Annotated in this window: 46 protein-coding genes; 17 read left to right on the forward strand and 29 right to left on the reverse strand. The window is 47.0% G+C overall.

Features of this window, described 5'->3' with window-relative positions:
• Nucleotides 1–236: 236 nt before the first annotated feature.
• The 6 genes from csrA to CDZ87_RS09415 form a co-directional block, all read right to left on the reverse strand.
• Nucleotides 237–434: a carbon storage regulator CsrA gene (gene csrA / locus CDZ87_RS09390; protein WP_038175355.1), complete on the reverse strand. Its 198-nt coding sequence runs from the start codon at nt 432–434 to the stop codon at nt 237–239.
• 92 nt (nt 435–526) lie between these two features.
• Nucleotides 527–1,714 carry an aspartate kinase gene (locus CDZ87_RS09395; protein ID WP_100753317.1) on the reverse strand — a complete coding sequence of 396 codons (1,188 nt, stop codon included), beginning with the start codon at nt 1,712–1,714 and terminating at the stop codon, nt 527–529.
• 190 nt (nt 1,715–1,904) lie between these two features.
• Nucleotides 1,905–4,487: an alanine--tRNA ligase gene (gene alaS / locus CDZ87_RS09400; protein ID WP_100753318.1), complete on the reverse strand. Its 2,583-nt coding sequence runs from the start codon at nt 4,485–4,487 to the stop codon at nt 1,905–1,907.
• Nucleotides 4,488–4,629: 142 nt separating this feature from the next.
• Nucleotides 4,630–5,094: a recombination regulator RecX gene (recX, locus tag CDZ87_RS09405; RefSeq protein WP_100753319.1), complete on the reverse strand. Its 465-nt coding sequence runs from the start codon at nt 5,092–5,094 to the stop codon at nt 4,630–4,632.
• Between the two features lie 62 nt (nt 5,095–5,156).
• Entirely contained in the window at nt 5,157–6,203 is a 1,047-nt protein-coding gene (gene recA / locus CDZ87_RS09410) for a recombinase RecA (RefSeq protein WP_100753320.1), read from the reverse strand.
• A gap of 193 nt (nt 6,204–6,396) precedes the next feature.
• Nucleotides 6,397–6,876: a CinA family protein gene (locus CDZ87_RS09415; protein ID WP_245834680.1), complete on the reverse strand. Its 480-nt coding sequence runs from the start codon at nt 6,874–6,876 to the stop codon at nt 6,397–6,399.
• A gap of 356 nt (nt 6,877–7,232) precedes the next feature.
• On the opposite strand from CDZ87_RS09415, the gene mutS reads away from it, so the two are divergent.
• Nucleotides 7,233–9,794, forward strand: a complete 2,562-nt coding sequence (gene mutS, locus CDZ87_RS09420) for a DNA mismatch repair protein MutS (protein WP_100753322.1) — start codon at nt 7,233–7,235, stop codon at nt 9,792–9,794.
• 70 nt (nt 9,795–9,864) lie between these two features.
• Here the strand turns inward: mutS and lptG are convergent, their stop codons facing one another.
• Together lptG and lptF are read right to left on the reverse strand one after the other, a co-directional pair.
• Complete coding sequence (gene lptG / locus CDZ87_RS09425) at nt 9,865–10,935, reverse strand: LPS export ABC transporter permease LptG (RefSeq protein ID WP_100753323.1); 1,071 nt, start codon at nt 10,933–10,935, stop codon at nt 9,865–9,867.
• A gap of 3 nt (nt 10,936–10,938) precedes the next feature.
• Nucleotides 10,939–12,042 carry an LPS export ABC transporter permease LptF gene (gene lptF / locus CDZ87_RS09430; RefSeq protein WP_100753324.1) on the reverse strand — a complete coding sequence of 368 codons (1,104 nt, stop codon included), beginning with the start codon at nt 12,040–12,042 and terminating at the stop codon, nt 10,939–10,941.
• 190 nt (nt 12,043–12,232) lie between these two features.
• Between lptF and pepA the strand changes: the two genes are divergently transcribed.
• The 3 genes from pepA (at nt 12,233) to CDZ87_RS09445 (ending at nt 17,325) form a co-directional block, all read left to right on the forward strand.
• Nucleotides 12,233–13,753: a leucyl aminopeptidase gene (pepA, locus tag CDZ87_RS09435; protein WP_100753325.1), complete on the forward strand. Its 1,521-nt coding sequence runs from the start codon at nt 12,233–12,235 to the stop codon at nt 13,751–13,753.
• A gap of 44 nt (nt 13,754–13,797) precedes the next feature.
• The gene (locus CDZ87_RS09440; protein ID WP_100753326.1) at nt 13,798–14,247 is read left to right on the forward strand and encodes a DNA polymerase III subunit chi; all 450 of its coding nucleotides are present in this window, start codon (nt 13,798–13,800) and stop codon (nt 14,245–14,247) included.
• Nucleotides 14,248–14,454: 207 nt separating this feature from the next.
• The gene (locus CDZ87_RS09445) at nt 14,455–17,325 is read left to right on the forward strand and encodes a valine--tRNA ligase (protein ID WP_100753327.1); all 2,871 of its coding nucleotides are present in this window, start codon (nt 14,455–14,457) and stop codon (nt 17,323–17,325) included.
• 100 nt (nt 17,326–17,425) lie between these two features.
• Here CDZ87_RS09445 and CDZ87_RS09450 read toward each other — a convergent pair whose 3' ends face one another.
• The 3 genes from CDZ87_RS09450 to rapA form a co-directional block, all read right to left on the reverse strand.
• Entirely contained in the window at nt 17,426–18,388 is a 963-nt protein-coding gene (locus CDZ87_RS09450; protein ID WP_100753328.1) for a D-2-hydroxyacid dehydrogenase, read from the reverse strand.
• Between the two features lie 31 nt (nt 18,389–18,419).
• Nucleotides 18,420–19,157 carry a bifunctional tRNA pseudouridine(32) synthase/23S rRNA pseudouridine(746) synthase RluA gene (gene rluA, locus CDZ87_RS09455; RefSeq protein WP_100753329.1) on the reverse strand — a complete coding sequence of 246 codons (738 nt, stop codon included), beginning with the start codon at nt 19,155–19,157 and terminating at the stop codon, nt 18,420–18,422.
• Nucleotides 19,158–19,286: 129 nt separating this feature from the next.
• On the reverse strand, nt 19,287–22,193 hold the full coding sequence (gene rapA / locus CDZ87_RS09460) for an RNA polymerase-associated protein RapA (protein WP_100753330.1): 2,907 nt from the start codon (nt 22,191–22,193) through the stop codon (nt 19,287–19,289).
• A 465-nt stretch (nt 22,194–22,658) separates the two neighbouring features.
• Here rapA and CDZ87_RS09465 point away from each other — a divergent pair, with 465 nt between their 5' ends.
• The 5 genes from CDZ87_RS09465 (at nt 22,659) to CDZ87_RS09485 (ending at nt 27,344) form a co-directional block, all read left to right on the forward strand.
• Entirely contained in the window at nt 22,659–24,035 is a 1,377-nt protein-coding gene (locus CDZ87_RS09465) for a PhoH family protein (protein WP_100753331.1), read from the forward strand.
• A gap of 118 nt (nt 24,036–24,153) precedes the next feature.
• A complete protein-coding gene (argF, locus tag CDZ87_RS09470) occupies nt 24,154–25,158 on the forward strand; it encodes an ornithine carbamoyltransferase (RefSeq protein WP_100753332.1) in 1,005 nt (334 codons plus the stop codon).
• A 254-nt stretch (nt 25,159–25,412) separates the two neighbouring features.
• Nucleotides 25,413–26,342 (forward strand): aspartate carbamoyltransferase, encoded by a 930-nt coding sequence (pyrB, locus tag CDZ87_RS09475; protein ID WP_100753333.1) that lies wholly within the window; start codon nt 25,413–25,415, stop codon nt 26,340–26,342.
• Nucleotides 26,343–26,359: 17 nt separating this feature from the next.
• A complete protein-coding gene (gene pyrI, locus CDZ87_RS09480) occupies nt 26,360–26,821 on the forward strand; it encodes an aspartate carbamoyltransferase regulatory subunit (RefSeq protein WP_038175328.1) in 462 nt (153 codons plus the stop codon).
• 133 nt (nt 26,822–26,954) lie between these two features.
• On the forward strand, nt 26,955–27,344 hold the full coding sequence (locus CDZ87_RS09485; RefSeq protein ID WP_100753334.1) for a RidA family protein: 390 nt from the start codon (nt 26,955–26,957) through the stop codon (nt 27,342–27,344).
• A 65-nt stretch (nt 27,345–27,409) separates the two neighbouring features.
• Here the strand turns inward: CDZ87_RS09485 and CDZ87_RS09490 are convergent, their stop codons facing one another.
• Both CDZ87_RS09490 and mdh read right to left on the reverse strand, forming a co-directional pair.
• Entirely contained in the window at nt 27,410–27,592 is a 183-nt protein-coding gene (locus tag CDZ87_RS09490; protein ID WP_100753335.1) for a hypothetical protein, read from the reverse strand.
• 96 nt (nt 27,593–27,688) lie between these two features.
• Nucleotides 27,689–28,621, reverse strand: a complete 933-nt coding sequence (mdh, locus tag CDZ87_RS09495) for a malate dehydrogenase (protein ID WP_100753336.1) — start codon at nt 28,619–28,621, stop codon at nt 27,689–27,691.
• Nucleotides 28,622–28,955: 334 nt separating this feature from the next.
• On the opposite strand from mdh, the gene argR reads away from it, so the two are divergent.
• The 5 genes from argR to CDZ87_RS09525 all read left to right on the forward strand — a co-directional run bounded on the left by argR (nt 28,956) and on the right by CDZ87_RS09525 (nt 34,607).
• Nucleotides 28,956–29,426: a transcriptional regulator ArgR gene (gene argR, locus CDZ87_RS09500; protein ID WP_038175324.1), complete on the forward strand. Its 471-nt coding sequence runs from the start codon at nt 28,956–28,958 to the stop codon at nt 29,424–29,426.
• Nucleotides 29,427–29,757: 331 nt separating this feature from the next.
• Nucleotides 29,758–30,726, forward strand: a complete 969-nt coding sequence (locus CDZ87_RS09510) for a TAXI family TRAP transporter solute-binding subunit (RefSeq protein WP_100753337.1) — start codon at nt 29,758–29,760, stop codon at nt 30,724–30,726.
• A gap of 216 nt (nt 30,727–30,942) precedes the next feature.
• Nucleotides 30,943–33,522, forward strand: a complete 2,580-nt coding sequence (locus tag CDZ87_RS09515; protein WP_100753338.1) for a TRAP transporter permease — start codon at nt 30,943–30,945, stop codon at nt 33,520–33,522.
• A 98-nt stretch (nt 33,523–33,620) separates the two neighbouring features.
• Complete coding sequence (locus tag CDZ87_RS09520) at nt 33,621–34,058, forward strand: universal stress protein (RefSeq protein WP_100753339.1); 438 nt, start codon at nt 33,621–33,623, stop codon at nt 34,056–34,058.
• Between the two features lie 153 nt (nt 34,059–34,211).
• Nucleotides 34,212–34,607, forward strand: a complete 396-nt coding sequence (locus tag CDZ87_RS09525; RefSeq protein WP_100753404.1) for a DUF2061 domain-containing protein — start codon at nt 34,212–34,214, stop codon at nt 34,605–34,607.
• On the opposite strand, the gene CDZ87_RS09530 is transcribed toward CDZ87_RS09525, so the two are convergent.
• Nucleotides 34,595–35,398: a glycosyl hydrolase 2 galactose-binding domain-containing protein gene (locus CDZ87_RS09530; protein ID WP_100753340.1), complete on the reverse strand. Its 804-nt coding sequence runs from the start codon at nt 35,396–35,398 to the stop codon at nt 34,595–34,597. The two genes, CDZ87_RS09525 and CDZ87_RS09530, sit on opposite strands and share 13 nt — an antisense overlap.
• A 327-nt stretch (nt 35,399–35,725) precedes the next feature.
• Between CDZ87_RS09530 and CDZ87_RS09535 the strand changes: the two genes are divergently transcribed.
• On the forward strand, nt 35,726–36,541 hold the full coding sequence (locus tag CDZ87_RS09535; protein WP_100753405.1) for a phosphate/phosphite/phosphonate ABC transporter substrate-binding protein: 816 nt from the start codon (nt 35,726–35,728) through the stop codon (nt 36,539–36,541).
• A gap of 9 nt (nt 36,542–36,550) precedes the next feature.
• Entirely contained in the window at nt 36,551–38,206 is a 1,656-nt protein-coding gene (locus tag CDZ87_RS09540; protein WP_100753341.1) for a sensor histidine kinase, read from the forward strand.
• Here CDZ87_RS09540 and CDZ87_RS09545 read toward each other — a convergent pair.
• The 8 genes from CDZ87_RS09545 to rraB form a co-directional block, all read right to left on the reverse strand.
• Nucleotides 38,181–38,534, reverse strand: coding sequence for an Hpt domain-containing protein (locus CDZ87_RS09545; RefSeq protein WP_100753342.1), 354 nt, complete (start codon nt 38,532–38,534; stop codon nt 38,181–38,183). The genes CDZ87_RS09540 and CDZ87_RS09545 overlap by 26 nt on opposite strands.
• Nucleotides 38,535–38,556: 22 nt before the next feature.
• The gene (nosR, locus tag CDZ87_RS09550) at nt 38,557–39,858 is read right to left on the reverse strand and encodes a response regulator c-di-GMP phosphodiesterase, NosR family (protein ID WP_100753343.1); all 1,302 of its coding nucleotides are present in this window, start codon (nt 39,856–39,858) and stop codon (nt 38,557–38,559) included.
• Complete coding sequence (locus CDZ87_RS09555; RefSeq protein ID WP_100753344.1) at nt 39,855–41,480, reverse strand: GGDEF/EAL-containing response regulator; 1,626 nt, start codon at nt 41,478–41,480, stop codon at nt 39,855–39,857. The genes nosR and CDZ87_RS09555 overlap by 4 nt, the downstream gene beginning before the upstream one ends.
• Nucleotides 41,481–41,503: 23 nt before the next feature.
• Complete coding sequence (locus CDZ87_RS09560) at nt 41,504–42,811, reverse strand: sensor histidine kinase (RefSeq protein WP_100753345.1); 1,308 nt, start codon at nt 42,809–42,811, stop codon at nt 41,504–41,506.
• A 13-nt stretch (nt 42,812–42,824) separates the two neighbouring features.
• Nucleotides 42,825–43,409 (reverse strand): chemotaxis protein CheC, encoded by a 585-nt coding sequence (locus CDZ87_RS09565; protein WP_100753346.1) that lies wholly within the window; start codon nt 43,407–43,409, stop codon nt 42,825–42,827.
• Nucleotides 43,406–43,774 carry a response regulator gene (locus CDZ87_RS09570; protein WP_100753347.1) on the reverse strand — a complete coding sequence of 123 codons (369 nt, stop codon included), beginning with the start codon at nt 43,772–43,774 and terminating at the stop codon, nt 43,406–43,408. The genes CDZ87_RS09565 and CDZ87_RS09570 overlap by 4 nt, the downstream gene beginning before the upstream one ends.
• A 9-nt stretch (nt 43,775–43,783) precedes the next feature.
• Nucleotides 43,784–44,935, reverse strand: a complete 1,152-nt coding sequence (locus CDZ87_RS09575) for an HDOD domain-containing protein (RefSeq protein WP_100753348.1) — start codon at nt 44,933–44,935, stop codon at nt 43,784–43,786.
• A 764-nt stretch (nt 44,936–45,699) separates the two neighbouring features.
• A complete protein-coding gene (gene rraB, locus CDZ87_RS09585; protein WP_100753349.1) occupies nt 45,700–46,125 on the reverse strand; it encodes a ribonuclease E inhibitor RraB in 426 nt (141 codons plus the stop codon).
• A 565-nt stretch (nt 46,126–46,690) separates the two neighbouring features.
• Between rraB and arcA the strand changes: the two genes are divergently transcribed.
• Entirely contained in the window at nt 46,691–47,911 is a 1,221-nt protein-coding gene (gene arcA / locus CDZ87_RS09590; RefSeq protein WP_100753350.1) for an arginine deiminase, read from the forward strand.
• Between the two features lie 150 nt (nt 47,912–48,061).
• Here arcA and tldD read toward each other — a convergent pair whose 3' ends face one another.
• From tldD to mreC, 7 genes are read right to left on the reverse strand one after another with little or no spacing between them, the layout of a single operon-like run.
• Entirely contained in the window at nt 48,062–49,507 is a 1,446-nt protein-coding gene (tldD, locus tag CDZ87_RS09595) for a metalloprotease TldD (protein WP_100753351.1), read from the reverse strand.
• Nucleotides 49,508–49,517: 10 nt separating this feature from the next.
• The gene (locus CDZ87_RS09600; protein WP_100753352.1) at nt 49,518–50,339 is read right to left on the reverse strand and encodes a carbon-nitrogen hydrolase family protein; all 822 of its coding nucleotides are present in this window, start codon (nt 50,337–50,339) and stop codon (nt 49,518–49,520) included.
• Between the two features lie 11 nt (nt 50,340–50,350).
• Complete coding sequence (locus CDZ87_RS09605; protein ID WP_100753353.1) at nt 50,351–54,220, reverse strand: YhdP family protein; 3,870 nt, start codon at nt 54,218–54,220, stop codon at nt 50,351–50,353.
• A 9-nt stretch (nt 54,221–54,229) separates the two neighbouring features.
• Nucleotides 54,230–55,699 carry a ribonuclease G gene (gene rng, locus CDZ87_RS09610; RefSeq protein WP_100753354.1) on the reverse strand — a complete coding sequence of 490 codons (1,470 nt, stop codon included), beginning with the start codon at nt 55,697–55,699 and terminating at the stop codon, nt 54,230–54,232.
• 19 nt (nt 55,700–55,718) lie between these two features.
• The gene (locus tag CDZ87_RS09615; RefSeq protein WP_100753355.1) at nt 55,719–56,279 is read right to left on the reverse strand and encodes a Maf family protein; all 561 of its coding nucleotides are present in this window, start codon (nt 56,277–56,279) and stop codon (nt 55,719–55,721) included.
• 3 nt (nt 56,280–56,282) lie between these two features.
• Nucleotides 56,283–56,771, reverse strand: a complete 489-nt coding sequence (gene mreD / locus CDZ87_RS09620) for a rod shape-determining protein MreD (RefSeq protein WP_100753356.1) — start codon at nt 56,769–56,771, stop codon at nt 56,283–56,285.
• 5 nt (nt 56,772–56,776) lie between these two features.
• The gene (gene mreC / locus CDZ87_RS09625; protein ID WP_100753357.1) at nt 56,777–57,646 is read right to left on the reverse strand and encodes a rod shape-determining protein MreC; all 870 of its coding nucleotides are present in this window, start codon (nt 57,644–57,646) and stop codon (nt 56,777–56,779) included.
• Nucleotides 57,647–57,671: the final 25 nt, after the last annotated feature.

Consider the following 57,671-nt stretch of genomic DNA (forward strand, 5'->3'; position numbering starts at 1 on the left):
AACCGTATACTCCCTTAGCAGGGGAGCGCCTTCAGCCTCTCGGCCACCTCACCGTCTTGCGGAGGCACATATTACGATTTACCAAAAATATGTCAAACATTTTCTTGGCAAAAATAGCAAAAAGTCTTTCAACCGTTGGCTATTTAATCAAAGCGACGTTAATTCGCTCTTTTTACTATCAATAGTCATTTTTTGAGCACAAAAAAGGCCAACAATGTGTCAGCCTCTTGATGTCATTAGTAATTGCCTGAAGGAGCGTTACCATTACCTTTTTCTGCTTGAATGCGCATGTAGATTTCTTCACGGTGAACCGACACTTCTTTCGGAGCGTTAACGCCGATGCGTACTTGGTTACCCTTTACGCCAAGAACAGTAACAGTGACTTCATCACCAATCATAAGAGTTTCGCCAACGCGGCGAGTTAAAATTAGCATTCTGTGCTCCTTGAGTAATCTCTGATTTATCTTGCTACTAGGCTATTATCTAACAAAAGTTATATTTTCGTAAACTCAATTATGGCTCGAATTTAACCCAAAAACGCTTGTTTTTGCTGACATTCGACAGCCTGCGCAGAAGTTATGTAAGCATCATGCAGTATGTTAGCCGCTTTGTCGACATATTCAGGTGACAGTACTAACATCAGTGAACGCACGTTTAGCGCATAATGCTCGACCTCAATCCCCTGCTCTGTCAGTAGAGTATGTGACCTTTCAATCAATCCCTCGACCTGGAGGCCAACGGCCGTTAACAAGCTTACCGGTTCACTATTACGGATTTTATCGTTAAAAACCAGCTCAAGCCTTGCATAAGCGTCGTGTTTTATCACCACTCCCACCCATTCTGCATGCTCGATCACATTCCAGATAGTGACACCTAGCATTTGACACTGCTTCTTCAAACTGGCCAGCGCTTCTTTTTCAATTTTGATCACACACATATCACGTTGAATCGCAAGGCCACAAATATCTGACTGACACTCTTCGCCTTTGACCAAACTGCCATCATCGGTGTTAAACGTCGACAGCACTCGCAAAGGTACATTGTTTTTCCATGCATATTGCACCGATGGTAGATGGAGTACTTTTGCACCTTTGCGCGCCATCTCTTCCATCGAAGGGAAATCAATTACCATCAGTTTTTGCGCCGATTTGACGATACGTGGATCGCAAGTATAAACGCCATCCACATCGGTGAAAATTTGACATTCATCGGCGCGCAGCGCTCCGGCTAACGTAACCGCACTGGTGTCAGACCCGCCACGGCCAAGCGTGGTGATGTCCCCATTATCATTGATACCTTGAAAACCCGCGACGATCACTATCTGATTTTGTTCTAGTAGCGCTGCTATCGTCGACGTATCAATATGTTTAATCGTTGCATCATTGTGTTGATTGTCTGTCACAATGTGTGCTTGTGCTCCGGTAAGTGAGCGTGCAGCATAACCCAACTTATTTAGCGTCATTGCTAATAGGGCCATTGATACTTGCTCACCAGCAGAGAGCAAAACATCAAGTTCTCGTGCGGTGGGGACACTGTCGACTTGTTTCGCCAGTTCCATCAATCTATTTGTTTCACCAGACATAGCAGAAACAACGACAACAACTTGATTACCATCATTTTTCGCCTTAATGATGTGTTCGGCAACCGTATGAATTCTTTCAATTGAACCCACCGACGTTCCGCCAAACTTTTGCACGATAAGGGGCTTTTTCACCAGTCTTCACCTTCCCAAGACCAAAGTCTCATTGGAGCTGCAACGATATTGATTCTGTTCGCAGTCATTTGACACAAAGACCAAGTCGCCTAACGGAGCACGATTAAATTGCTCAATTAAACCACTTGGTCGTATAAAAAATGACGCTCAACCAAAAAATGATTGAGCGTATTGATGACTTATTCCAATGTTAGAGGCGCTCTTCAAGCCAAGGTTGAACCGTTTTGATTGCCGCCGGTAATCCTGCGACATCGGAGCCACCCGCTTGAGCCATATCAGGTCGCCCCCCCCCTTTACCACCGACTTGTTCTGCTACCATTTTCACCAAGTCACCCGCTTTGACTTTGCCGGTCAAATCTTTAGTGACACCAGCAATCAGGCCAACTTTATCGCCCGTGGCATTGGCAAGCAGCACAACACCGCTCCCCATTTGATTTTTAATATCATCAACCATGGTGCGAAGGTTTTGGCTATCAGCGCCATTGAGTGCGGCAATAAGGACTTTCGTACCATTCACCTCGATCGTTTTACCCATGATATTGGCACTTTCTGCAGCCGCCATCTTGTCTTTCAGCCTTTGCAGCTCTTTTTCTAGTGCTTTAGCTTTTTGTGCTGACTCTGCTAGTTTCTCTTCGTACTTCGCGTTTTGTGCTTCAATCGCGTCTAGCGCTGCTTCGCCAGTCACCGCTTCGATACGGCGAACGCCTGCAGCTATTCCGCTTTCAGAGATAATTTTGAACAGACCAATATCACCGGTGCTCGATGCGTGGATACCGCCACACAGCTCGGTAGAAAAATCGCCCATCGATAAAACACGAACTTCGTCATCGTATTTCTCACCGAATAACGCCATTGCTCCTTTTTGCTTAGCCGATTCAATATCCATGATATTGGTTTCAATCACTAGGTTACGACGTACTTGTGCATTAACCAGACGCTCAACTTCTTTCAGTTCAGCCGGCGTGACCGCTTCAAGGTGAGAAAAGTCAAAACGAAGATTGTCTGCTTTAACTAAAGAGCCTTTCTGAGTAACGTGCTCACCAAGTACTTTGCGTAGTGCAGCATGTAATAAGTGCGTCGCTGAGTGGTTCAGTGAAATAGCGGCACGGCGCTCAGCATCAACGATCGCCGTCGCTTGGTCGCCTTTGGCTACAACACCTTCAGCTAATTCACCGTGGTGAGCAATCGCATTACCCAGCCTTTGGGTATCCTTAACCTTAAATAGACCTGATTCGGTCTTAATCACTCCGGCATCACCACACTGGCCGCCTGACTCTGCGTAGAACGGTGTCTCACTAAGAATAAGGATCGCTTTATCGCCAGCAGATAACGACTCTACTGCGTCACCTTCAACAAAGATTTCTGTAACCGTACTGCTGCCTTCAGTGCCGGTGTAACCGCAGAATTCAGATTGGGCGTCAGTTTTTATCACCGCGTTATAATCCGTACCAAACTGGCCTGCTTCACGAGCTCGTTGACGCTGGGCTTCCATCGCTTTTTCGAAGCCTTGTTCGTCGATAGCAAAGTCACGTTCACGTGCAACATCATTAGTCAGATCAGCCGGAAAACCGTAAGTATCGTAAAGTTTGAACACCGTTTCACCGTCGAGCACTTTGCCGTCTAATTCATCTAACGCTTCATTAAGAATCGCCATACCACGCTCTAGCGTGCGACCGAAGTTCTCTTCTTCAATACGTAGTACTTTCTCAACAATGGCTTGTTGTCTCGCGAGTTCTTCACCCGCCGTACCCATAACATTGGCTAAAACACCAACGAGTTTATGGAAGAAAACACCATTGGCACCGAGCTTGTTTCCGTGACGGACCGCACGACGGATGATACGACGTAATACGTAGCCACGTCCCTCGTTTGAAGGCATTACGCCATCTACGATAAGGAACGCACATGAACGGATGTGATCAGCCACAACGCGCAATGACTGGTTTGATAGATCATCATGACCAGTTACTTCCGCAGCGGCTTTAATCAAAGTTTGGAAAACATCGATTTCGTAGTTTGAGTGAACGCCCTGCATGATGGCAGAAATACGCTCAATGCCCATTCCGGTATCAACCGACGGTTTTGGTAGTGGTTCCATCGTACCGTCTGCATGACGGTTAAACTGCATGAATACGTTGTTCCAGATCTCGATGAAACGGTCGCCATCTTCTTCTGGCGTACCAGGACGGCCACCCCAAATGTGCTCACCATGATCATAGAAGATTTCAGTACACGGACCACAAGGGCCAGTATCACCCATTGTCCAGAAGTTGTCAGACTCGTACTGCTTGCCGCCTTCTTTGTCACCAATACGAACAATGCGATCAGCTGGCACGCCGACTTTCTTGTTCCAGATCTCGAATGCTTCATCATCTGTCTGGTAAACAGTGACGAGTAGGCGCTCTTTAGGTAGCTGTAGAGTCTCAGTCAAAAACTCCCAAGCAAACGCAATCGCGTCTTCTTTGAAGTAATCACCGAAGCTGAAATTACCGAGCATTTCGAAGAAGGTATGGTGACGAGCGGTGAAGCCAACGTTTTCTAAATCGTTGTGTTTACCACCTGCACGTACACAACGCTGAGCCGTCGTTGCTCGAGTATAGGCACGCTTTTCTGCGCCTAAGAAGCAATCTTTGAATTGGTTCATACCTGCGTTAGTAAATAGCAAGGTTGGGTCGTTATGCGGTACTAACGATGAACTTTCTACAATTTGGTGTCCTTTGCTCTCAAAGAATTTGAGGAACGCGTTACGAACCTCATCAGTGCTCATGTACATGCAGCTCTTCCTAAAAATAGTCGAGTTAGAATTTTGCGCTATTGTAGATCATGGTTAACGCTACGACTAGTTTTCTCGTAGAAAAGAACGGATAGGAACAAGAATTGATTTTGAATCATCAAATTGGCTAATTAAGTGGAAATTACTCCGGCGGCTCACTGTTTAATGCATAGTGAATTTGATCAAAGCTGTAGCCACGATATTGCAAAAAGCGCACTTGCTTGGCGTACTCTTTTTGGTCGTTAGCTTTATGACCCTTGAACTTTTTCTCTGCCGCACTTTTTGCTCGCTCGAACCAATCTTGTGGCTCTTGTTGCAATGCACAAGCGATCACCGATTCAGACACACGCTTTTGGCTTAATTCCTGACGAATACGTCGTTCACCGTGACCTTTGTAGACATGTTGTCTTATCTGACTTTTAGCGTAACGAAGATCATCAAGATAATGATTATCGAGACAATAATTTACCGCCATATCGATCTCATCCTCTGGGTAACCTTTTAAGGCTAACTTCTGATACAACTCATATTCGCCGTGATCACGACGACTTAATAGCTGCATTGCCGCTTCTTTACTCGACAATGTTGTAGGTTTACGTTCAAACATACCTTTGTGACCTAATAAAACAAAGCCCCGCGTTTGCAGGGCTTTGTATTGTTAAGTTTATTTTACAACTCTTCTTGCTCTGGCATTTTGCCAAGCTCCGCATCGTCAGACGTAATTTCAACCGGTGCAAGCAACATTTCACGTAACTTAGCATCAATGGCTTGCGCAGCCGTTGGATTTTCACGGAGATACTTGCCAGCGTTAGCTTTACCCTGACCAATTTTATCACCGTTGTAGCTATACCAAGCACCTGCTTTTTCGACCAGCTTGTGCTTCACGCCTAAGTCGATTAGCTCACCTTCACGGTTGAAGCCCTGGCCATAAAGAATTTGTGTCTCTGCTTGCTTAAATGGCGCTGCGATCTTGTTCTTAACCACTTTGATGCGAGTTTCGTTGCCCACAACTTCGTCACCATCTTTGATAGAACCAGTACGACGAATATCAAGGCGAACTGAAGCATAAAACTTAAGCGCATTACCACCAGTCGTCGTTTCTGGGTTACCAAACATCACACCAATCTTCATACGAATTTGGTTAATGAAGATACACATACAGTTAGACTGCTTGAGGTTACCCGTTAACTTACGCATTGCTTGTGAAAGCATACGAGCCTGCAAACCCATGTGGCTATCACCCATTTCACCTTCGATTTCGGCTTTCGGGGTCAATGCTGCCACAGAGTCAATGACCATGACATCAATCGCACCTGATCGCGCTAACGCGTCACAGATTTCAAGTGCTTGCTCGCCAGTATCTGGTTGAGATACAAGTAGCGCGTCAATATCAACACCCAGTTTCTTGGCATAAATAGGATCAAGCGCGTGTTCAGCATCAATGAAGGCACAGGTTTTACCGACACGTTGAGCGGCAGCAATCAGTTCTAGCGTTAAGGTTGTTTTACCTGAAGATTCAGGGCCATAAACCTCAACAATACGTCCCATCGGAAGGCCGCCAGCACCCAGGGCAATATCAAGAGAAAGAGAGCCTGTAGAAATAGTCTCTACGTCCATTGTGCGGTTGTCGCCAAGGCGCATAATTGAGCCTTTGCCGAATTGCTTTTCAATCTGACCTAGTGCAGCGGCAAGCGCTTTCTGTTTGTTCTCGTTCATCACTTTCTCCAAATGATTCATCTGATGCTGATGACTATCAATCTAACTCTTCCGTTCAGCAGTATATTGCTAAACAATTAATGCAATTCATTATACTGTTGATTCATACAGTGTCTATAGCTTGGCTAACATTTTTTGCTTTTTAAACCTATCTAATTAATTTAAATGACTTTAAGAAGAAATACTTCAATTGTCACTTAAGACGGCTTAGTTGTTCATACAGTACTTTTATGGCTAGCTCGACCGCTTGCTGGCGCACCTGCTGACGATCACCATCAAGTTGGTAAGTACGTACCTCTAACCAGCCCTGCTTGTTTGCCCAAGCAAAACAAACACTACCAACGGGCTTTTGCTCTGTGCCTCCACCAGGACCTGCAATTCCACTAATAGAGACCCCAATAGTCGCATTAGAGCGCTGCAATGCGCCTAGTACCATCTCTTTGACCGTCTCTTCACTGACCGCGCCATGTTGGGCTAACGTCTCTGCGTGTACACCCAGCATTTCCATTTTCGCCTCATTGCTATACGAGATATACGCTCTATCAAACCACTGTGAACTGCCAGCAATATCGGTAATGGCGGTAGCAACGCCCCCTCCAGTACAGGACTCAGCCGTCACTAATACTTCTCTGTGGGCAAGTAATCGTTCACCCAAACTCTTTGCACTGTCCATATTTATTCTCATGATTGGTTAGTGTCTGTTTATCTTTCTCGGTTAAATTTTTTTCGAGATACCTTGTATCAATTTCCCACAAAGTGCTGCAAAAATCAGCTCGAAAGGTCAACAGACCCTAGTCACTCAATAACAATACTCTACCACTATCATCGTTGTTTTATCGAAAAGTGACATTTATCCTTTATTAAGTGCTGAATCATGGGCCCGAATCCACTCGCCTCCTCTGATGAATAATGCGGATCTCCCACCAACCTTAATCGTTCAACGCACGGAATAGATTAAGCTTTAAATTGCTCTTACTAGGACTGTTTTGATACCCTGCGAGTAATTTAAACCGTTCGTAAACGAGTCGCATGAAAGAGCAAAAACACACACCCATGATGCTGCAATATCTCAAGCTTAAAGCTGAGAACCCAGACATTCTGCTGTTCTATCGTATGGGTGATTTTTATGAGCTGTTTTACGATGATGCCAAACGTGCGTCTCAGCTATTAGATATATCCCTGACCAAACGTGGCGCCTCTGCGGGCGAGCCGATCCCGATGGCGGGCGTGCCTTTTCATGCTGTAGAGGGTTATTTAGCCAAATTGGTGCAACTTGGTGAGTCTGTCGCGATTTGTGAGCAAATTGGTGACCCTGCCACCAGCAAAGGACCAGTAGAACGTAAAGTGGTACGCATTGTCACGCCTGGTACTGTGACTGACGAAGCGCTGCTTTCTGAGCGACTCGACAACCTTATTGCCGCCATTTACCACCACGATGGTCAATTTGGTTATGCGACGTTAGATATAACCTCTGGCCGTTTTCAACTGATGGAGCCACAAAGCGAAGAGGCGATGGCGGCTGAGCTTCAACGTACTTCACCACGAGAGCTGCTGTTTCCAGAAGACTTTGAACCGGTTGAACTCATGTCGGCGCGTAACGGCAATCGTCGTCGTCCGGTATGGGAATTTGAATTAGACACTGCAAAGCAGCAACTCAATCAACAATTTGGTACTCGTGATTTGGTTGGTTTTGGGGTTGAACAAGCCACTCTCGGCTTGTGCGCTGCGGGCTGTTTGATTCAATACGTTAAAGACACTCAACGTACTGCGTTGCCGCACATCCGTTCATTGACATTTGATCGCCAAGATCACTCCGTCATTCTCGATGCCGCGACACGTCGTAACCTTGAAATTACCCATAATCTTTCAGGTGGGATCGACAATACCTTGTCAGAGGTGCTTGATCATACCGCAACCGCAATGGGCAGCCGCATGCTCAAGCGTTGGTTGCACCAACCAATGCGTGATATCGACACGCTCAATCAACGTTTGGATGCGATTGGCGATCTTAAGGATCTCACGCTATTTAGTGAGCTTTATCCGGTATTGAAGCAAGTCGGCGATATTGAACGTATTTTAGCACGCCTCGCATTGCGTAGCGCCAGACCGCGCGACATGGCTCGCTTGCGTTTTGCTATGCAGCAATTGCCTGAATTGAATGAAATCATGAGTTCCGTCAATCATCCTTACTTGAGTCAATTGGCCCAATTGACCGCACCGATGGATGAAGTTTGTCACTTATTAGAGCGAGCCGTCAAAGAGAATCCTCCGGTTGTGATTCGTGATGGCGGTGTGATTGCATCAGGTTATAACGAAGAGCTCGATGAGTGGCGTAAGCTGGCAGATGGTGCGACGGAATACCTAGATAAAATGGAGCAAGAAGAGCGAGAACGTCATGGTATCGATACGCTCAAGGTCGGTTACAACAACGTTCACGGTTTCTTTATTCAAGTCAGTCGTGGTCAAAGCCATCTCGTTCCGCCTCATTATGTTCGCCGTCAAACGCTAAAAAATGCCGAACGTTATATCATTCCTGAGCTCAAAGAACATGAAGATAAGGTGCTTAGTTCTAAGTCAAAAGCCCTCGCGCTCGAAAAGCAGCTATGGGAGGCGTTATTTGATTTACTGCTTCCACATCTAGAACAAATGCAAAACCTCGCGTCAGCGCTGTCGCAAATCGATGTATTGCAAAACCTTGCCGAGCGTGCAGATAGCCTAGATTACTGCCGCCCAACACTGAGCAAAAAGGTCGGTATCCATATTCAAAATGGCCGCCATCCCGTCGTTGAACAAGTGATGGACGAGCCGTTTATCGCCAATCCGATTGAGCTCAACCCACAACGTAAAATGCTAATTATTACCGGCCCGAACATGGGTGGTAAATCGACCTATATGCGCCAAACCGCTTTGATTGCACTAATGGCACACATTGGCTCTTATGTTCCCGCCGAGTCAGCAACGATCGGTTCAATTGATCGCATTTTTACTCGTATCGGCGCATCGGATGATCTCGCCTCTGGCCGCTCAACGTTCATGGTCGAAATGACAGAGACCGCAAATATCTTGCATAATGCAACCGCAAACAGCTTAGTGCTGATGGATGAGATCGGCCGCGGCACCAGTACTTATGATGGTCTCTCATTAGCTTGGGCAAGTGCCGAATGGCTGGCAAAGCAAATTGGTTCAATGACACTGTTTGCTACCCACTACTTTGAATTGACGGAATTACCTAACTTATTGCCAGACTTGGCCAACGTCCACCTTGATGCGGTTGAACACGGTGACAGCATCGCCTTCATGCATGCCGTGCAAGAAGGCGCTGCGAGTAAATCTTACGGTTTAGCCGTTGCAAGTTTAGCTGGTGTGCCAAAAAGTGTGATTAAAAATGCCCGCGCCAAGCTGACTCAATTAGAGCAAATTGGTCAAGTGACGGACGGCGCGCCGACAAACCGTAACGTCGATATTGCCAATCAACTTAGTCTGATACCAGAACCAAGCGAAATTGAGCAAGCATTGGCCAATATTGTCCCTGACGATCTCACGCCAAGGCAAGCTCTTGAAGAGCTGTATCGTCTGAAAAAACTCTTATAAGCATACAAAAACGGCAGCCATCAGGCTGCCGTTCTTCTATAAGGTCATGTCCGTTACCAAGTCATGTCCGTCACAATTTACGCCGCAGTAACAATAAGGCGATGGTCAAAAATACCATGCTTGGCATCACGGCACCGAACACTGGCGGAATGTTATACACCAAGCTTAACGGCCCAAAGAACTCACTAGAAATATAGAAAGTAAAGCCGGCAATAACCCCTGACAGAATACGCGCGCCCATGGTCACGCTGCGCAGCGGCCCAAAGATAAAGGACAACGCCATCAGCATCATCACCCCAATCGAAAACGGCTGAGTCACTTTACGCCAAAATGCCAACTCATAACGCGCCGGATCTTGCTCTGAGGCTTTCAAGTAGGTCACATAGTCATATAATCCAGCCAGTGATAGCTCTTCTGGTTTTACCGTCACCACTGCAAGCTTGTCGGGAGCCAACGATGTAGTCCAACGATACTCTGGCAGGCTCTGTTTAGCGATTTCGATTTCGTCTGCCATCTCGGTGATCTGGACATCTTTCATTATCCACGTGTTGTTAGCGTCGTACTCGACTTCGGCAGCATGAACCACGCTCTTAAGATGTTTATTGTCATCGAAACGCCACATATTCATGACGTAGATTTTGTCATCTTCGACCTTGCCAATAAAAATAAAGTCATTCGCATCTCGCGCCCACACGCCAGTACGCACCGATAAAATAGCGCCGTTCGAGGTCGCAAACGCACGTAAATCACGTGCCATTTTCTGCGCTTGTGGCGCGCCCCACTGGCCTAATAAAGTCACAACAATCATTAACGGCACTGCGGTTTTCAGCACCGACATGCCGATGTTGAGTTTCGAAAAACCAGCCGCTTGCATGACCACTAACTCTGAGCTCGACGCTAGCATGCCCAAACCAATCAGTGCGCCAAGTAACGCTGCCATTGGAAAAAACATTTCAATATCACGCGGAATACTGAGTAAAACGAACAACAACGCCTGGATGAGGTCATAGGTTCCATCTCCCACTTTACGCAACTGCTCAACGTATTTAATGATTGCAGACAAGCCCACAAAGGTCGCTAGCACTAATGAAGTGGTCGCAATGATGGTTTTGCCGATATAAAGATCGAGAATTTTAAACACGACTTACGCTGCCTTTTTTCTTTGTATTAATTTGTCTTTAAAGCGGCGAACAGGAATGCTGTCCATCGAGTTAATCCCAATTGCGGTAAGCAGTAATGCCGCATTAATTGGCCACATCCCGATTACCGCAGGGATAGTTCCATCTTCTAATGCTGATTTTGTCGCACTAATGGAGAGGAAGTAAGCCAGGTAGATCAGGATCGCCGGGCCCATTTTAGCAAAGCGCCCCTGACGTGGATTAACAGCAGACAGCGGGACAACCAACATGGTCAGCAAGGGAATACATACCACAAGCGAGATACGCCACTGCAATTCAGCTTGTGCACGCGGATCATGATTTTTGATTAGCTCCAGAGTCGGAATGGCTTCCCAGTCACGACCTTTGGGCTTAACGTCACGCTGACCTATCAAACCTTCATATTGATCAAACTCGGTAATCATATAATCAACGCGGGTCGGTACTCCTTCGTAGCGCGTCCCTTGGTACATACGAATCACTTGGCGACCATCACTAAGTTGTTTCACTTCTCCAGATTGAGAAAAAGAAACACTCGGTAAAATAGAGTCTCGCGGGCGCATTTGCGCGACAAACACATGTTTGAGTTGCTTGCCGTCAATATCATCAATAAACACCACAGAAGAGCCATCTGGTGTTCCTTGAAAGTGGCCTTTTTTGAGCAAATCTACGCTATTTTCCGATTCGACTTCTTCTTGTAACTGCGCCAGTTTGTCTTGACTGTAAGGTGAGAAGACAAATGAGTTAAAGCCGGCGATCACCCCCGTAATCACCGCCAAATACAATGCCGAGCGAATCAAGAACTTATTGCCAATACCAGTGGCGTTCATCACGGTAATTTCACTTTCTGCGTACAAACGGCCGAAAGTCAGCAAGATCCCTAAAAACAGACTCAGAGGCAGCATCAATAATCCCATTGATGGCATACTCAAGGCGACGTAATGCATCACCAAACTAGCGGGAATATCACCATCGGATGCATCAGCCAATACTTTGATCAATTTTTGGCTCAGGAACACGAGAAAAAGGATAAAAAATATCGCTAATTGGCTTTTGAGTGTCTCGCGGATCAAATATCTAACAATAATCACGCTGAAATTACCTATACAAAACTTGTTTTTTTAATTGAATCACTATAATTTCCCGTTAAACCTTTTATTTTATAAATTTTTGGCTAACTGTTAATGCGCTTATTTAAGGATAGTTCCGAGTAAGGAATCAACCAGTAAGATGCATTATCTAACATTTAGTTCTATTTGTCTTCAGGATGTAGGAGTACGCATGGAGTTCAGTGTAAAAAGTGGCAGTCCAGAGAAACAGCGCAGTGCATGTATCGTTGTGGGTGTGTTCGAGCCACGTCGCCTTTCTCCAGTTGCTGAGCAACTCGATAAAATCAGCGATGGCTATATTAGTTCACTGCTTCGCCGTGGTGATCTGGAAGGAAAACCGGGGCAAATGCTTCTGCTTCATCAAGTACCAGGTGTGCTGTCTGAACGCGTTTTATTGGTCGGTTGCGGCAAAGAGCGCGAACTTGGTGAGCGTCAATACAAAGAAATCATTCAAAAAACCATTAACACGCTTAATGAAACCGGTTCGATGGAAGCGGTATGCTTCTTAACAGAACTGCATGTTAAAGGACGCGATACCTATTGGAAAGTGCGTCAAGCCGTTGAAGCAACCAAAGATGGCTTGTACACCTTTGATCAGTTTAAAACGGTTAAACCTGAAACACGCCGTCCATTGCGTAAGTTGGTCTTTAACGTGCCAACACGTCGTGAGCTCAACCTAGGCGAGAAAGCAATCACACACGGGCTGGCTATCTCTTCTGGTGTTAAAGCCTCGAAAGATCTCGGTAACATGCCACCAAATGTGGCAAATCCTGCTTACCTTGCCTCACAAGCTCGCCGTTTGGCAGACGATTACGCAACCGTCACGACCAAGATCATCGGTGAACAAGAGATGGAAAAACTGGGTATGACCTCATACCTAGCCGTAGGCCGAGGCTCTAAAAACGATTCTATGATGTCAATCATGGAGTACAAAGGCAACCCCGATCCAGATGCCAAGCCTATCGTTCTAGTAGGTAAAGGCCTCACGTTCGATTCAGGCGGTATTTCTCTTAAGCCAGGAGAAGGAATGGATGAGATGAAGTACGACATGTGTGGTGCTGCATCTGTATTCGGAACCATGAAAGCGCTGGCTAAGCTCAACCTGCCTATCAATGTGACGGGTATCCTTGCAGGCTGTGAAAACATGCCTGGCAGTAATGCTTATCGCCCTGGTGACATCCTTACCACCATGTCAGGTCAAACCGTTGAAGTACTCAACACCGATGCAGAAGGCCGCCTGGTTCTTTGTGATGTGTTAACGTACGTTGAGCGCTTTGAACCTGAGTGTGTGGTTGATGTTGCCACGCTGACAGGAGCGTGTGTTATCGCACTCGGTCATCACATCAGCGGCGTTATCTCAAACCATAACCCACTGTCTCATGAACTCGTCAACGCTTCTGAGCAAGCCAGTGATCGTGCTTGGCGCCTACCAATGGCAGACGAATACCATGAACAGCTCAAGAGCCCATTTGCCGATATGGCAAACATTGGTGGTCGCCCAGGTGGCACCATCACAGCCGGTTGTTTCTTGTCTAAGTTCGCCAAGAAATACCATTGGGCTCACCTTGATATCGCCGGTACCGCGTGGAAGTCAGGTGCAGCGAAAGGGTCTACGGGGCGCCCAGTCTCAATGCTTGTCCAATTCTTACTCAACCGAAGTGGCCAAGAGACTGAGGAACAAACCTCAAAATAATCAAAAGGGCCGCAAGGCCCTTTTTTGTAGGCTTAGGAAAAGTCATGGCAAATGCAACGTTTTACATCGTTCCACCTGATTCCACTCAAGCGAGTCCGGAAGGCTTTGCGCACTATGTCCTGTTTCTCGCGCAGCATTTCGCCAAGCAAGGCGCAAAGGTTTATCTTAATTGCAACGATAAGGTACACGCCGAGCAAATCGCCGAACGATTTTGGCAAGTTGATCCCGCGCAGTTTATTGCGCACAATTTGGTCGGTGAAGGCCCTAAGTATGCAACCAATATCGAAATCGGTTACCAAGCAGTCAAGCCTTCTTGGAACAGGCAATTGGTAATAAATTTGGCCGATAATAAGACAACCTTTGCGAACAAGTTTGCTGAGGTGGTAGACTTCGTGCCTTGCGAAGAAAAAGCCAAGCAACTGGCACGAGAAAGATATAAAATCTATCGCCAAGCTGGCTATCAGCTACAAACGGTCAATATTGACCACAACTAGTGGTCAATCCTTATAGTTAAGCTCTCCATTTAGAGAGTTCACTTATAATGATTGACTAAGATTTACCATCAACCAGAAAAGATTTCCTCAAAATAGTTGGGCGAAGAACAAGGCAACACGTGCGCAAATCCCTATCATCACACGAGTGGGCTTTTGAATGCCGTTAACGCCGCTCCCCGTCCAAATACGTCGAGGAAAAAGGCGACTATGGAAAAGACATATAACCCAACTTCAATCGAACAAGCTTTATACCAAGCTTGGGAAGAGAAAGGCTACTTTAAGCCACACGGTGATACTTCAAAGCAAGCTTACAGCATCATGATCCCACCACCAAACGTCACCGGTAGCCTACATATGGGCCATGCGTTCCAAGACACGATCATGGATACTCTGATCCGTGCAGAGCGTATGAAGGGTAAAAATACGCTTTGGCAAGTCGGTACTGACCACGCGGGTATCGCAACTCAAATGGTGGTTGAGCGTAAAATTGCAGCAGAAGAAGGCAAAACAAAACACGACTACGGCCGTGAAGCTTTCATCGACAAAATCTGGGAATGGAAAGCCGAATCAGGTGGCACCATCACGAAACAGCTACGTCGCCTAGGCGCATCGGTAGATTGGGATCGTGAACGATTCACAATGGATGATGGCCTTTCGGCTGCCACTCAAGAAGTGTTTGTCCGTCTTTACGAAGAAGACCTCATCTACCGTGGTAAACGCCTAGTAAACTGGGATCCGAAACTGCACACGGCGATTTCTGATCTTGAAGTAGAAAACAAAGATAAAAAAGGCCACATGTGGCACTTCCGCTACCCATTAGCGAATGGCGTTAAAACCGCAGACGGTAAAGACTACATTGTTGTTGCCACGACACGTCCAGAAACCATGCTCGGTGACACTGGCGTCGCGGTAAACCCTGAAGATCCTCGTTACAAAGATCTTATCGGTCAACACGTTCTCCTACCGATCATCAACCGTTTGATCCCTATCGTCGCTGATGAGCACGCCGATATGGAAAAAGGCACAGGTTGTGTGAAGATCACGCCTGCTCACGACTTTAACGATTACGAAGTGGGTAAACGTCACGGCCTACCGATGATCAACATCCTAACCTTCAACGCCGACATTCGTGATGCAGCTGAAGTGTTCACCACTAACGGTGAAGAAAGCGATGTTTACTCTACCGAGTTACCGGCTAAATACCAAGGTATGGAGCGCTTTGCAGCACGTAAAGCGATCGTAGCTGAGTTTGATCAACTGGGCTTACTCGAAGAAGTGAAAGATCACGACTTAACCGTACCTTACGGCGATCGTGGTGGTGTGGTTATCGAACCAATGCTGACTGACCAATGGTACGTACGCACAGCGCCTCTTGCTGAGCCTGCAGTTAAAGCCGTTGAAGATGGCCAGATCCAGTTCGTGCCTAAACAGTACGAAAACATGTACTTCGCGTGGATGCGTGACGTGCAAGACTGGTGTATCTCTCGTCAACTTTGGTGGGGCCACCGTATCCCAGCATGGTACGACAACGATGGTAAAGTTTACGTAGGTCGCACTGAAGAAGAAGTTCGTGAAAAGAACAACCTCGCGCCTGTTGTTGTACTTAAGCAAGACGACGACGTGTTGGATACCTGGTTCTCTTCTGCCCTGTGGACATTCGGTACACAAGGCTGGCCTGAAGATACTGAAGCGCTGAAAACATTCCATCCATCTGATGTGTTAGTTTCAGGTTTCGACATCATCTTCTTCTGGGTTGCTCGTATGATCATGATGACGATGCACTTCTGTAAAGATGAACAAGGCAATGCGCAAGTGCCTTTTAAAACCGTTTACATGACTGGCCTTATCCGTGATGAGAACGGTGACAAAATGTCTAAGTCTAAGGGCAACGTCCTTGACCCTATCGACATGATCGACGGTATTGATCTTGAATCTTTGGTTGAAAAGCGTTGTGGCAACATGATGCAGCCGCAACTTGCGAAGAAGATTGAAAAGAACACACGTAAAACCTTTGAAAACGGTATTGAACCCTACGGCACCGATGCCCTGCGTTTCACCCTAGCAGCCATGGCTTCAACTGGCCGTGACATCAACTGGGACATGAAGCGTCTTGAAGGTTACCGTAACTTCTGTAACAAGCTATGGAACGCAAGTCGTTACGTACTCATGAACACAGAAGAACACGACTGTGGTATGTCGCTGTCTGCCAAGGACCGTGCAAACATGGAATTCTCTCTGGCTGATAAGTGGATTGAGTCTCAGTTTGAAGTGGCTGCAAAAGAGTTTAACGCTCACCTAGACAACTACCGTCTAGATATGGCAGCGAACACTTTGTACGAGTTCATTTGGAACCAGTTCTGTGACTGGTATCTAGAGCTAACTAAACCGGTTCTTTGGAAAGGTGATGCAGCCCAACAGCAAGCAACACGCTACACCTTGATTACGGTTCTTGAGAAGACACTGCGTCTTGCTCACCCAGTACTTCCTTACATCACCGAGTCAATCTGGCAGAGCGTTAAGCCGCTCATTGATGGTGTGGAAGGCGACACAATTATGCTACAAGCGCTGCCTCAGTACGACGAAGCCAACTTCCACCAAGAAGCACTCGACGACATCGAGTGGGTCAAAGCGTTCATCACTAGTATTCGTAACCTACGTGCCGAGTACGACATTGCACCAGGCAAACCGCTAGACGTGATGCTAAAAGCAAGCGAGCAAGATGCTGCGCGCCTAGAAGCAAACCGCAAAGTATTGATGGCGTTAGCTAAACTTGAGCAAATCACGCTGGTATCGGAAGGTGACACACTACCGGCATGTGCAACGGCACTGGTTGCTAAGTCTGAACTATTGATCCCGATGGCAGGCCTTATCGACAAGGATGCAGAGCTTGCGCGTCTTGATGGCGAAATCAACAAGACTCACGGTGAAATCAAACGCATCGAAGGCAAGCTAGGCAATCAAGGTTTCGTTGCTAAAGCCCCTGAAGCGGTTGTCGCTAAAGAGCGTGAAAAGCTTGAAGGTTACAAAGAGACGCTAGTGAAGCTTGAAGAACAAAAGACCACCATCGCTGCACTATAATTGAGTTGCAACACGATAGTTAATCGGTAACATACTGAAATAAAAGGGCCAGTCATCGCGACTGGCCCTTTTTACGTGTGTGTCCCATCCTGAAATAGGATTACACCACTCGATTGTGCTCTCGACCTTCAATAAAGGCGCCAATATTGTCGATAAGAATATTGGCTAAGTTTTGAATCGCAGAATCACTGCCCCATGCCACATGAGGCGTGAGAAGCAAATTGGGTAAGTGCATATTAGCAATTAAGGAGTTGGACTCATCAGCAGGTTCGTCGGTAAACACATCAATCCCTGCACCACGAATAGTGCCATGTTTTAACGCATCGACTAACGCCTCTTCATCAACCAAGCCACCGCGCCCAGCATTAATCACAATCGAGCTCGACTTCATACTCGCAAGCTCATGACGACCAATCAAATGGCGCGTCTCGTCATTGAGTGGGCAATGCAGCGTCACCACATCTGACATCGCCAATAAACGCTCAAACGAGATATACCCCTGACGACACTGGCGTTGTCCTTTGCGTTCAGCAAACAGCACATTCATTCCCACTGACTTCGCTAACTGGGCCGTCGCTTGACCTAAAGCACCACTGCCAATGATACCCAGTGTCGATCCTGCCACATCACTGATGGGATGAGTAAAGAAACAGAACTGCTTATGTCGCTGCCACTCTCCAGCGGCAATGTCATTATGATACCCCTTCAAATTGCGCTTGAGGGCAAAGATCATCGCCAACACGTGCTCAGGAACGGACTGGGTGGCATACCCACGAATGTTGGTTACGGCAATACCAAACTCTTGGCACGCCTCGATATCGACATTGTTAAAGCCTGTTGCGGCGATCGCGATCATCTTAAGATTCGGCAACTGCATCAATATCGCACGATCAAGAACCACTTTATTGGTGATCACGATATCCGCTTGCTGGAGACGATCAACAACCTCGCCAGGCGCGGTCAGATCATACTCTCGCCATTGATGATCAAAAGGCAGATGGGGCAAATCAATTCGAGTTGGGATCGTAGCACGATCAAGAAAGACAATAGTCGGCAGCGTCATGGAACCTCCGTGTCGCTGCCTTGGAAATAGGTTATGGGTGTGGCAGCGTTTTATAGTCTGGTAATTCTCGCACAGGTGCGAAAAAGTGAAAGATAATCGCTTCCGCTTCAAGATAGAAGTCACAAGGAACAAACAGACTACGCAAACTATTGCATTGTGGGTGATAGAAACTCAGTTCAGCGGCGTGCAATTCTAATCGATTAGAAAAATCAAACGCCTCATCTTGGGCGTAAAACTCATCGCCAACAATCGCATGTCCTAGCGCTTGCATATGAACACGCAATTGGTGTGAGCGACCTGTAGTAGGCAGCAAGCGAACCAAGGTGGTTTTTGCTTCACGCTTGACCACTTGATAGCGCGTTTTAGCCTGTTTGCCTGTTTCAAAACACACTTTCTGTTTAGGACGATTAGGCCAATCGCCAATAAGCGGCAAATTAACTTCTCCCTCATCCGCCTCAACATGACCCCATACCCGCGCATAATAAACCTTGTGGGTTAAGCGGTATTGAAATTGCTTTTTCAGCGCCCGTTCAGCAAGCTTGTTTTTCGCTAGCAGCATTAACCCCGAAGTGTCCATATCAAGGCGGTGAACCACTTGAACATCGGGGTAAATATCCACTAGGCGAGACCACATACTGTCGTAATGCTCAGCTAAACGCCCAGGAACAGACAACAATCCCGACGGCTTATTCACCGCCAGAATATGCTCATCTTCAAAGACAATATCAACCCAAGGCTCAGTTGGCGGGTGGTACTCTGTCATGGCCATAAAGACCTCCGAGAAATATCAAACCAAGCGTCATGTCCAATCGCAACAAAAGGGCGATGAGAGGGCTCCTCCACTGGAAGGAGCCCTCATGGTTTTATTCGCCGCTAGATTTGGTAATGACGTTTTTTTCTAGTTATGAGAAACGACAATCATACGCAGTGAGTCCAATTGATACTGAGCTTGGCTAATATAGCCAGTCAGCTCTTTGATCTGCTCATCAATCGCGACAATCTCTTCATCACGAATATTTGGATTGACGGCTTTAAGGGCTTGTAAGCGTTCTAGCTCAGCATTGAGGCTCGTTTGCATCTCTTGTTGTGCTTGGCTGCGGATCGCGGCCACTTTGTTAACAATCAGAAGCTCGCCAGCGGCAATCAATTGATGCACTTGCGATTGCACTGACGCCACCAGTTTTGTCGCAATATGACGACCGATTGGGCTTAATTGACGGTTGAAGCTTTCAAACTCCACTTGTTCAGAAAGATCATTGCCTTTACCATCCAACATGATGCGAATCGGAGTCGGCGGTAAGAAGCGGCTGATCCCACTGCGTTTCGGCGCTTGAGCATCTACTTTGTAAATCAGCTCTAACAACATAGTACCGACGGGTAGGGCTTTGTTTTTCAACAGTGACACCGCAGAGGTGCCCACGCCTTCACTCATCAGAAGATCAATACCACCTTGAATCATTGGGTGCTCCCAACTGATAAAGTTCATATCTTCGCGAGACAGCGCGGTTTCACGATCAAAAGTAATCGTCGCCCCTTCATAAGGCAAGCCCGGATAACTTGGCACCAGCATATGTTCTGATGGCGTCACCACTAAGGCATTCTCGCCTTTATCGTCTTGATCAAGGCCGATAGTATCGAACAGGCTTAATGCAAATGTCACTAGGTTAGTATCGCCATCTGTCGCGGCAATTGTATCAACGATTGCTTGCGCTTTTTCGCCACCATTAGAATGCATCTCTAACAAGCGATCACGACCTTGTTCAAGCTGCGCCTTAAGCGCCTTATTCATCGCCGCCGACTCGGTAATCACCTCATCGAGATCAGAGGTATCGCCCGAGGCCAACATCTCAATTAAACGCTCAGCGAACTGGTCATACACATTACGACCAGTTGGACACGTCTCGGCAAACGCATTGAGACCTTCATCAAACCAACGCGCCAAAATCGCTTGCGAGGTACCTTCAAGATAAGGCACATGGATATCGATATCTCGAGTCTGACCAATACGGTCCAAACGGCCGATGCGCTGTTCAAGCAAGTCAGGATTAAAGGGTAAATCAAACATCACCAGTTGATTAGCAAACTGGAAGTTGCGACCTTCAGAGCCAATTTCACTACAAATGAGCACTTGTGCTCCGCCCTCTTCCTGAGCAAAGTAGGCGGCTGCTTTATCACGCTCAATAATCGACATGCCTTCATGGAAGACCGTTGCACGGATCCCTTCACGCTCGCGCAGCGCTTGCTCTAACTGCAGTGCGGTGCTAGAGCGTGATGCGATCACCAAAATCTTCTCACTGCGCTTCTCTTTGATCTTCTCCAGTAGCCAATTGACTCGGCTATCAAACTGCCACCAGCTCGACTCTTCGCCTTCAAATTCTTGGAAAATTTCTTCTGGATAGAGATTTTTCATCGCTCGCGCTTGAGAGCTCATCTTACCGCCGATCAGACCCGACACACGCATTGAGGTCGTGTATTGCGCAGGGATAGCCATCGGCATCAAATTGACATTACGCGTTGGGAAACCTTTAATCGCAGCACGGGTATTACGGAACAACACCCGGCCAGTACCGTGACGATCCATGAGATTATCAATCAGCTCTTGGCGCGCCGCCGCTTTGGCGTCTTCGTCACTGTCACTTTCAATAATGCGGAACAGCGGCTCGACATCTTGCTCACACAGCAATTCACTGATTTGATTTTTCGCGTCATCGGCGAGCATTTTTCCAGAGAAGAGCGCACTGACAGAGTCGGCAACTGGCGCATATTGCTCTTCTTCTTTCACAAAGGTTTCATAGTCGAAGAAACGGTCTGAATCGAGCAGACGCAGACGGGCAAAATGGCTCTCACGTCCAAGCTGCTCAGGTGTCGCCGTCAATAGCAACACACCTGGAGTACGTTCCGCTAACCCTTCAACTACTTGATACTCACGGCTTGGCGCATCGACGCTCCACTCTAGATGGTGCGCTTCATCGACCACCAACAAATCCCAGTCGCCTTCAAGCGCTTGTTCAAAACGCTGACGGCTCTTACGCAGAAAGTCGAGCGAACACAACACATATTGTTGAGTATCGAACGGATTATCAGCATCGGCGAACGCTTCAATACAGCGCTCTTCATCGAAAATAGAAAAGTGCAGGTTGAAGCGACGCATCATCTCAACCAACCATTGATGTTGCAGCGTTTCTGGCACCACAATCAAGATACGCTCAGCTCGGCCAGCCAATACTTGTTGGTGAATGATCATGCCCGCTTCAATGGTTTTGCCCAAACCAACCTCATCGGCCAGTAAAACACGAGGAGCATGACGACGCCCGACTTCATGAGCAATATAAAGCTGATGAGGGATCAAACCTGCACGCATGCCACATAGACCACGCATCGGGCTCTTGTGTTGCTGATATTGATTAATCAATGCACGGTAACGAAGCACAAAGTTATCCATGCGATCAATTTGACCGGCATAAAGTTTGTCTTGAGGCTTATTAAAACGAATCTGGTTGCTAAGCATGATTTCACGCAGCACCACTTCCTCGCCATTGTCTTCACGCACACCAAGGTAGCTGTATAAGCCTTGATCTTCGACTACTTGCTCAACCTTGATTGACCAACCTTCTTGGCTATCAATCACATCGCCAACATTAAAAGTGACTCGCGTTACGGGCGCATCGTTTCGAGCGTAAACTCGGTTCTCTTCCGAAGCAGCAAACATTAAAGTCACAGTACGTGCATCTAATGCTACAACGGTTCCTAAACCTAGATCGCCCTCTGTATCGCTGATCCAGCGTTGGCCCAAAGCAAATGTCATGAATCGACTACCTCATCTATTTTTTAATCAAAAACGGGTCTATAAATCTTAGCGGTTTTCACGCAACTTGAAAGGCTACTGACGGGGAAAGAAGATGTCAGCGGCTGCGTCAAAAAAGGTCGCTAATCTTACTTGAAGCTGTGATATTGGTCACGTACAAAGGCCTAAAATCGCAATATTTTTTTATCCGACTTGGAGATGACATCAAAGTGTAAGAAATCAATGGCACTTCTAGCTAAGAGTGTAGAAAAAGCACCGTATACTTATTAATGAGCCGCATCATCGCGCGTCAAGTTTATGACTGGCACAAGTGATGCATTCATTAGAATGACGATCAACACGGGTTTGCATTTTTGTAGTCAAACCACCAGTGTTCTGGCTACAGCTGTGCAAGCAACCGCAAGTAAACCACTTCATACGCAAGTATGAGGGGTAAGCAAGCCGCACCGCGGCAAGGAGACGCTTATGGGTGATACAGACCGGAAGCTATTTGTCCTAGACACAAACATTCTTCTTCACGAACCGCTCGCCATTTACTCTTTTAAAGAACATGACGTCATTATTCCGATGACCGTACTTGAAGAACTTGATCGTATCAAAGACAGTAAACGCGATGTCGCGCGTGATGCACGTGTTGCGATTCGTGCCTTAGAAGCGATGTTTAAAGACGCAACGCCAGATGAAATATCCGACGGCATTCCGATCAATAGAGATCATACCACCACAGGCCATGTCGCCATTTTGGCTGATTTTGAGCTGCACGAGACCATAAAAGCTTTTGCCGACAAAGCTGGCGACAATCGCATTTTGAATGGTGTGCTTTTCTTGCAAAACAAGCGTGCACCGCGCGAAGTCATCTTAGTGACTAAAGACATCAACATGCGTTTACGTGCCAAAGGGGCTGGCGTGCGTTTTGTTGAAGACTACCGTACTGATCAATTGATCGATGATGTTCAATACCTTACCAAAGGCTTTCAACAAATCGAAGGCGAATTCTGGAGTAACGTGCAAGATGTCGAAAGCCGTAACCTTGCTGGACGTACCTACCATACACTCGATAGACAGACGTTTGAGCCTACCTATATTAATCAATATGTGATTGATGAAGAGAGTGACTTCGCTGGCCGCATCGAAGAGATTGAACAAGACAAAGTGACCATCAAAGACCTGAGTCGCGAAAGATTGATGCACCGCCGCGCATGGGATATTACACCGAAGAATATCTACCAAGGCATGGCACTTGATGCGTTACTCGATCCGGATATTGATCTCGTGATCCTAACCGGCGCTGCTGGTAGTGGTAAAACCTTACTTGCGCTCGCTTCCGCACTCGAACAGACCATAGAGAAAGGCATGTTTGATAAGATCATTGTCACTCGAAACACGCCAGATATTGGCGAGTCGATTGGCTTCTTGCCCGGCAGCGAAGAAGAGAAGATGCTGCCGTGGCTCGCCGCCGTGACCGACACGCTAGAGGCATTACATAAACACGATCACTGCACTGAAGGCTCGCTCAAATACATTTGTGATAAAGCTAACATTCAGTTTAAGTCGATCAACTTTATGCGTGGTCGCTCGATCCAAAACGCTTTTGTTTTGCTTGATGAATGTCAAAACCTCACTGCGTCGCAGATCAAAACCATCATTACTCGCTGTGGTGAAGGAACCAAGATCGTCTGTTCAGGTAACCTAGCACAAATTGATTCTCACTACTTAACCCCGGTGACCTCTGGATTAACTTATATGGTTGAGCGCTTCAAAAGCTTTGAAGGCAGTGCCAATATCCACCTTAATGGCGTGGTACGCAGCCGCTTAGCTGAATTTGCTGAAGAGAATTTATAATCACTCATGGTGAGATATAATTCATATCTCACCATTAATTTAAAATAAGTATTCACAAATGGCGTTTGAATATGTTTAACTATCTCCATTAAATGAATTAGCATTCAAGGACTGGAGTATGGCCTTTAACCTACGTAACAGAAACTTCCTCAAATTGTTGGATTTCAGCCCTAAAGAGATCCAGTTTCTGCTCGATCTTTCTGCCGACCTGAAGAAAGCGAAATATGCCGGCACTGAGCAGAAGAAACTGGTTGGTAAAAATATCGCATTGATCTTTGAAAAGGCCTCAACTCGCACTCGCTGCGCGTTTGAAGTGGCGGCCTTTGATCAAGGCGCGCAAGTCTCTTACATCGGCCCATCGGGATCACAAATTGGTCAAAAAGAGTCAATGAAAGATACCGCTCGCGTATTGGGTCGCATGTACGACGGCATTGAATATCGTGGTTTTGGTCAAGAGATTGTCGAAGATCTCGGTCACTACGCCGGGGTTCCCGTTTGGAATGGTTTGACTAACGAGTTTCACCCAACGCAAATTCTGGCCGACTTCCTAACCATGCTTGAGCATGGACGCGGTAAACAGCTGCATCAGATTAAGTTCGCCTACCTTGGCGATGCACGCAACAACATGGGTAATTCTCTGTTAGTTGGCGCAGCCAAAATGGGCATGGATATTCGCCTTGTCGCCCCAAAATCTTTTTGGCCAGAACACGAATTAGTCACTACCTGCCAAGCCATCGCCAAACAAACTGGCGCGAAAATCACCTTAACGGAAAACGTAGAGGAAGGAGTGCAAGAGTGTGATTATCTCTACACGGATGTTTGGGTTTCTATGGGCGAAGCCCCTGAAGCTTGGGATGAACGTGTCGCCATGATGACGCCTTATCAAGTCAATATGAAGGTTATTGAGCAAACCGGTAACCCACAAGTGAAGTTTATGCACTGCTTACCGGCGTTCCATGATGATCAAACGGCGATTGGTAAACAAGTGGCACAAAAATATGGCATGAAAGGCCTCGAAGTGACTGATGAAGTCTTTGAGTCTGAGCATTCGATTGTCTTCGATCAAGCGGAGAACCGTATGCATACAATTAAAGCAGTGATGGTCGCTACACTCGGTGCGTAAGCAAGCAATAACTGCACAACAAAGCCACAATGTAATCGCTTGCATTGGAAAAAGTTAGGCGTATAATGCTGCGCAATTTGTCTGGATATAGAGAAAATAATGCCACGTAATTCGTGTTCTACACAACGTATTACACTGGGTAAGCGGAAATGCTTACCGTCGTTGGTTTTTTCTATTTCTAACGATTTTTAAAGCCTCCCGTAATGGGGGGCTTTTTTATTGCCTAAAATTCGTACTCAGATGGGAAGATGACTATGACAAACTCGCTTTACAACAAGCACATTATCTCAATTCCTGAGCTGTCGCGCGACGAGCTGGAATTAATTGTCAACACAGCAGGTGAACTGAAAGCCGAGCAAAAACCAGAGCTGATTAAGAACAAAGTGATTGCGAGCTGTTTCTTTGAGCCATCAACCCGCACCCGTCTTTCATTTGAAACCGCCATCCAGCGTATCGGTGGCGATGTGATTGGTTTTGATAATGGTGGTAATACTTCACTAGCCAAAAAAGGCGAAACCTTAGCGGACTCGGTGCAGGTTATTTCTTCTTACGTTGACGCTTTTGTTATGCGCCACCCACAAGAAGGAGCCGCGCGCCTTGCCTCTGAATTCTCTAACGGCGTACCAGTCATTAACGCCGGTGATGGTGCAAACCAACATCCAACCCAAACGCTGCTGGATCTGTTCTCAATTGCCGAGACTCAAGGTCGTCTAGATAACCTTAACGTTGCTTTCGTCGGTGATCTTAAATACGGGCGAACGGTTCATTCGCTAACTCAAGCTCTGGCGAAGTTCAACAATATCCGCTTCTTCTTTGTTGCACCAGACGCATTAGCGATGCCAGATTACCTGTGTGAAGAGTTGGATGACGTCGGTATCGCTTACAGTTTGCATACCGATATGGAAACCGTGATTCCACAGCTGGATGTCCTGTATATGACACGCGTACAGAAAGAGCGTTTTGATGAGTCAGAGTACGCTCATATAAAGTCAGCCTACATTCTTACTGCGGCGATGCTCGAAGGCGCACGTGACAATCTCAAAGTACTTCACCCGCTGCCACGCGTAGACGAAATTACCGTCGACGTCGATAAAACGCCACACGCGTACTACTTCCAGCAAGCGGAAAATGGCGTTTACGCTCGTGAAGCCCTACTGGCTTTAGTACTGAATCAAACACTGTAATCGGGGGAGAAACATCAATGGCTAAACAGACTCAATTGCAGGTTGAAGCAATTAAAAATGGTACCGTAATCGACCATATCCCGGCCCAAATTGGTATTAAAGTGCTCAAACTGTTCTCAATGGATAAATCACAGCAACGTGTTACGGTCGGCTTAAACCTTCCCTCTTCTGAGCTGGGACACAAAGATCTACTTAAAATTGAGAATGTGTTTATTAGTGAAGAACAAGCCAGTAAATTGGCCCTTTACGCACCACATGCAACCGTCAATCAGATTGAAGATTATAAAGTCGTCAAGAAGCTAGCGCTGGAGCTTCCTGAGCAAGTAAATAATGTGTTTGAGTGTCCAAACACTAACTGCATCAGCCACGACGAGCCGGTAGAAAGCAGCTTTAAAGTGGTCGAAAAGAAACAAGATATTCGCCTCAAGTGTAAATACTGCGAAAAAGTATTCTCGCGCGACATCGTGACTGAGCGTTAAGCAACCCCGGCTCAATATACCAACCCAAATGTCGATCCTTACTCGTGATGAGTGAGGATTTTTTCTTTACCCCGACTGGGTTTCGCGGCACACTAAATGCCTGAATTTCGACCCTAACCGATGGAATATAATAATGACTAAAGTGCTTCACACAGAATCTGCCCCAGCAGCAATCGGCCCATATGTACAAGGTGTTGACCTAGGCAATATGGTCCTGACTTCAGGCCAAATCCCGGTAAATCCTGCCACGGGTGAAGTGTCTGCCGATATCGCAGAACAAGCTCGTCAATCACTTGAGAATGTAAAAGCGGTTGTGGAAGCATCTGGTCTTGCAGTGACTGATATCGTAAAAATGACAGTCTTCGTTAAAGATCTAAACGACTTCGGTACCGTCAATGAGGTGTACGGCAAGTTCTTTGATGAGCACAACGTTGCCAACTACCCAGCACGTTCATGTGTTGAAGTAGCACGCCTGCCAAAAGATGTCGGTATCGAAATTGAAGCGATCGCAGTGCGCAAGTAAACGGCACACAAAAACCAGAAAAGCGAGCCATATGCTCGCTTTTAAACCACTACGATTTATTAATGCTAATTTTTAGCTGGGTTGACAGCGAAACTTTCAATCAGTTGACTAACCTCAACGGCCAGTTGTCTTTGAGAAGACTGCTCTTCAATCAATACCGAATTGGTTGCTCTATCAACCACTAATACCTTGCCAATTCCCTGCGCACACTCAACCAACATGCCTTGTTTTATCTGACAGATTTCCATCTTGACTCTCCTCTTGCCTACACTCTTTACGTGCGACAAAAGGAAAAGATCAAAAAGCCGACGCGAACGTCGGCTTCTGATTGAAATCGATGTGGCTTACTTAACGAAATCAACACCTATTTGAATGTCGCCATTTAGCGTTTCAAGCATACCATCCAGTGCAGATTTTTCGAAATCACTCAGCTTACCGTAGCTTAGTATCTCTTCAACACCTTCTTTGCCCAGTTTAACCGGTTGCGCGAAGAACGGAGCGTGCTCACCATTGCCTTCAATGTAGGCGTACTCTATCACTTCTTTACCTTGCAATGCGTTGACTAAAGCAAGACCAAAACGACATGCCGCTTGACCCATAGAAAGGGTTGCACTGCCGCCGCCCGCTTTCGCTTCAACCACTTCCGTGCCGGCATTTTGAATACGTTTTGTTAGCGCTTCAATTTCTTCAGCGGTAAATTCAACACCTTCGACTTGAGAAAGCAGTGGCAGAATCGTCACGCCAGAGTGGCCACCGATAACAGGAACACGAACCTCGCTTGGATCTTTGTCTTTTAAAGCAGCAACAAAGGTTTCAGAACGGATCACATCAAGAGTAGTAATGCCGAAAAGACGACGCTTGTCATACACACCCGCTTGTTTGAGCACTTCAGCCGCAATCGGCACAGTCGTATTAACAGGGTTGGTAATAATACCGACGAGTGCTTTTGGGCAAACATCAGCAATGCGTTGAGCAAGCGATTTAACGATACCCGCGTTAACGTTAAATAGATCTGCACGGTCCATACCTGGCTTACGCGCCACACCTGCAGAAATCAGTACCACGTCTGCACCTTCCAGTGCTGGCGTTGGATCTTCACCCGCATAGCCTTTGATAGATACAGGGGTCGGGATGTGGCTAAGATCAGCCGCGACACCAGGAGTTACTGGTGCGATATCGTAAAGGGCTAAATCTGAACCCGCTGGAAGACGGTTTTTAAGTAGAAGGGCGAGGGCTTGACCGATGCCACCAGCGGCACCAATAACAGCTACTTTCATCGTAGTTCTCCTTGAGAAGATTCTCTTATATATGTTTTGTAGGGCAATTTTTAATCGGGCACGCTCAAGCTAAACCAATCACATCCTGATTACAATCAATTAACGTCAGCTTTGCGACCTTGCGCAACCAGACAAAAACGTGCTACACAATAGGTGGCTATTATGTACTTCTTCACCTTGAATGACAAAGAGTTAGGTCGTATTTCTTAGCGTGATATTGTGTCAATTTACAGTGATACGTTAGACAGATTTGACTGTTATCATTGGCACTAACTGCATAGCTATGCGAGAATATTCACTTGCTTTTTATACCCACAAACATAGAAAGAACATCATGCGCCATTCTGAAAAACAAGATAACCTCGTTCGCGCTTTTAAAGCCCTATTAAAAGAAGAGCGTTTCGGTTCCCAAGGCGATATTGTCGAAGCCCTCAAGAATGAAGGGTTCGACAATATCAACCAATCTAAAGTGTCACGTATGTTGACTAAGTTTGGTGCCGTTCGAACACGTAATGCAAAAATGGAAATGGTCTACTGCTTGCCAGCAGAGTTGGGTGTGCCAACGGTTTCAAGCTCATTACGTGAATTGGTACTCGATATTGACCACAACAATGCGCTGGTTGTGATTCATACCGGTCCTGGTGCTGCGCAACTGATCGCTCGCTTGTTGGACTCATTGGGCAAGTCAGAAGGCATACTCGGCGTCGTTGCCGGTGATGATACAATATTTATTACCCCAACCTTGTCGATCACAACAGAGCAACTGTTCGCTTCCGTTTGCGACCTTTTTGAGTACACTGGCTAAGCAACAATTGCCGCTCAAAGAAATATACACGTCGTCGCTTTGACGGCGTGACTGAGCTCACATCTTGAAAAAATCACACTCAACCACTAAATAACCCATAAACCACTGATTTTAAATAAATTAAATGTTCAAACATTCCTAGCATATTCACGTTGCATATAGGCATATTGACTCTATTTTTTAACATACGTGTAATTATGTGCCAATTTTTTGCTATTATTCAGCCACTTTTTCAACATATGGATTGAAAAAGATGCCGTTTTCAGCACGAGGAAACGCCTTAAACAACGACACTTGCTTAAGGTTAATAATGAATAAGGAAGGGAAATTCATGGCATTGAACAAACTTATTAAAGTTGGTGCGATTGCAGCGGGCGTTATCGGCGCTGGCGCAGTTAACGCTCAAGAGTTCATCACTATTGGTACAGGCTCAGTCACGGGTGTTTACTACCCAACTGGTGGTGCAATTTGTAAGCTAGTTAACAAAGATCGTAAAGAGCACAATATTCGTTGTTCTGTCGAGTCTACGGGTGGTTCGATCTACAACGTTAATACGATTCGCGCAGGCGAACTCGACTTCGGTATCGTTCAGTCTGACTGGCAATACCACGGCTACAACGGTACAAGTAAGTTTGCAGAGCAAGGCCCGTACAAAAATTTACGCGCCGTGTTCTCTCTACACACAGAACCATTCAACATCATCGCACGTACTGACGCTGGCATTGAAAGCGTGGCTGACCTGAAAGGTAAGCGCGTTAACATCGGTAACCCAGGCTCTGGGGACCGCGCAACAATGGGCGTGGTTATGGAAGCAATGGGCTGGACCAACGCAGACTTTAAACTTGCATCAGAACTTAAAGGCTCTGAGCGTTCACAAGCGTTGTGTGATAACAAAATTGATGCCTTTGTCTATGTGGTTGGTCATCCAAACGGATCAATCAAAGAAGCGACCACTTCATGTGATGCGAAGCTAATTCCTGCAACGGGTGCTAAGATCGATGCCATCGTATCGAATAACCCATACTACGCCTACAGCTCAGTACCAGCAGGCATGTACCGTGGCACTGACAAAGACGTAAACAGTTTTGGTGTTGCTGCAACTATGGTTACGACAACCAACGTTTCTGATGATGTTGCTTACAATGTAGCAAAATCTGTATTCGAAAACTTCGATACGTTCAAACGCCTACACCCTGCGTTTGCAAACCTGAAAAAAGAAGACATGGTAAAAGCGGGTCTTTCTATTCCTCTACACCCAGGTGCACAGAAGTACTACAAAGAGATTGGCCTACTTAAGTAAGTCACCTTTGACCACCGAGAAGGCAACGTCTTCTCGGTGACGAATTTTAACCACAACACCTACTTTGAGTTTCGTTCTCTTGAAACTCACCTTGTCTTTATCTCTCATAATACGAAATAACTGAGCAATATTTCATCTTTCACTACCAAGAAAGATGCTAAATACAGGTTCTGACAATCATAAATATACGGACCGCTTATAATAAGGATTTAGTACATGTCGAAGGCAACCACTCCGTCTCAAGATGTGCAAGAAATGGTCGCTCAATCCGATACAGGTGCACGCGCCCCATCAGGACTTGCGGGTAGCATCTTATGGTTTGTGCCACTTTGTTGGTCATTATTCCAACTTTGGTACGCATCACCTTTGCCATTCATTTTCAATTTTGGCGTACTGAACGACACAGAAGCACGATCTATTCATCTCATGTTTGCCGTTTTCCTTGCGTTTACGGCTTACCCAGCGATGAAGAATTCTCCGCGCGATCATATTCCAGCGGTTGACTGGTTATTGGCGATTGCTGGCAGCTTATCTGCCGCTTACATTTATCTTTTCTATACCGAATTGGCGGGCCGTTCGGGAGCCCCGACCTCACTAGACATCATTGTGGCAGTCATTGGCATGGTGTTGCTGCTTGAAGCCACTCGCCGCGCACTTGGTCCTCCATTAATGGTCGTGGCTGCTGTTTTCATGCTTTACACTTTTGGCGGTCCATACATGCCAGATGTGATCGCGCACAAAGGCGCGAGCCTCAACAAAGCCATGTCACACCTTTGGCTAACCACGGAAGGGGTTTTTGGCGTTGCACTTGGGGTTTCTACCTCGTTTGTTTTCTTATTTGTCCTTTTCGGCGCCATGTTAGAGCGCGCAGGAGCCGGGGCTTACTTTATTAAAGTCGCATTCTCACTGCTTGGTCACATGCGCGGCGGCCCAGCCAAGGCTGCCGTGGTTGCATCGGGGCTATCTGGCTTAGTCTCTGGTTCGTCAATCGCCAACGTAGTGACGACCGGTACTTTTACCATTCCATTGATGAAGCGCGTTGGCTTCCCTGGTACCAAAGCCGGTGCAGTCGAGGTTGCCGCTTCAACCAATGGCCAGCTAACGCCACCGATTATGGGGGCTGCCGCTTTCTTAATGGTCGAATATGTCGGCATCTCGTATGTTGAAGTCATTCGAGCCGCTATTTTGCCCGCGCTTATCTCTTACATTGCGCTTATCTATATTGTTCACTTAGAAGCATGTAAAGCTGGAATGACAGGGCTTCCACGTCGTCATACTCCGAAGCTGATTCATAGCCTATTGTCATTCACTGGCACCATTTTAGGCTTGTGTATTATCAGTGGTGCGGTCTATTACGGTGTTGGCTGGACCAAAGATATGTTTGGTGAAGCCGCAACATCGATCATGACAGTGGCGCTGTTACTCACTTACGTTGGTCTGGTTTCTATTTCGGCCAAATACGCCGACGAAGGCGCACTCGAGATTGATGCCGAACTAACTGAAGTACCCGATCCTGGCCCAACGATCAAATCGGGGCTACATTTCTTGCTACCGATCGTGGTGTTGGTATGGTGTCTAACCGTAGAACGTTTTTCACCTGGCCTATCTGCCTTTTGGGCGACCGTGTTTATGATCTTTATTTTGATCACTCAACGTCCTCTAATGGCGATACTTTCCAAACAAGGTTCTATTGCTCAGCAAACCAAAGTTGGTTTTGTTGATCTGGTCGAAAGCTTAGTTTCCGGTGCACGTAACATGATTGGTATCGGTGTTGCGACTGCAGCGGCTGGCACAGTTGTTGGTGTAGTAACCTTAACCGGTATCGGCCTAGTGATGACCGACTTTGTCGAATTCATTTCTGGCGGTAACATCATACTGATGCTGCTATTTACCGCCGTGATCAGTTTGATATTGGGCATGGGTCTGCCAACAACCGCCAACTACATCGTTGTCTCCACCTTGATGGCACCTGTGATTGTAACCTTAGGCGCACAAAGTGGCTTGATCATTCCATTGATCGCGGTGCATTTATTCGTGTTCTACTTCGGTATTTTAGCCGATGATACTCCGCCCGTTGGTTTGGCAGCCTTTGCCGCGGCGGCAATCGCAAAATCTGATCCCATCCGGACTGGTATCCAAGGCTTTACCTACGATATTCGTACCGCTATTTTGCCGTTTATGTTTATCTTTAATACCCAATTATTGTTGATGGGGATTGATACATGGTGGCATTTAATGCTCACTATCATATCTTCAATTATTGCTATGCTGATATTCTCTGCAGCAACGCAAGGTTGGTGGTTTACCAAGAATAAGTGGTGGGAAACGGTACTATTATTGGTTCTGACCTTTACCTTCTTCCGTCCTGGCTTTTGGTGGGATCAAATCTACCCAGCTAAATTGCTCTATCCTGGTACAGAGATCGCTCAAGTTGCAGGACAAATGAATGTTGGTGAAGAGATCGAACTACTGGTTGCTGGTGAAAATCTTGAAGGTGATTACATTTCAAAAACGGTACGTCTTCCTTTCGATGATCAAGCGACAACAGCACAAGAACGCATAGCTTCGATGGGGTTGATGCTCAACAATAGCAACGGACGAATGATTGTTGATATGGTCGAGTTTGGCAGTCCGGCTGAATCTTCTGGTGTCGACTTTGATTGGGAAATTCGTTCTGTGGTCGTCGATGCAGATAGACCAATGAAAGAGTGGGTTTTCTTACCCGCCCTATTGATTTTGATCGGCCTAGGGTTAAACCAGAAACGCCGAATCCGTAAGGAACAACTGAGCGCGTAACTTAGTCTGCCCCGCACTGGGTGTGGGGCTAAACTCATAAGATGCAATCAATCCACTCTCCCGTTTTAAGCGGTAAGAGATGACATAGAGATATTACAATGTATAAACAAATTCTCGTTCCGGTCGATTTAAACGACAAAGGCTTTTCAGACAAAGCCGTTGAGCTTGCCGTGTGGCAAGCAAAACAATCCAACGCAGTCGTTCATCTGCTCAACGTTCTGCCGGGCATCCATATGTCGATGGTTGCGACCTACTTCCCCAAAGATGCCGCAATGAAAATGAAAGCAGACGTCGAAAACCAACTGAGAAAGTTCGCTGTGCAGCATATTGGCGAAGATGTCGTGTATAAAGTGCATGTTGCGGAAGGGAAGCCTTATGCCACCATCCTTGATTATGCAGAAAAACTCGGTGCAGATTTGATCGTAATGCCAAGTCATAAACGCTCTAAGATTGATAAAGTCGTGCTTGGTTCAGTGGCCAGTAAAGTGGTGCATAACTCTCCGATTAACGTTCTTGTCGTTAAGCCGCAAGGGTAAATACTAGCTCAAATAACACCAAAGGCGCTCATTGAGCGCCTTTTTGATTGATATTACCTATCAAGAGTATCGGTTAAATCCACTTCACTTAATGCGAATAGTTATCAATAATAATCCTATCCCAACCAACGGTAGGCCATGATGATGAAGATGATGAAAAAGACCGCTACTTTCGCCGCCTTACACTTTACCATCGCCCTGACGGTAGCGTACTTGCTAACCGGTGATCTTCTGCTCGGTAGTCTGATTGCCATGATTGAGCCATCGGTCAACACCGTTGCGTTTTACTTTCATGAACGTGTCTGGAGTAACAACGCCGCATTGCGCACACTGGCTCAATCAGCCAAAGTGAAGACAACCAGCTTTGCTATCGTACACTTTAGCGTTGCATTTAGCGTGGTTTATCTCGTCACCGGTGACGCGTTTGTTGGCGGAATTATGGCCACCATCGAGCCAACAATTAATACCTTAGCCTACTACTGGCATGAAAAAGTGTGGTTACGTAAACAACATGCACGCCTTGAATGGGGCGGTATTCACAGTGCATAGTGTGTGACGCACAGATCGCGACTCAAGCCAATACGAAAGCGTTGAGTTTGGCCATCAAGCGTCACCTCAAGCAGATACAAATCTTCACGCTTAGGATAACTCACATCGGCATAAATGGGCGCATCAATCTGGAACAACGCACTAGTGTGATTATCTCGCACATCAATCGGCAAGTGGTAGGTCATTGCGTTAAATTTAACCGACGCCGACACAAGACCTGGTGAGTAAGTTTTATAGTAGAGATCAACAAGGAATTCACAGCCACCGCCATGGTGCCAAATCTGTTCTGTCGTCACATGCTCTAAACGAACATTGGCAATCAACTGCAGGTAGGGAGCTTGCCACACGCCGATGCGTGAGTCAGATGGAGTGTCGTCCTTTGCAATCAATGGACAAAGTGGCGCGCTCTCTGGCTCGTCCAACAACCAATCTTGTTCCTCTGCTAGAAACAAAACCTCAAAACGGTTACGACCTAATTGCAGATAAGGACGAATATCTTTTTTATAAACCAGCTGAGACTTATCACAATCAAAAACGGCGACGCCATTAAGACGCACTTGTGCGTAATAGTCTATCCCAGCCATGACAAGATCAATTGATGGAAACGCCAACATCGACTCATCAACATCAATATCGTGCATTAAATGCCACTCTTGCTCAGCAATCTCGCTTTCAGACAGTGTCTCAGGGAGTGCTTGGCTCAATGGAGCAGGAAACGTAATGTCATCCTGAGGGATAGATAAGTCAGTCAACGGTGAGACTTGCCAAAGGCCAGCAAGAGAGAGTTGCATAGTTTCAAACTTGTCTTAGATCAAAGTTTGACGATTATAATGCCAGATGAGTGTCAAAAGATAGCCAACCAAGGGACCAAAACAAAAATATCAGCCAATTGGCTGATATTCAGATTCGGTCATGAGCTCGACGGCTTACTATCAATTAATAAGCAGTAACTTGTCATTAATGCAACTACGCATAAAGGATGCCCAAGCTTGGAGGAGAAAAACCACTCGACTATGTCATATTACTTTTCGTCAACGCCATGAAAAATCATTAAAATTCGAATTCCCCCATCTTTTGTCTATGCTTTAAGGAAGTTGGGTATGGAAAGGGATAACAACATGAAAAAGTTGGCATTGGTGACGTTAATCGTCGGGCTGCCACTGCAGGCTCAGGAACCCGTCCTGACATTTGGCATTGTTCCACAACAATCGGCGATCACCCTCGCCAAAAACTGGGGGCCGATCTTGCAGCACCTGTCTGAAAAAACAGGACTCAAAATCGTCTTTCGCACCGCCAAGGACATCCCAGAATTTGAGCAACGCGTGCTCAAAGGCGAGTACGACATCGCCTACATGAACCCTTATCACTATACGGTATTTCATCAAAAACCGGGGTACGAAGCATTTGCCAAACAAAAAGACAAACTGATCCGTGGCATCGTCATCGCCAAGAGCGACAGTTCCATCCAAGACTTGAAGGATTTGGATGGTGAAACCTTGGTCTTTCCTTCGCCCGCAGCCTTTGCCGCGAGCCTTATCCCCCGCTCGTCGTTGCAGGCGATGGGGATAACTTTCACGCCCCAATATGTCTCTTCGCACGACTCGGTGTACCTCAACGTCGCCAAAGGTTTCTTCCCAGCAGGGGGCGGTATAGAGCGTACCCTTAACAACACTGATCCGGCGGTACGCAGTCAACTCAAAGTACTGTGGCGTACCCCCGGCTACACACCGCATGCATTTGCGACCCATCCCGCTTTACCGCCTGAGGTAAGTGCGAAGATCGCCGAGGCGATGCTGACACTGAATGACGACAGCGAAGGGCAAGCGCTGTTAGGGCGGATCAAATTCAAAGGAATCGAGTCGGCGCAGGACAGCGACTGGGACGATGTCCGTGCCCTAAATATCACTTTGCTCGACAAGTACCTAACGCCTTAGGGTTAAACCATGTCACTGAGACTAAAAACCATCCTCGGGGTGGCACTGATTGAAGCTGTGCTGTTGGCTATTCTATTGACGTTGACGCTCAATTACCTGCGCACGACCAACTTTGACGGTTTGGATCAACGCGCTTTTTCCACCTCTGACTTGTTCGCCTCCACGGTCAAAAATGCGGTGCTCTCTTACGATTTGGCAACCGTCGAGTCTTTTACCCAAGAGTTGCTGCTTAACGAAGACATTATCTATGTGGTGGTGTTCGGTGAAGGCGACCAAGTACTGTCAAGTGTCGGTTCGCTACCCAGTGATTACGATCCTTCACGCTTGGAGGGGGGCTCGCATCAAGTGACGGATGGCGTATTTGATGTCTCGAGCCCGATCGCCGAAGCTGGAATCGAATTTGGCACGGTGTGGCTTGGTTTTGACATGTCTTCCCTTAATGCTGCCATCGATTCGGCCAAGAAATGGAGTACGCTTATCGTGGTAGGCGAAATGACCTTAGTGGCGTTATTCTCCTATGTGCTCGGAGCGTATCTGACTCAGCGATTGAGCGAACTGCGACGGGCCGCAGACGACATCGCGGCCGGTGCTCGAGATGTCGATGTTCGCACTGACGGCCGAGACGAGCTGGCCACAGTATCGCGCGCCTTTCGTAACATGGCCGCCCAGATCAAATTGTCCGAAGACAAAGCTGAGCGCTATCATAACGAGTTAGAGGAAGCCAACGCGACATTAGAAACCCGAGTACAAAGGCGCACGCAAGCGCTGACCGAGGCCAATCATCAGTTGACGGCCACTAATGAGCAACTCAAAAATACCCAAGAGAAGCTGGTCGAGTCGGAAAAACTGGCTTCGATTGGTACCATGGCCGCTGGGGTGGCGCATGAAATCAACAACCCCATGGGGGCCGTGAGCAGTAACCTTCAAATGTGCCAGACCTACTTAAACACTTACCAAACGTGGATAAAGCGCAGCGAAGCGTTGCGCGATCGCTACGATGCTCAAGCCAATCTCGACCTAGAGCAATGGAAACAGGCTCAATACGTAGAATGTCTAGAGGAAGACTTTCGTGACAGCTTGAACGATGCGCTAGTGAGCGTGGACCGGGTTCGAGCTATCGTCACAGCGCTGCAACATTACGCCACCCAACTGCATCAAGAAAAAGGAGCACGAGAGCCGATTTTGCTCAAACAGCTGGTGACTCATTGCGTGGAGAACCTTGAGCCGCCGGAGACGTTGAGCATCACTATAAGCGCGACGCTTACTGACTTACCACAATGGCACGTACACCCAGACGACTTTCAACAGTTGTTCACCGAGCTGCTGAGGAACGCCATTCAGGCGTGCGGGCGCAAGTCCAACCCAGAAGAAGGCCAGATCTCAATCGCCGTCCAACAAGACGGCCAACATTGGGTGATCCATGTGGTAGATAACGGAGTGGGTATTGAGAAGGCGGATCTGAAGCGGGTGTATGATCCCTTCTTCACCACCTTACCAATCGGACAAGGAATGGGGCTGGGATTGACCTTTGCATATAATATCGTGCGTCATTATGATGGGGTGATGCGCGTTCGAAACCGCGATGTAGGCGGTGTGGCCGTTACGCTGGCTTTCCCTCTTTCGCTCTCAGTTCAAGCCCTCAACGAGACTGCAGATAGTGCGTGATTTGCATATTGATGTCTTTTAATTGTAGTTGAAGATCCGCCGCTATGGTGGTGATAGTACCATTGCATACCGCACCATCCTTACACAAGGTTTCCAGGGCGAGCGCCTCTTCTGCAACCCGCTCAGCACCGACAAACTGACTGGCCGCCTTCAATGAGTGTACCGTACGATAGAACGTGGCATTGACCGCTTCCCCTAGAGGCGGAGCGGGTAGAGCTAAATACTGACAGGCCAACGACTGATATTCGGTGAGCAATTCTTCAATGCCCTCCTCTCCCACCAACCCAGCAATGCTATCTGGGGAAAAGCCGTATGTAGGTTTTGTCATATTTACCTCTCTTTCTATCGGATCAAACGTACACGGCGATAGGCACTTCCACGGACGCTTCAATTTGTTTAAGTTTATTAAGCAATGCCTCGTTGATCTCTTGGCCCGCAGACAACATCATCTGGCCATTCGGGTGATACACGTCCTGCTTAAGCACGGCACCAATTTTAAGTTCATCAAGGCCGACACATAAGTCGACGTCGGCGTCTTCCACTTCAGTCTTGAGCACCTCCAAGAAGTGACGAACCACCTCTGGATCATACAGAGTGCCTGCTTGTTGCTCTAAGAAAGCCCTAGCACTGCTCGGCTTGAGCCGAGCGGTGTTATGCAGACTCGAGACAAAAAAATCGTAATTTTTTATCACCCGCAAAATCCGGGCACCGACGGGGATGGCATTCCCAGCAAGATGATCAGGGTAACCAGTGCCGTCAAAGTTTTCGTCCTGATGACGAATGATGTCTACCAGCGGGCTAAAGCGCTGAATTTGGCCAATGATGGTGGCGCCGACTTCCGCGTTCGCCAGAGGAGCTAGGCGGATCTTCGCGCCCTCTCCCTGGGTCGTCAGTACCTCGGGAGCGGAGCTCTCTCCTATCAAACCAATTTCGTGAAGCAGGGCGCTCAAATAACAATGGGACACCTGCGCTTCAGGCAGTGCCATGCGCGTCGAGACCAACTTAGTGTATTCGGCGACCCGCTCACTTTGATGGTGTGGCTGTCCTGTGGCGTGTTGAATGATAGCGGACAGAGCGGCAAGGATGTCTTTAAAGATTCGAGTCCGACTAGTCAACAACGCACTCATCTTTTTATTGGAGTCTTGCAACGCGGCGGTGCGCTGTTTGACTTTGTCTTCGAGGGCGTCATTCAAATCACTCAATAGAACGTTTTTCTGTTGCAGTTCATCGGTCAGAGCCTGCTTTTGACGGCGCAATTCAAACAGCTCAGAGGCTTTAGAAAGCGTCAGTTTCAAGCCTTCGTTGTCCCAAGGCTTGGCAATGTAAGTGTGGATCCCCCCTTCATTGACGGCTCGAATGGTGGACTCCATATCGCTGTACCCGGTCAAGAGGAACCGAATGGAGTTAGGGCGGATCGCGCGGGCTTTAGTAAGAAATTCCGCCCCGTCCATCTCAGGCATACGCATGTCAGAGATGATGATAGACACGTCATGCTCTTCTAGGTGAGCCAAGGCGTCATGACCGTTGTTGAACGACACTACTTGATAATCAAAACGCAACACACGCGTCAAGGACTTAAGAATGTCTGGTTCGTCGTCCAAGAGCAAAAGGTGCAATTTTTCTAGGGGGAAACTGGCGTCAGCTTCAATCATAATTCGGCTCCTGCCACACGGTTATCCAAGAAATACAAAAATTCGTCCAGGGGTAATGGCGGGCTGACCAAATACCCTTGAATGCGAGTACAACCTTTGCGCTTAAGATACTCGGCCTGGCGGCGCTTTTCTACCCATTCTGCGACCACCTCCATGTTGAGTGACTTGGCGCTATTGGTGATCGAGGACAAAATCACCTCATCGGATAAATTGTTGCCTAGAGCACGAACAAAGCGGCCATCGATTTTGACCACATCGAACGGCAGTTCGCATAGGGATTCAAAGCCTGAGTACCCGGTACCAAAATCGTCCATAACGATCGTAACCCCCAGATCATGTAACTGATGAAACTGCGTAAGGGCCCTTGGGTAATCGAATATCTGATCACTTTCTACGATTTCGATTTCGATGTCGCTAAGGGCCACCGCTGGGTCGGGCTCAAGCTCACGCAGCAAGCGCTGGGCATACCCTGTGATCAACTGCTTGGCTGTGACATTGACACTTACCGTCAACGTCCCCGGCGTGCCTTTGCGTCTTAACATGGCCACCGCATGACGTAGCATTACGACGGTAAGCAAGTCGTCAAGGCCATATTTATGAACCATAGGCAAAAAGTCCGTTGGGCTTTGATAGGAATTGTCGGGCAATCGCCGTCGAACCAAGGCTTCACAATGAGTAATATCGCCAGTGGCGAGTGTCAATTGTGGCTGGAAAAACGCCTCGACTTTGCCCTGGTTCAGATCTTGGATTAGATTCCCTAACTCGATGTACTCTTCTGCGATCTCCCGATTGCCCTCCAGCACCAACCAGTGCACATGAGCATTGATTGGTAAAGCCTTGGCTTTACTCGACGACATCTTTTGCTCATTCCACCCATCCCAATGTTTGGCCTCACTAACGTAGCAACGCATTGCGATTGCTTGTGGGTATGCTGAGCAGATCGCCTCAATGCACTGTCTTAGGGTGTCAATCTCTTGATGGCCTTCGGCCGAGTATTCGGTGAACATGACAAACTTATCGTCAGCCCGATACCAGATATGGTCCGTACTGCGCTGTATCGCGACAGCCATTTGCTGGATCAGCGAATTGCCAGAAGCTTTACCGTTCGTGTTGTTATAGGCGTCTAAATCGGTAATATCGACAATGACCAGCAGCCATGGCCGGCCATTCTCAGTGTGTTCGGGCAGCAACGCCAATCGCCGATCGAGCTCTCGGCGAGTGGCCATTTGAGTTCGGCGGTCTCGAACCGGATCGTGGTCATGCAACGTGGAGGAGATGACTGAGGCTAGTTTGTTGCCGTCCCAAGGCTTATCAATATACTGATTGAGCACACCAGCGTTGATGGCTGCCGTCACACCACTCAAATCGGCCTGACCCGACAACATAATCGCGGGCACTTCTGGATGGCGTTGCTTGACTTCCAGCAGCAATTCAGTGCCAGTCATCTCAGGCATTCGGTAATCAGTGATTATTAAATCGATGTGGTGGGTGTCTAGGACCGCGAGCGCTTGCGCGGCGTTTTCTGCGGTGTGCACAGTGGCCACTTTGAAGCGCAGCTCTCGTCGTAAGGCATTACGGATGCTCATTTCATCATCCACTATGAGAATCTCAGCAAAATCCATAACATCCCATCCTATTGACTGCTCTAATTAATCGGGCCGGCGTTGTCCACCGTGGTTTTATGAACAGGCAGGGTCAGTGTAAACGTGGTCCCCTTACCCACTTCGCTGTCCACTTCGATGGTGCCACCGTGTGCATTGACGATCCCATATGACACGGAGAGACCTAGACCTGTACCATCGCCAACGGGCTTAGTCGTGAAAAAAGGCTCAAAGATCGCCGACAGGTTCTCTTTCGGGATACCGGAGCCGTTGTCTTCGATCTGAATTTGAACCTGATCGTCCGACAGCGGTTGCATACGCACTCGGATGATCCCGTTTTCTTGAATGGCTTGGCTGGCGTTCACCAACAGATTGAGAAACACCTGGTTAAGTTGCATTGGTTGGCAGTAGACACTTGGCGTAGCGTCGGCGTACTCGCGCTCGACAATGGCAGTGTATTTGACTTCGTTGTTGATGATGCGCAAAGTCGAGTCTAATCCTTGTCTGAGGTCGCTGTAGAGCCATTCAGAGTCGTCGGCGTGGGAGAATTCTTTCAAGTTCTTCACTATCGCCATCACTCTAGAAGAGCCCTCAAGTGATTCGGCGATCAGATCGTTGACGTCTTCCAGCACATATGTCAGTTTAGAATGCTCCACCAACTGGCGTTGTCGCTCGACCAACGCCGCATCACCCGACTCCTCGATCGCTTGCTCTAGTGCACTCACGACGTCAGAGATCTTGCGAAAGTAATCGTCCAACGTCTGAATGTTAGAAGTAATAAAACCGAGTGGATTGTTTATTTCGTGAGCGATACCCGCTGACAGTTGACCAATCGACGCCATTTTCTCCGACTGCAAAAGTTGGCTTTGAGCATTTTTAAGGTTGCTCAGCGCGTCTTTAAGTTCTGTTTGTTCACGATGCAAACGGCGAGACAGGGTCTTGAGTTCGGTTTGCTGGCAGGCTTGAGCAGTGAGATCATAGACACAAATGCACACGTGATCTAAAGTGCCGTCTTGACCGTGGATAGGGATAAACTCAAGATCTTGGAACATCTTCTCTTCTTGCCCAGAAACTTGACGAGAAGACTTAAACGGCAAAACGTGCGGGGCCTGTTCCCAGGACGAAAAGCTTGGGGATTCAATAACGAACGCAGTATCGATTTTGCGTTTCAGCAAAGCGGCTCCATCCGGAAAAACCGACAAGACGTTTTGTCCCTGTAGTTCGTCTTTGGCTAGGCCAGAGCGTGACTGGAAATACGAATTGGCCATCACGATGTTGTAGTCTTTACGAACGATGCACATCGCCACCGACAGTTGGTTGAGTAAATCTGAGAGCGCGAGTTTTGCTTTCATAAATCCTCCCTGACTATAGCCATTCTTCCAATCGGTTCACGATGACATTAAACCCGTCTTCGGCGAAACAAATGATGGTCTTTGTTTCAAAACTTGCAGACTCTATTAAGAAAGAGACATGCAAGATGATCGCTTGTTGCCATTTGTTGCTTGGAATGGGTTGGCGCTCAGGGGAATACATGACCGGAGGTTGGGTTCGCGTCTCCAACTCGATTTGCTCACACAGCCCTCTCAAGCTCGCGCCAGACAGAATGTTCGACACCTCGAGTAAACTATCATAAAGCGTTTGGCTATCAATTACTTGGCCATCGTCCAGCGCCAACAAATCACTGGCGATGGTATCCCCACCTTGCTTGGTCAGTTGAGTAATGACTTCACCGGACATTTGGCCGAAAAACGGTTGCCTGGTGTAGTAATGGGTTTTTACATCACCGAACATTTCCATTAACTGACCAGGTGAGGCGATGTCAATGCTGGGGATAGTTAAGGTCACAGGATGATTGAGTAAGGTTGCCAGCTTGCAGGCAGCCTGCCCCATCGAGATGTTGAGCAACTCTTTGAGCGAGTCTTCGTGGTCAGCACTTAACGTCGACTTCATATTAGGCCCACCTCATGCAACAGCTCTTTCAACATCGACGCGTCCAACGGCTTTTTGAGAAATGACACTGCGCCCAGTTCCATGACTTTTTGCTGAGACGTGGGTTGAATGTCGGCACTGATCACAAACACGAAATTCCGCGCGGCCTGTTTTTTCAGCTCAGACAATACTTCAAAGCCGTCCATGATAGGCATGGTCAGGTCTAGAAACATGACATCGGCTTTACCCTCATGAAATTTTTCTAAAGCTTCAACCCCATTGGTCGCTTCATGGACGTTCTCATGCAGCTCCGGTGGCAAGGCACGCATCACGGCTTTTCTCGACATTTTAGAATCATCAACAATAGTGACCGAAATAGTTGACATAGGCTCCTCCTACTTTTCCGGTGATAGCAACAGGGCCGCCAACACGCCCAATGGCTCAGAAAGGGAATCCAGCCATTCGTCTAACGTCCCAGCGTTATGGGCTTTAGCATAGTCGTGACAAAAGTGCACCAGTTGTCCCATTCCCCACTGATTGGGGTCAGCGACGAGGGGCATCTGCCCAAGCGTCAGAATCGCTTCCGCAACGGGCAAATGATATCCCCACAAGATCAGCACGTAGGCACTAATCACGCTGTTGTCTTGGTAACCAACTTGAAAATCGAGGGGATTGGCGCTATCAAGCGCTTGCGTGTAGCCCATTTCTTTGAGGACTAACTCGCCAATCGCGGACAACAAGCATACCAAATAGACGTTATCTTGATCTTCCGCAGACCAATGTAATTGTTGTGCGAGCGCCCCAGCGAGGTTAGCGAGCATTTGATGGTGTACCACTATGGCGTCATGTTCCTCATCGCTCAATTGACGGAAAGCGTTGCGATTCATCATGGTCATCGCAATGCCGCACACCACCTTAATGCCCAATCGAGACACCGCGGAGCTCAACGAATTAGTTGGGCTTTCAAACCCCAGGTACACGGAGTTAGCGGCTTTAAGCACCTGGCCCGCCAAGGGAGGTTCACTCGCAACAATATGGGCAAGTTCAGCACTGCCACATTGTTTGTCGGCCATACACAGTTCCAGTTGTCGAACGATGCTAGGCAACACCGGCAAGTTCTCGATACCGGCTAATTGTTGGCGACAACGGGTTGAAAATGGCAAGGACCTAAGCCTCTCAGCACAAGTTAGAATTTGCTCAAAGTCTTTTTCGGAGAACGGCTTGGGTAATATAAAGTGGGTCCAGTTGTTGGCCAGCGTTTCAATCTCGACCGTGGTGTCGCCGGTGATCAAGGCTCGGATGCTGTTGGGAAAGTGTTGGCTGACTTGTGCCAGTAGCTCGTCGCCCTTTAGATCAGGCATGATCAGATCACTCAAAACCAAATCGGGGGATATGGCCTTCGCGTCGATCAGATCACGCCACATCGCAGGATCTTGGATCAAGGTGATTGACCAGTCAGGTTTCAAACGCTTCAGCAACCGGCTGGCGGCTTTCAGCATGAACTCATCATCATCGATATAGAGGACCTGAAAACTACTCTTTACCATACTCTCTCACTTGTTATTTAAGATTAGGTGCTGTCTACTACGATTTCACCGCACTCCCAGTCGCTTATTTAAAGCATAGACAAAAAATTGGGCTTTGCTGCCAACCGCTTAACAAATGTGGAAAATGGGGTAGCCTGGGGAAATTCGGCCTCAATCGACCCAGAAAGAGGTTGTTTTTTGAATTTTAAATCACTAGGTTCTGTTGACCGTTCGAGCTGATTTTTGCAGCACTTTGTGGGAAATTGATACAAGGCATCGGCTTTGACGTGTGGTTACTAAAAAGCCGATAACGCAGTAGAAATGAACCACAAAGGCTGTCCGAAGGGTTCGGCTAGAATCGTTTTATGCTTTGTTAAGCCGTATTGACTTAGAATAACTAGGCGACATACTTCTTGCCGCACCTAAAACGATTCTATCTCGAACAAAATTTAACTGCGAAAGATAAACAGACCCTAATAATTGACTACCACCACTGCAGGCTAATCAATGGCAAGGCAGACTTTATGGCGAACCGACACATGGGTGAAGACCTAGACTAAGTGGTCCTACTTATTGGAGGGCTTTTAAGTTTGACCTTATGTCGCATGGAATTCTGTGGGCAACTTACAGTATGATTAGATTAAACAAATATTAGTGATCTAACATATTCATCGATCAATTAAGTATTCAAAAAATTTAATATTCAAAGGTGTATGGTTATGTTTTAAATTCTAAGATAAAAACCTCACCATATGGCGAGGTTCTCATCTCATTAATTCTCACTTTTATTCATCATCAAAATCGTCGCTGTCATCTTCTTCTGAGTAAAGCGCATCTTCGCCAGAGTAGTAAGTGCCCCAGCCGTCATAGATGATGTCGTATTTTTCAGCAAGATGGATAAGTTTTTCAACTTGCGCATCAATCGCTTCTGCGCTTAGTGTCGACTCCATGGTCGCATCACAGCAGAGTAACTTTTTGCCATCTTCGTCTTCTGTCTCTTCAGCTTCAAGGACTTCAAAGCCCATCTTGAACGCTTCAACAACCGCTTTTTCTAGTGTGTTGAAATCTTCAGCAAAAAGATGATGTTCAATATCGTACAAAGCGTCTGGATCACTGCCATCTTCCAATAAGGCTTGAATGATATCGCGAGTATCTTCTTTTTGAATTTCAATTAACGCTTCAACAGATAGATATTCATCTTCATGAGACATATGTCGTGCTCCAGATAGTGACAAAATTGATCATAAGTAACAGCGGAGAAATATCGCATGGATCCAGGGAAAATACTACCTGAAATCGGCCAAGATCCAGATCTTTATCCACAGAATTGTTAGCGATCAAGTAAGATCCACTTCACAACAATGACAATTAACATTTTTTTAGCAATGTGGCGATTCAGAACATTCTATCTGTGCGGCTAAAGCTGGTTATGCTTCGTCTTTCTGCGTTTTTATCTTGTCTATTTGCATATCCCAAGCAAGGTAGAAAATGAATAAAAACATAACAATTTTAATTCGCCTTGCTGATATCTGCATAGCTATGCTCAATTATAGCGGCATTTCGCACTCAGGACTGCCAATCGAGACGAATAGCAACGCAGTTCAACGCCTAAATAACAAAAGTCAGCAATAGTGATAGTTCGCATAAAATCATCGCACACCAGAATATATGACTAACATATCTGTTTTTAGCCACTCATCCATCCATAAAATAGCCTTGCATCTTTATAACAATCTTGACATAACTAGGCTCAGGAATAATAAGTAAGGATACATGATGAGTAAGTTGTACGTAGGCTCAGAAGTTGGTCAATTAAGACGAGTACTGCTCAATCGACCTGAGCGCGCACTCACCCACCTCACCCCTTCAAACTGTCACGAATTACTGTTTGATGATGTTCTCGCTGTTGAGGCCGCTGGTGAAGAACATGATAAGTTTGCTCAGACACTAACAAACCAAGGCGTCGAGGTGTTACTACTGCACGATCTGTTGGTGGAAACCTTAGCTGTCGAGGAAGCAAAAAGCTGGCTACTCAATACGCAAATATCAGATTTGCGCTACGGCCCCACTTTCGCCAGAGATTTGCGTCATTACTTATTAGATATGGATAACGACCATCTCGCCACGATACTGCTTGGCGGCCTGGCTTATTCAGAGCTACCTATTCAATCCGCCTCGATGCTACCAAGCATGCATCGACCGCTCGACTTTGTGATAGAGCCGTTACCTAATCACCTTTTCACACGCGATACCTCATGTTGGGTATACGGTGGTGTGTCGCTCAACCCAATGATGAAAGCGGCCCGTCAGCGTGAAACCAACCACCTTCGAGCTATCTATCGCTGGCATCCAGTATTTGCCGGACAAGACTTCATCAAGTACTTTGGCGATGAAGATTTGCATTACGACAACGCAAATATTGAAGGCGGTGATGTTCTGGTTATCGGCAAAGGCGCCGTTTTGGTCGGCATGTCTGAACGAACCACGGCTCAAGGCGTTGAAAACCTTGCGGCCAACTTGTTTAAACATGGCCAGGCCAAGCAAGTGATTGCAATTGAGTTACCAAAACACCGCTCTTGCATGCACCTTGATACCGTTATGACGCATATGGATATCGACACGTTTTCTGTTTACCCAGAAATCATGCGTAAAGACCTTAACACCTGGAGTTTAACCGCTAAAGATGGCGGTGAGATGAAGGTCGAAAAAGTGCCAAGCTTTATCCACGCAATCGAACAAGCGCTTGATCTTGACTTCCTTAAGATCATTACCACTGGTGGTGATAGCTATGAAGCTGAACGCGAACAGTGGAATGACGCGAATAACGTCCTTACGGTTAAGCCGGGAGTGGTGATCGGCTATGAGCGTAATGTCTATACTAATGAAAAATACGATAAGGCAGGCATTGAAGTGTTGACCATTCCGGGCAATGAGCTAGGACGCGGCCGAGGCGGTGCGCGCTGTATGAGTTGCCCTATTGAACGTGATGGCATTTAGCAAGAAGCGAAAAACTTAAAGGGTTGGCATATAGTGCCAACCCTTTTCTTTTACTGTCAGGCAATTAGGAATAAACGAGAACAGTCACCGTTAATAACTTTCAACGATATCGCCGCTCTCATCTCTCGAAAGGCGAAGCCTGCTCTCGCTTTACTCAGTACCACCGACCGTAATTGAATCTAACTTGAGCGTCGGCTGACCCACTCCGACAGGAATACTCTGACCCGCTTTACCACACACACCGACGCCACGGTCAATGCTGAGATCATTACCGACCATAGAGACTTGCTGCATCGCTTCAATACCAGAACCGATCAATGTGGCCCCTTTGACGGGACGAGTGATTTTTCCATCTTCAATCAAATACGCTTCTGATGCTGAGAACACAAATTTACCTGAGGTAATATCCACTTGCCCACCACCAAAGTTCGGTGCGTACAAGCCCTTCTTCACGGTTGAAATAATCTCTTCAGGGGTATGCTGTCCAGGCAACATATAGGTATTGGTCATCCGTGGCATCGGCAGATGCGCATAAGACTCACGGCGGCCATTACCCGTAGGGCTAACTCCCATCAAACGAGCATTGAGCTTATCTTGCATATAGCCTTTTAACACACCATTTTCGATTAAGGTGTTGTATTGGCCATTCACCCCTTCGTCATCGATATTAAGTGAACCACGCAGATCTTTTAGCGTACCATCATCAACGATAGTACAAAGATCCGAAGTCACCTTTTGACCAATTTTACCGCTAAAGACAGAGGCCTCTTTACGATTAAAGTCGCCTTCCAAGCCATGTCCGACCGCTTCATGGAGTAATACGCCAGGCCAGCCAGAACCGAGAACAACAGGCATCGCCCCGGCAGGAGCAGCATCCGCGGCTAAATTAACCAGCGCGGTACGAATTGCTTCATCAGCATATTGGTAAGCAACTTTAGCCCCTTCACTTTCACTGAGGAAAAAGTCATAGTCAAAGCGACCACCACCACCAGCACTTCCTCGCTCGCGGCGATCCCCCTGTTGTGCTAGTACACTGATCGATAAACGCACCAGTGGTCGAATATCACCAGCATAGGTGCCATCGGTTGCTGCAACCAACACTTGCTCATGCACACCACTTAGACTAATCGAGACTTCTTTAATCAACGGCTCTTTAGTACGAATATAAGCATCCAACTCTTTCAGCAGCTGTGTTTTTTGTTCTTTTGCCCAACTTTCCAGTGGGTTAACAGCAGCATAGTAATGCTGATTCTCATTGCGCTTAAACGCTTGAAGCTGACCATTTTGACCTTGCTGTGCGATACCTCGCGCCGCATGGGCACTCTGCTTAAGGCCTTCGAGTTGAATCTGATCTGAGTAAGCGAAGCCAGTTTTCTCACCAGCAACTGCGCGTACACCGACACCACAATCGATGTTAAATGAGCCATCCTTAATAATACTGTCTTCAAGCACTAACGATTCATGCCAGCTCGATTGAAAATAGATATCTGCATAATCGATTTGACGAGTTGCAATACTCGCCAACGTGTCGATGATCGCTTGTTCTCCCAAACCGGCGGGTTTTAGCAACGCATTTTCTACGTGGTTTATAGTCATATATGTGCTCTTAGTCTTTTTGTAACTGGTTGCTGAATCGAGCATGCTGACGAATCGGCATGGCTGCTCTTAATTGTTCTACTTGGCTTAAGTCAATATCGACCAATATATTACCGACTTGATCGGTCAGTGAAGCGATCACCTCACCCCATGGCGAAATCACCATTGAGTGCCCCCATGTTTCGCGACCGCAGGGATGGGTGCCCACTTGATTGACGGCAATCACCCAAGCTTGTGTTTCAATCGCACGCGCGCGCAGTAATGTTTGCCAGTGGGCGCGACCAGTGACTGCCGTAAAGGCCGCAGGAACAGTGATCACATTAGCGCCTAATCGCGCCAGTTCACTATACAGTGCAGGAAAGCGTACATCATAACAGATCGTCAGGCCTAGGTGGGCAAATGGCGTGCTGTAGTCGACGACTTGCTGACCTGGCGTGAACGTTTCTGACTCGCGATAACGTCGATGCTCATCGGCGACATCAACATCAAACATATGCAACTTATCATAATGGCACACCAACTCACCCTGCGGTGAAAACAGTAAACAGGTGGTTGTCACGCCATTATGTCGGCTTATCGGCATACTGCCGATAAGTAGCCACACACCATATTCATCGGCGATACTGGCAAGCGCTTTTTGTAGTGGTCCATCAGCCAGAGGTTCAGCCACTTGATGGTAATCACTGCGACTGCCAAATACTAAAGCATTTTCTGGCGTGACGATCAGCTCGGCCCCTTGCTGCGCGAGCTGCATCACCTGCTGCTTAATGTAAGATAAATTCAGCTCAGGAGCGGGCCCTGAGGTCATTTGTATTAAACCGACTCGTTCCATGAGTATTATCCTTATTCAATCACTTTGCGCAGTTTCTCCGGTAATTTAAATTCGCCTCTACTACGTGATAGCTCTTTCACAACAGGGGCATCTAACGGACCTTTGACTTGATAGTCAACCTGAGTAAACACTTCAACGACAGGGGAAATCACCGTGGTAATGGCCAAAACATACAAAGCGGTCTGTGGTGCCACTGCAAAAGCCGTCAGTACTGGCAGACCTGATGTGATATCAGGTACGAACTTCACTTCGGCATCGACCATGCGGGTATTTAGATTGGCTAGACCTTTGATGCTCATGTCACCGGCGACTGCATCCATCTCGATGTCATTAGTAAGAAAAATACCGTTACGAATCGAGCCACTGCCAGTAATCGAATTAAATGCCATCCCTTTGTCAAACACATCACTGAAATCAAGCTGCATTTTACGAATAATTGAATCTAAACTAAATAACCCTAGCAACCTTGCCGCGCCGCTGACATCAGAAATGACCCCTTTACCAAGCTTAGTTGAGACCTCGCCCGAGAGGGTATCCATCCGCCCAGACCAAGGCGAACCGTCCCATTGCACATCGGCAGTGATATCAAATGGCGCACGCTGAATTCCACTGGTAATACCAAAGCGCTCCATCACATCACTGTTATTTTCACCCGAGATGTGGATATCAAATTGGGTATGACTTTGTGTTTCATTCAGTAACCACCAGCCCTTGATATCGGCTCGGTTGGTGCCGCTTTCAAATGTGAGCGTTTTCCACTCAAGTTTATCGCCTTGACGCTGTAAATCGAGATGCGCCTTGCCAACTCGATAACCCTGTAGCCAAAAATCATCAATGGTTAGCGTGATATTAGGAATTTGCTGATGAACCTGACGCTCAAACGCACTGATCAGTGGTCGCTCAGAATTTTCTGGCTCAAACATCAATGGTTCTTGACGATCTTTATCCAATGCCGGGACGTAAACATGCAATCGTTCTAACGCCACAGACAAGTCATACGGATCCAGATAATTCGCCTCGCCTTTGGCCTCTTGACTGTCCAAGCTAAGATACCAACCCAGTCCTTGGCGCTTAGCGCTAAAGTCGACATCATTCCAATCGATGCCGGCAATACGTAACTCCTTGGTATCAATGTCAATTCTTTCAGGAAAAGGGATTTCAGGCGTTTTTAACTTTGCCAATACCGCTTGAGACGGCCCTTGATCCGCACTCAACATTTCAAGCCAGTCATCTACATCGAATGAGTCGAGCCTGATCTGTGCTTGATGCCCCACCACAGGACTAATTTTAAAACTGCCTTTGCCAAGCACCAAATTAGTATCGGTGAAAACAGGAACTTCCGGTCGAATATCAATTTCAGCCTGATACTTAACGTTAGGCATTTGCACTCGCACCGTAATGCTTTCTTGATTGCCCGAAGCTTGCAAGCGGGCTTTCCCAGCCTCACCAAACGATTTAGCTAAAGGCTGTGGTAAGTGACTACTTACCAATCTTAAATCTGCTTCGGTATCAACTTGATAGGTAAAACCGACATCATCAAGCTGGATGTCGACATCCATGCGCCATGGTGCATGACCATCAACCGGCCCTAACCAATGTTTGCCAAGGTATGGCGTCAATGGTTTGATGTCCCAATCCCCAACAACATCAATGGCCACACTATAGCCTTGTGCCATGTTTTCACCACTAAAATCAATCGAAACTGGCTGCGTCAACAGTGTCGCTTCAAGGCCTGCCGCACTAATAACGTCGTTATCAAATTTCACTCGACCCGATACCGTTTCTAGTGTCATTGGCGGCGCATCAATCGTGACGTGATTGTCGGTAAGATCGGCATAACCCCAAGCGCGAGCGTCTTTTGTACTGTCAAACGGAATATTAAGCTGAAAACTCGACTCAACCAGACCGTCGACTTGTACTGCGGTCAACGCAGCGCCAACCGAATCCACTAACGGAGATGCGGTCATGTAATCACGTACCGCATTACCCTCAGCAACCGCTTTGGCTTCTATTTCAATATGTCCGCCCGGAGCTAATTGTGGAATACGGCCAGTAATACGCTTCGCGTCGACATCCATTAAAGTGGCGCTATGAGAGTCCAAGTACATGGCATCATTTTGGAACAGTAAATCGAGCTGTAGATCAGTAATCGATGGCCACGCGGTATCAAAGCTGAATTTTGCTTGTTTTAAGCCCACCCATGCTTGGAACATACCATTGTTATTTTGATAGGGAAAATCGCCCAATTTCCCATACCACAGCAGTTTTGCGGTATTGACCTTACCAGCCTGAATCGCAGTACTTAAATAATCCGTGAGACTTTGACCAAGTGCTAAGGTCGGCAGGTAACGCCAAGTTTCACCCGCGTTGTATAAATCGGCTTCGGCATAGAAAGAAAGAAACGGGCTTTGGTTGTCGGGAAAATCAAGACGAAATGCCCCCAACACTTGCAGATCTGGAGTGGCGGCAGTGACTTTATCAGCCCACAAACTCCAGCCATGTTGACTATTTTGCCACACCAGATCAACTTGACCTTGTTTGATATTCAGTGGAGCTTGAAACACCTCACCATAAGGTAACGTATCGTCAATCAATGTGACATGGGCCTGCGCCTGTTGCAGGTTGCCTGCAATCGACGCTGATAGCTGATGTACCTCTGGCAGCAGTTCCCATTGCGACATACTGCCCTGACTAAGCTCAGCCGAATAGTGCAGATTCTCCCATCCGCCATGAGCGGAGATCCTGATATCTTCGACCAATCCACCCAGCGACAATGTTTCGAGAAACTCACTGGTGGTATTGGATGGGGGCACCAGTTTGACTAGTGGAGTGATGGCAGCAATATCAAGCTGAGAAACGTTGATACGCCAAGCATCCGGCTGCCAATCAAATGCCATGTCGAGTTCTGGCCAGGCTTTGTCATCGGTATATAAATTCAGTGAATAAGCATTGACTTGCCAACCGCTTTTACGCGGCTCAAGTTCTAAAACACCGGATTCTAGAAACAGCTCATGACGTTTACCTGCTTGCCAAACCAACTCGGATGACTGCAATTCAACATAGGCGCTAACCGGTTGATTTCGTTCTAATGTTAACCAACTACTAAAACTAACTTGGCCTTTATCAATTCCCATTTCGCTTTGGAAATATTTAGTCAACCACGGAGTAATAAGCACATTTTGCGCAGAGGCATAAAATTCACCACTGACCTCACTGAGTGAGCCGTGATCGATGAAGTCAGCTTTGACTCTGGCCGAGTTAACATTACTTTGCGCAAGATTGACTTCGCCATCGGCCAAATGGTGACGACCATCGTTTTGCCAATGTAAATGAGTAATTTCAAGGTCGCGTGGTATACCATCAATACCTAAGAAGTGAATTTTTGACTGCTTCAGAGAAAAGCTATCTAGCTGACGCAACAACAATTGATCCAGTTGCTCGATAACGTTTTTTTGCTCTCCCTGAGGATTCAGCTCTGGCGTATCACTATCAGTAATCCACTCCACGGAACTTATGTCGAGGTAAAGCTGATGAATACTCAGATCCGCCACCACAGGTTGGCGTTGGATCAGCGATTGAAATAGGTCGAGTTCAATCTCGACATTTTGAGCTGAAAACTCAATTCCACTGCTTTTGGGTGTATTAGCCTTAGCACCACGCAGCGAAATTGACGGATGGGTATTGCGCCAGAAACCGTGAATTTCGCTGATTTCAAACTCAAGCCCTGAGCTTTGATGGATCCAAGCTTGGATCTGAGGTTGAAAGTGGTTGAGTTGTGGCAAGGCGATACGCAGCCCAGTGACGGTAATCGCCAATAGCACCAATACCGACACTACAAACCAGAGAAAAAATCGCGTTAAGCGCGTAAATGTGGAATTCACAACCTGCCTTTACATCATCACAACGTCAAATTGCTCTTGGATGTACAAAGGCTCTGCTTGGATTTTAACTTGCTTACCAATAAACACCTCCAACTCAGCCAGTGCATGTGACTCATCGCCCTGCAAAGCATCGACCACGGCAGGAGCAGCGTAAACAACAAATTTATCAGCATCATAAGCACGATTAACGCGAGTAACTTCACGTAAAATTTCATAACAGACAGATTCAACCGTTTTGACACTACCACGACCTTCACACGTAGGGCAGCTCGAACACAGAACATGTTCAATGCTTTCTCGAGTGCGTTTACGTGTCATTTCGACCAGCCCCAACTGAGTGAAACCGTTAATATTAGTTTTGACTCGGTCTTTATCTAGCGCCGTTGCCAACGACATCAATACTCGATTGCGGTGTTCATCTGAGATCATATCAATAAAGTCGATAATGATGATCCCGCCAAGATTACGCAGTCGCAGTTGACGAGCGATGGCCTGAGTTGCTTCGATATTGGTATTAAAGATAGTCTCTTCGAGGTTGCGACGCCCGACAAACGCACCTGTATTGATGTCGACGGTGGTCATGGCTTCGGTTTGATCGATGATCAAATAGCCGCCCGATTTGAGCTCAACTTTGCGATCAAGAGAACGTTGGATCTCGTTTTCGGTGTCATACATATCGAAGATCGGTTTATCACCCTCGTAAAGCTCAAGCTTGTCAGTCAGCTCAGGAACGTACTCACAAGTAAACTCTTTGAGGTTTTCAAACTCTTGGCGTGAATCAACTAAGATCTTGTTTAATTCGGTGCCAACAAAATCACGCAAAATTCGCTGTGACAAACCAAGTTCACCATATAAGGCAGAGCGGGTTTTGTACTTGCTGCGACGTTCATTGACTTTTAACCATAAACGCTTAAGGAATGCGGCATCTTGAGCAAGCTCTTTATTGTCAGCGCCTTCTGCAGCGGTGCGAATAATAAATCCACCATTTTCATCACAATACTGGCCGACCACTTTTTTCAAGCGGTTGCGCTCACCTTCACTTTCGATGCGCTGAGAGACCCCAACATGACTTGCTCCGGGCATAAACACCAAATAACGTGAAGGCAAGGTGATATCAGTGGTTAACCGGGCACCTTTGGTGCCGAGTGGGTCTTTAACCACTTGCACCACGATATCTTGTCCTTGACGAACTAGTTCTGAAATATCACGGACTTGAAACTGCTGCTTTTCGTTCTCCGCGACACATTCAGTATGTGGGACAATATCGGAAGCATGTAGAAAAGCGGCTTTTTCTAAACCGATATCAACAAAAGCCGCCTGCATCCCCGGCAGCACTCGACTGACTTTACCTTTATAGATATTTCCAACAATACCTCGCTTTGCTTCACGTTCGACATGGATTTCTTGAAGGACTCCCCCTTCAATCATGGCCACACGAGTTTCACTTGGGGTCACATTGATCAACAACTCTGCACTCATGAGCGCACCTCAAAAATAATTATAAGAATTTGTGCAAGAGCTGGTCAGTTTCATAGAGAGGCAAGCCGACGACGGCGTAATAACTACCTTCAATCCGAGTGACAAATCGTCCACCGAGACCTTGAATTCCATAACTACCAGCTTTATCGCATGGCTCACCCGTTTGCCAATATTGTTCTATTTCTTGTTCTGACAAGGGTTTAAACCATACGTCTGTGGTCACAACCACAGTCTCTTGAATCTCTTTAGTCATGACAGTCACGGCTGTCATCACTTGATGTGCTCGATCTGAAAGCATCATCAGCATCTGTTTAGCATGCGCTAAATCATCCGGCTTTTCCAATACCTTCTCATCGCAAACGACAATCGTATCAGAGCCAATCACTACCGAGTCTGGCTGCTGCTTCACCGCCGCTCTTGCTTTGTCTTGCGATAATCGCGCCACGTAGTTGTAAGCACCTTCACCAGATTGGCGCTGCTCCTCAACATCCGTTTTGATGACATCAAACTGATAGCCGAGTTGAGTCAGTAACGCTTTACGGCGCGGCGAGGCCGAAGCCAGAATCAGTGTTTGCTTCATTATCTATCTAATATGCCAATGGCGTCGCACTCGACGCATCAATAAGAACATCCACGGCCACAAAATGCAGTTAATTAGACCGCTCCATAACGAGACTGGATTAAATGTGACATCTTGAATCAGGTATTCGCCAAAGAAGATCAAAACATCCAATATTACCGATATCGTGCCAATAACAATCGCTTGCTGCCACAAGGCCACATTGCGTAAGACGAGAAAATTGAGCGCGACCAGATAAATGACAACCGACATCATCATGCCGCGAATACCTAGCGTTGAACCAAGTAGCAAATCCCACAATAAGCCCAACACCAAGGCTGAACCAACATTCACCCGATGCGGCAGAGCCAGCACCCAGTAACAAGTCACCAGTAGCAACCATGACGGACGCAGTAAGTCCAACATGCCTGGCCATGGAATGGTTTGCAGTGTCAGAGCAATCAAAAACGAGCCAGCAATGACAAGTTTACCTTTTAGTACACTATTTGCCATTGCAGTTACTCCTCAAGATTCTCAGGCAATACTTGTTGAATTTTCTCCTGACGAGAATCATTTGGCCAGATCAATAGCAGGTAACGCAGACGTTCAAAGTCGACCACAGGTTCGGCCTCAATCATGGCAAATTCGCGTGCCGTATCTCGCTCAACTTTCGCCACATGTGCCACCGGAAAACCTTCAGGGTAGATACCGCCTAAGCCCGAAGTGACTAATAGATCGCCTTCTTCGATATCGAGACTCATCGGAATATGGTCAAGATTAATACGATCGCTTTTTCCAGTGCCTGACGCAATCACTCGAATGTCGTTACGAATCACTTGTACTGGGATCGCACTCAAGCTATCGGTGAGTAACAGTACACGGCTATTGTGCGCCGAAACAAAGGTCACTTGACCAACAATGCCTTTCTCATTCGCCACAGGTTGGCCAATGTAAACACCATCAATCATACCTTTATCGATAACAACTTGGTGACGATAAGGTGAGGTATCTACCGCCATTACTTCCGTCACGACCTTGCGCTCATCGCGAATAAACGATGAACCCAATAACTTACGCAGTCTTTGGTTCTCTTCACGGTACTGATCAAGCAATAGCAGATCGTTTTTAAGGCGCAAAACTTCACGCTTTAGCACCCGAGTGCTTTCCATATAGTCTTGGCGTACGTTAAAGCGCTCGTAAGCACCATCAAACATGACCCGCGGAACATCGGCTAAGTACTGAATCGGCGCAACTAGGCTATTGAGTAAATAACGCACTTGAGCAAATGTACCTAAACGACTATCAGCCAGCATAAAGCTGGCTGATAGAATAATGGCAAAAAATAGGCGTAACTGAAGTGAAGGTCCCCGGCCAAAAATAGGCTTCATAAACTATGAGATCCTTATCTTACTG

It is taken from the genome of Vibrio salilacus (assembly GCF_002811245.1).
Taxonomy (GTDB): domain Bacteria; phylum Pseudomonadota; class Gammaproteobacteria; order Enterobacterales; family Vibrionaceae; genus Vibrio; species Vibrio salilacus.

Coding starts and splice junctions, on each gene's coding strand:
- recX (WP_100753319.1), bottom strand. CDS start 5,094: ATGTTTGAACGTAAACCTACAACATTGTCGAGTAAAGAAGCGGCAATG.
- rng (WP_100753354.1), bottom strand. CDS start 55,699: ATGAGTGCAGAGTTGTTGATCAATGTGACCCCAAGTGAAACTCGTGTG.
- CDZ87_RS09615 (WP_100753355.1), bottom strand. CDS start 56,279: ATGAAGCAAACACTGATTCTGGCTTCGGCCTCGCCGCGCCGTAAAGCG.
- CDZ87_RS09560 (WP_100753345.1), bottom strand. CDS start 42,811: ATGAAAGCAAAACTCGCGCTCTCAGATTTACTCAACCAACTGTCGGTG.
- pyrI (WP_038175328.1), top strand. CDS start 26,360: ATGGCTAAACAGACTCAATTGCAGGTTGAAGCAATTAAAAATGGTACC.
- CDZ87_RS09465 (WP_100753331.1), top strand. CDS start 22,659: ATGGGTGATACAGACCGGAAGCTATTTGTCCTAGACACAAACATTCTT.
- CDZ87_RS09555 (WP_100753344.1), bottom strand. CDS start 41,480: ATGGATTTTGCTGAGATTCTCATAGTGGATGATGAAATGAGCATCCGT.
- CDZ87_RS09530 (WP_100753340.1), bottom strand. CDS start 35,398: ATGCAACTCTCTCTTGCTGGCCTTTGGCAAGTCTCACCGTTGACTGAC.
- CDZ87_RS09520 (WP_100753339.1), top strand. CDS start 33,621: ATGTATAAACAAATTCTCGTTCCGGTCGATTTAAACGACAAAGGCTTT.
- CDZ87_RS09515 (WP_100753338.1), top strand. CDS start 30,943: ATGTCGAAGGCAACCACTCCGTCTCAAGATGTGCAAGAAATGGTCGCT.
- mdh (WP_100753336.1), bottom strand. CDS start 28,621: ATGAAAGTAGCTGTTATTGGTGCCGCTGGTGGCATCGGTCAAGCCCTC.
- CDZ87_RS09570 (WP_100753347.1), bottom strand. CDS start 43,774: ATGTCAACTATTTCGGTCACTATTGTTGATGATTCTAAAATGTCGAGA.
- CDZ87_RS09540 (WP_100753341.1), top strand. CDS start 36,551: ATGTCACTGAGACTAAAAACCATCCTCGGGGTGGCACTGATTGAAGCT.
- CDZ87_RS09600 (WP_100753352.1), bottom strand. CDS start 50,339: ATGGAACGAGTCGGTTTAATACAAATGACCTCAGGGCCCGCTCCTGAG.
- pyrB (WP_100753333.1), top strand. CDS start 25,413: ATGACAAACTCGCTTTACAACAAGCACATTATCTCAATTCCTGAGCTG.
- CDZ87_RS09490 (WP_100753335.1), bottom strand. CDS start 27,592: ATGGAAATCTGTCAGATAAAACAAGGCATGTTGGTTGAGTGTGCGCAG.
- CDZ87_RS09445 (WP_100753327.1), top strand. CDS start 14,455: ATGGAAAAGACATATAACCCAACTTCAATCGAACAAGCTTTATACCAA.
- nosR (WP_100753343.1), bottom strand. CDS start 39,858: ATGATTGAAGCTGACGCCAGTTTCCCCCTAGAAAAATTGCACCTTTTG.
- CDZ87_RS09440 (WP_100753326.1), top strand. CDS start 13,798: ATGGCAAATGCAACGTTTTACATCGTTCCACCTGATTCCACTCAAGCG.
- CDZ87_RS09545 (WP_100753342.1), bottom strand. CDS start 38,534: ATGACAAAACCTACATACGGCTTTTCCCCAGATAGCATTGCTGGGTTG.
- alaS (WP_100753318.1), bottom strand. CDS start 4,487: ATGTACATGAGCACTGATGAGGTTCGTAACGCGTTCCTCAAATTCTTT.
- csrA (WP_038175355.1), bottom strand. CDS start 434: ATGCTAATTTTAACTCGCCGCGTTGGCGAAACTCTTATGATTGGTGAT.
- CDZ87_RS09450 (WP_100753328.1), bottom strand. CDS start 18,388: ATGACGCTGCCGACTATTGTCTTTCTTGATCGTGCTACGATCCCAACT.
- CDZ87_RS09565 (WP_100753346.1), bottom strand. CDS start 43,409: ATGAAGTCGACGTTAAGTGCTGACCACGAAGACTCGCTCAAAGAGTTG.
- mutS (WP_100753322.1), top strand. CDS start 7,233: ATGAAAGAGCAAAAACACACACCCATGATGCTGCAATATCTCAAGCTT.
- mreC (WP_100753357.1), bottom strand. CDS start 57,646: ATGAAGCCTATTTTTGGCCGGGGACCTTCACTTCAGTTACGCCTATTT.
- arcA (WP_100753350.1), top strand. CDS start 46,691: ATGAGTAAGTTGTACGTAGGCTCAGAAGTTGGTCAATTAAGACGAGTA.
- CDZ87_RS09525 (WP_100753404.1), top strand. CDS start 34,212: ATGAAAAAGACCGCTACTTTCGCCGCCTTACACTTTACCATCGCCCTG.
- CDZ87_RS09485 (WP_100753334.1), top strand. CDS start 26,955: ATGACTAAAGTGCTTCACACAGAATCTGCCCCAGCAGCAATCGGCCCA.
- argF (WP_100753332.1), top strand. CDS start 24,154: ATGGCCTTTAACCTACGTAACAGAAACTTCCTCAAATTGTTGGATTTC.
- rluA (WP_100753329.1), bottom strand. CDS start 19,157: ATGGCCATGACAGAGTACCACCCGCCAACTGAGCCTTGGGTTGATATT.
- recA (WP_100753320.1), bottom strand. CDS start 6,203: ATGAACGAGAACAAACAGAAAGCGCTTGCCGCTGCACTAGGTCAGATT.
- mreD (WP_100753356.1), bottom strand. CDS start 56,771: ATGGCAAATAGTGTACTAAAAGGTAAACTTGTCATTGCTGGCTCGTTT.
- pepA (WP_100753325.1), top strand. CDS start 12,233: ATGGAGTTCAGTGTAAAAAGTGGCAGTCCAGAGAAACAGCGCAGTGCA.
- rraB (WP_100753349.1), bottom strand. CDS start 46,125: ATGTCTCATGAAGATGAATATCTATCTGTTGAAGCGTTAATTGAAATT.
- CDZ87_RS09510 (WP_100753337.1), top strand. CDS start 29,758: ATGGCATTGAACAAACTTATTAAAGTTGGTGCGATTGCAGCGGGCGTT.
- rapA (WP_100753330.1), bottom strand. CDS start 22,193: ATGACATTTGCTTTGGGCCAACGCTGGATCAGCGATACAGAGGGCGAT.
- CDZ87_RS09535 (WP_100753405.1), top strand. CDS start 35,726: ATGAAAAAGTTGGCATTGGTGACGTTAATCGTCGGGCTGCCACTGCAG.
- tldD (WP_100753351.1), bottom strand. CDS start 49,507: ATGACTATAAACCACGTAGAAAATGCGTTGCTAAAACCCGCCGGTTTG.
- CDZ87_RS09575 (WP_100753348.1), bottom strand. CDS start 44,935: ATGGTAAAGAGTAGTTTTCAGGTCCTCTATATCGATGATGATGAGTTC.
- argR (WP_038175324.1), top strand. CDS start 28,956: ATGCGCCATTCTGAAAAACAAGATAACCTCGTTCGCGCTTTTAAAGCC.
- CDZ87_RS09415 (WP_245834680.1), bottom strand. CDS start 6,876: ATGGACAGTGCAAAGAGTTTGGGTGAACGATTACTTGCCCACAGAGAA.